At 53.4% G+C, this 55,761-nt stretch carries 55 protein-coding genes (1 of these 55 only partly in view); 26 read left to right on the top strand and 29 right to left on the bottom strand.

Annotation, left to right across the window (positions count from 1 at the left end; all coding sequences use genetic code 11):
* Nucleotides 1–542 carry the 5' portion of an NAD(P)-dependent alcohol dehydrogenase gene (locus ACTL32_RS10135; RefSeq protein WP_441341361.1) on the bottom strand. 427 nt of this gene lie to the left of the window's left edge, so only the first 542 of its 969 coding nucleotides appear in the window; it begins with the start codon at nucleotides 540–542; its stop codon lies off the left edge, out of view.
* Nucleotides 539–1,288, bottom strand: coding sequence for a DUF4386 domain-containing protein (locus ACTL32_RS10130; RefSeq protein ID WP_441341360.1), 750 nt, complete (start codon nucleotides 1,286–1,288; stop codon nucleotides 539–541). Before ACTL32_RS10130 ends, ACTL32_RS10135 begins: the two co-directional genes overlap by 4 nt.
* 668 nt (nucleotides 1,289–1,956) lie before the next feature.
* Between ACTL32_RS10130 and ACTL32_RS10125 the strand changes: the two genes are divergently transcribed.
* From ACTL32_RS10125 to ACTL32_RS10095, 7 genes are all read left to right on the top strand, one after another.
* Nucleotides 1,957–2,121, top strand: coding sequence for a hypothetical protein (locus tag ACTL32_RS10125; protein WP_204891992.1), 165 nt, complete (start codon nucleotides 1,957–1,959; stop codon nucleotides 2,119–2,121).
* 21 nt (nucleotides 2,122–2,142) lie between these two features.
* Nucleotides 2,143–2,424: a hypothetical protein gene (locus ACTL32_RS10120; RefSeq protein ID WP_441341359.1), complete on the top strand. Its 282-nt coding sequence runs from the start codon at nucleotides 2,143–2,145 to the stop codon at nucleotides 2,422–2,424.
* A gap of 45 nt (nucleotides 2,425–2,469) precedes the next feature.
* Complete coding sequence (locus ACTL32_RS10115; protein WP_441341358.1) at nucleotides 2,470–3,051, top strand: hypothetical protein; 582 nt, start codon at nucleotides 2,470–2,472, stop codon at nucleotides 3,049–3,051.
* A gap of 24 nt (nucleotides 3,052–3,075) precedes the next feature.
* Nucleotides 3,076–3,366 (top strand): hypothetical protein, encoded by a 291-nt coding sequence (locus tag ACTL32_RS10110; RefSeq protein ID WP_441341357.1) that lies wholly within the window; start codon nucleotides 3,076–3,078, stop codon nucleotides 3,364–3,366.
* Between the two features lie 170 nt (nucleotides 3,367–3,536).
* Nucleotides 3,537–4,022, top strand: a complete 486-nt coding sequence (locus tag ACTL32_RS10105; protein ID WP_441341356.1) for a DUF2975 domain-containing protein — start codon at nucleotides 3,537–3,539, stop codon at nucleotides 4,020–4,022.
* Between the two features lie 9 nt (nucleotides 4,023–4,031).
* Nucleotides 4,032–4,250, top strand: a complete 219-nt coding sequence (locus ACTL32_RS10100) for a helix-turn-helix domain-containing protein (RefSeq protein ID WP_204892002.1) — start codon at nucleotides 4,032–4,034, stop codon at nucleotides 4,248–4,250.
* Nucleotides 4,251–4,569: 319 nt separating this feature from the next.
* On the top strand, nucleotides 4,570–4,935 hold the full coding sequence (locus ACTL32_RS10095; protein WP_441341355.1) for a PH domain-containing protein: 366 nt from the start codon (nucleotides 4,570–4,572) through the stop codon (nucleotides 4,933–4,935).
* A gap of 48 nt (nucleotides 4,936–4,983) precedes the next feature.
* On the opposite strand, the gene ACTL32_RS10090 is transcribed toward ACTL32_RS10095, so the two are convergent.
* Nucleotides 4,984–5,367, bottom strand: coding sequence for a hypothetical protein (locus ACTL32_RS10090; protein WP_441341354.1), 384 nt, complete (start codon nucleotides 5,365–5,367; stop codon nucleotides 4,984–4,986).
* A 177-nt stretch (nucleotides 5,368–5,544) separates the two neighbouring features.
* Nucleotides 5,545–6,156: a type 1 glutamine amidotransferase family protein gene (locus ACTL32_RS10085; RefSeq protein WP_441341353.1), complete on the bottom strand. Its 612-nt coding sequence runs from the start codon at nucleotides 6,154–6,156 to the stop codon at nucleotides 5,545–5,547.
* Nucleotides 6,157–6,654: 498 nt separating this feature from the next.
* Between ACTL32_RS10085 and ACTL32_RS10080 the strand changes: the two genes are divergently transcribed.
* The 4 genes from ACTL32_RS10080 to ACTL32_RS10065 all read left to right on the top strand — a co-directional run bounded on the left by ACTL32_RS10080 (nucleotide 6,655) and on the right by ACTL32_RS10065 (nucleotide 11,289).
* Nucleotides 6,655–8,754, top strand: coding sequence for an MMPL family transporter (locus tag ACTL32_RS10080; RefSeq protein ID WP_441341352.1), 2,100 nt, complete (start codon nucleotides 6,655–6,657; stop codon nucleotides 8,752–8,754).
* Nucleotides 8,755–8,820: 66 nt separating this feature from the next.
* Entirely contained in the window at nucleotides 8,821–9,492 is a 672-nt protein-coding gene (locus ACTL32_RS10075) for a response regulator transcription factor (RefSeq protein WP_441341351.1), read from the top strand.
* Nucleotides 9,489–10,883, top strand: a complete 1,395-nt coding sequence (locus ACTL32_RS10070; protein ID WP_441341350.1) for a sensor histidine kinase — start codon at nucleotides 9,489–9,491, stop codon at nucleotides 10,881–10,883. Before ACTL32_RS10075 ends, ACTL32_RS10070 begins: the two co-directional genes overlap by 4 nt.
* 16 nt (nucleotides 10,884–10,899) lie before the next feature.
* The gene (locus ACTL32_RS10065) at nucleotides 10,900–11,289 is read left to right on the top strand and encodes a hypothetical protein (protein WP_441341349.1); all 390 of its coding nucleotides are present in this window, start codon (nucleotides 10,900–10,902) and stop codon (nucleotides 11,287–11,289) included.
* Between the two features lie 717 nt (nucleotides 11,290–12,006).
* Here ACTL32_RS10065 and ACTL32_RS10060 read toward each other — a convergent pair.
* The gene (locus ACTL32_RS10060; RefSeq protein WP_441341348.1) at nucleotides 12,007–13,878 is read right to left on the bottom strand and encodes a penicillin-binding transpeptidase domain-containing protein; all 1,872 of its coding nucleotides are present in this window, start codon (nucleotides 13,876–13,878) and stop codon (nucleotides 12,007–12,009) included.
* A gap of 135 nt (nucleotides 13,879–14,013) precedes the next feature.
* On the opposite strand from ACTL32_RS10060, the gene ACTL32_RS10055 reads away from it, so the two are divergent.
* Nucleotides 14,014–14,904 (top strand): CPBP family intramembrane glutamic endopeptidase, encoded by an 891-nt coding sequence (locus ACTL32_RS10055; protein ID WP_441341347.1) that lies wholly within the window; start codon nucleotides 14,014–14,016, stop codon nucleotides 14,902–14,904.
* 313 nt (nucleotides 14,905–15,217) lie between these two features.
* Nucleotides 15,218–15,523 (top strand): hypothetical protein, encoded by a 306-nt coding sequence (locus ACTL32_RS10050; RefSeq protein ID WP_441341346.1) that lies wholly within the window; start codon nucleotides 15,218–15,220, stop codon nucleotides 15,521–15,523.
* A gap of 311 nt (nucleotides 15,524–15,834) precedes the next feature.
* On the opposite strand, the gene ACTL32_RS10045 is transcribed toward ACTL32_RS10050, so the two are convergent.
* Both ACTL32_RS10045 and ACTL32_RS10040 read right to left on the bottom strand, forming a co-directional pair.
* Complete coding sequence (locus tag ACTL32_RS10045; RefSeq protein WP_441341345.1) at nucleotides 15,835–17,694, bottom strand: ABC transporter ATP-binding protein; 1,860 nt, start codon at nucleotides 17,692–17,694, stop codon at nucleotides 15,835–15,837.
* Entirely contained in the window at nucleotides 17,691–19,415 is a 1,725-nt protein-coding gene (locus ACTL32_RS10040; RefSeq protein ID WP_441341344.1) for an ABC transporter ATP-binding protein, read from the bottom strand. Before ACTL32_RS10040 ends, ACTL32_RS10045 begins: the two co-directional genes overlap by 4 nt.
* Before the next feature lie 152 nt (nucleotides 19,416–19,567).
* Here ACTL32_RS10040 and ACTL32_RS10035 point away from each other — a divergent pair, with 152 nt between their 5' ends.
* From ACTL32_RS10035 to ACTL32_RS10020, 4 genes are all read left to right on the top strand, one after another.
* A complete protein-coding gene (locus tag ACTL32_RS10035) occupies nucleotides 19,568–20,377 on the top strand; it encodes a CPBP family intramembrane glutamic endopeptidase (protein ID WP_441341343.1) in 810 nt (269 codons plus the stop codon).
* A 101-nt stretch (nucleotides 20,378–20,478) separates the two neighbouring features.
* Nucleotides 20,479–20,910: a WapI family immunity protein gene (locus ACTL32_RS10030; RefSeq protein WP_441341342.1), complete on the top strand. Its 432-nt coding sequence runs from the start codon at nucleotides 20,479–20,481 to the stop codon at nucleotides 20,908–20,910.
* 2 nt (nucleotides 20,911–20,912) lie between these two features.
* A complete protein-coding gene (locus ACTL32_RS10025) occupies nucleotides 20,913–21,176 on the top strand; it encodes a hypothetical protein (RefSeq protein ID WP_441341341.1) in 264 nt (87 codons plus the stop codon).
* A gap of 23 nt (nucleotides 21,177–21,199) precedes the next feature.
* Nucleotides 21,200–21,688: a hypothetical protein gene (locus tag ACTL32_RS10020; protein WP_441341340.1), complete on the top strand. Its 489-nt coding sequence runs from the start codon at nucleotides 21,200–21,202 to the stop codon at nucleotides 21,686–21,688.
* A 492-nt stretch (nucleotides 21,689–22,180) separates the two neighbouring features.
* Here the strand turns inward: ACTL32_RS10020 and ACTL32_RS10015 are convergent, their stop codons facing one another.
* The 3 genes from ACTL32_RS10015 to ACTL32_RS10005 all read right to left on the bottom strand — a co-directional run bounded on the left by ACTL32_RS10015 (nucleotide 22,181) and on the right by ACTL32_RS10005 (nucleotide 25,448).
* Complete coding sequence (locus tag ACTL32_RS10015; protein ID WP_441341339.1) at nucleotides 22,181–22,831, bottom strand: DsbA family oxidoreductase; 651 nt, start codon at nucleotides 22,829–22,831, stop codon at nucleotides 22,181–22,183.
* 235 nt (nucleotides 22,832–23,066) lie between these two features.
* Entirely contained in the window at nucleotides 23,067–23,384 is a 318-nt protein-coding gene (locus tag ACTL32_RS10010) for a hypothetical protein (RefSeq protein ID WP_441341338.1), read from the bottom strand.
* 57 nt (nucleotides 23,385–23,441) lie between these two features.
* Complete coding sequence (locus tag ACTL32_RS10005; protein WP_441341337.1) at nucleotides 23,442–25,448, bottom strand: penicillin-binding transpeptidase domain-containing protein; 2,007 nt, start codon at nucleotides 25,446–25,448, stop codon at nucleotides 23,442–23,444.
* Between the two features lie 122 nt (nucleotides 25,449–25,570).
* Between ACTL32_RS10005 and ACTL32_RS10000 the strand changes: the two genes are divergently transcribed.
* The gene (locus ACTL32_RS10000) at nucleotides 25,571–26,113 is read left to right on the top strand and encodes a hypothetical protein (RefSeq protein ID WP_441341336.1); all 543 of its coding nucleotides are present in this window, start codon (nucleotides 25,571–25,573) and stop codon (nucleotides 26,111–26,113) included.
* Nucleotides 26,114–26,329: 216 nt separating this feature from the next.
* On the opposite strand, the gene ACTL32_RS09995 is transcribed toward ACTL32_RS10000, so the two are convergent.
* The 7 genes from ACTL32_RS09995 to ACTL32_RS09965 all read right to left on the bottom strand — a co-directional run bounded on the left by ACTL32_RS09995 (nucleotide 26,330) and on the right by ACTL32_RS09965 (nucleotide 35,356).
* Entirely contained in the window at nucleotides 26,330–27,967 is a 1,638-nt protein-coding gene (locus tag ACTL32_RS09995) for a glycoside hydrolase family 13 protein (protein WP_441341335.1), read from the bottom strand.
* A gap of 12 nt (nucleotides 27,968–27,979) precedes the next feature.
* Nucleotides 27,980–28,999, bottom strand: a complete 1,020-nt coding sequence (locus tag ACTL32_RS09990) for a LacI family DNA-binding transcriptional regulator (protein ID WP_441341334.1) — start codon at nucleotides 28,997–28,999, stop codon at nucleotides 27,980–27,982.
* 13 nt (nucleotides 29,000–29,012) lie between these two features.
* Nucleotides 29,013–29,828, bottom strand: coding sequence for a carbohydrate ABC transporter permease (locus ACTL32_RS09985; RefSeq protein ID WP_204892026.1), 816 nt, complete (start codon nucleotides 29,826–29,828; stop codon nucleotides 29,013–29,015).
* A complete protein-coding gene (locus ACTL32_RS09980; protein WP_441341333.1) occupies nucleotides 29,828–30,688 on the bottom strand; it encodes a carbohydrate ABC transporter permease in 861 nt (286 codons plus the stop codon). Before ACTL32_RS09980 ends, ACTL32_RS09985 begins: the two co-directional genes overlap by 1 nt.
* Before the next feature lie 114 nt (nucleotides 30,689–30,802).
* The gene (locus ACTL32_RS09975) at nucleotides 30,803–32,113 is read right to left on the bottom strand and encodes an ABC transporter substrate-binding protein (protein ID WP_441341332.1); all 1,311 of its coding nucleotides are present in this window, start codon (nucleotides 32,111–32,113) and stop codon (nucleotides 30,803–30,805) included.
* A gap of 374 nt (nucleotides 32,114–32,487) precedes the next feature.
* The gene (locus tag ACTL32_RS09970) at nucleotides 32,488–33,363 is read right to left on the bottom strand and encodes an ROK family protein (RefSeq protein ID WP_441341331.1); all 876 of its coding nucleotides are present in this window, start codon (nucleotides 33,361–33,363) and stop codon (nucleotides 32,488–32,490) included.
* A gap of 400 nt (nucleotides 33,364–33,763) precedes the next feature.
* Nucleotides 33,764–35,356, bottom strand: a complete 1,593-nt coding sequence (locus ACTL32_RS09965) for a glycoside hydrolase family 13 protein (RefSeq protein ID WP_441341330.1) — start codon at nucleotides 35,354–35,356, stop codon at nucleotides 33,764–33,766.
* Nucleotides 35,357–35,528: 172 nt separating this feature from the next.
* Between ACTL32_RS09965 and ACTL32_RS09960 the strand changes: the two genes are divergently transcribed.
* Nucleotides 35,529–36,110 carry a biotin transporter BioY gene (locus ACTL32_RS09960; protein ID WP_441341329.1) on the top strand — a complete coding sequence of 194 codons (582 nt, stop codon included), beginning with the start codon at nucleotides 35,529–35,531 and terminating at the stop codon, nucleotides 36,108–36,110.
* A 1-nt stretch (nucleotide 36,111) separates the two neighbouring features.
* Nucleotides 36,112–36,669 (top strand): hypothetical protein, encoded by a 558-nt coding sequence (locus ACTL32_RS09955; protein WP_441341328.1) that lies wholly within the window; start codon nucleotides 36,112–36,114, stop codon nucleotides 36,667–36,669.
* Here ACTL32_RS09955 and ACTL32_RS09950 read toward each other — a convergent pair.
* From ACTL32_RS09950 to cls, 3 genes are all read right to left on the bottom strand, one after another.
* Nucleotides 36,612–38,087 carry a protein adenylyltransferase SelO gene (locus ACTL32_RS09950; protein ID WP_441341327.1) on the bottom strand — a complete coding sequence of 492 codons (1,476 nt, stop codon included), beginning with the start codon at nucleotides 38,085–38,087 and terminating at the stop codon, nucleotides 36,612–36,614. The two genes, ACTL32_RS09955 and ACTL32_RS09950, sit on opposite strands and share 58 nt — an antisense overlap.
* Nucleotides 38,088–38,234: 147 nt before the next feature.
* On the bottom strand, nucleotides 38,235–38,801 hold the full coding sequence (locus ACTL32_RS09945) for an MEDS domain-containing protein (RefSeq protein WP_441341326.1): 567 nt from the start codon (nucleotides 38,799–38,801) through the stop codon (nucleotides 38,235–38,237).
* Between the two features lie 114 nt (nucleotides 38,802–38,915).
* Complete coding sequence (gene cls / locus ACTL32_RS09940) at nucleotides 38,916–40,463, bottom strand: cardiolipin synthase (protein WP_441341325.1); 1,548 nt, start codon at nucleotides 40,461–40,463, stop codon at nucleotides 38,916–38,918.
* A gap of 198 nt (nucleotides 40,464–40,661) precedes the next feature.
* On the opposite strand from cls, the gene ACTL32_RS09935 reads away from it, so the two are divergent.
* The gene (locus ACTL32_RS09935) at nucleotides 40,662–41,606 is read left to right on the top strand and encodes a magnesium transporter CorA family protein (RefSeq protein WP_441341324.1); all 945 of its coding nucleotides are present in this window, start codon (nucleotides 40,662–40,664) and stop codon (nucleotides 41,604–41,606) included.
* Nucleotides 41,607–41,662: 56 nt separating this feature from the next.
* Here ACTL32_RS09935 and ACTL32_RS09930 read toward each other — a convergent pair whose 3' ends face one another.
* A complete protein-coding gene (locus tag ACTL32_RS09930) occupies nucleotides 41,663–42,172 on the bottom strand; it encodes a potassium channel family protein (RefSeq protein WP_441341323.1) in 510 nt (169 codons plus the stop codon).
* Between the two features lie 208 nt (nucleotides 42,173–42,380).
* Here ACTL32_RS09930 and ACTL32_RS09925 point away from each other — a divergent pair, with 208 nt between their 5' ends.
* Nucleotides 42,381–42,833, top strand: a complete 453-nt coding sequence (locus tag ACTL32_RS09925) for a DUF305 domain-containing protein (protein ID WP_441341322.1) — start codon at nucleotides 42,381–42,383, stop codon at nucleotides 42,831–42,833.
* Between the two features lie 191 nt (nucleotides 42,834–43,024).
* Here ACTL32_RS09925 and ACTL32_RS09920 read toward each other — a convergent pair whose 3' ends face one another.
* The 4 genes from ACTL32_RS09920 to ACTL32_RS09905 all read right to left on the bottom strand — a co-directional run bounded on the left by ACTL32_RS09920 (nucleotide 43,025) and on the right by ACTL32_RS09905 (nucleotide 49,001).
* A complete protein-coding gene (locus ACTL32_RS09920; RefSeq protein WP_441341321.1) occupies nucleotides 43,025–43,486 on the bottom strand; it encodes a YndM family protein in 462 nt (153 codons plus the stop codon).
* Between the two features lie 184 nt (nucleotides 43,487–43,670).
* The gene (locus ACTL32_RS09915; protein ID WP_441341320.1) at nucleotides 43,671–45,413 is read right to left on the bottom strand and encodes a DNA/RNA non-specific endonuclease; all 1,743 of its coding nucleotides are present in this window, start codon (nucleotides 45,411–45,413) and stop codon (nucleotides 43,671–43,673) included.
* 93 nt (nucleotides 45,414–45,506) lie between these two features.
* Nucleotides 45,507–47,873 (bottom strand): M14 family zinc carboxypeptidase, encoded by a 2,367-nt coding sequence (locus ACTL32_RS09910; protein WP_441341319.1) that lies wholly within the window; start codon nucleotides 47,871–47,873, stop codon nucleotides 45,507–45,509.
* A 351-nt stretch (nucleotides 47,874–48,224) separates the two neighbouring features.
* The gene (locus tag ACTL32_RS09905) at nucleotides 48,225–49,001 is read right to left on the bottom strand and encodes an alpha/beta fold hydrolase (protein WP_441341318.1); all 777 of its coding nucleotides are present in this window, start codon (nucleotides 48,999–49,001) and stop codon (nucleotides 48,225–48,227) included.
* 133 nt (nucleotides 49,002–49,134) lie between these two features.
* On the opposite strand from ACTL32_RS09905, the gene ACTL32_RS09900 reads away from it, so the two are divergent.
* From ACTL32_RS09900 to ACTL32_RS09890, 3 genes are all read left to right on the top strand, one after another.
* A complete protein-coding gene (locus tag ACTL32_RS09900; RefSeq protein ID WP_441341317.1) occupies nucleotides 49,135–49,932 on the top strand; it encodes a DUF817 domain-containing protein in 798 nt (265 codons plus the stop codon).
* Between the two features lie 73 nt (nucleotides 49,933–50,005).
* On the top strand, nucleotides 50,006–50,467 hold the full coding sequence (locus ACTL32_RS09895; RefSeq protein WP_441341316.1) for a GNAT family N-acetyltransferase: 462 nt from the start codon (nucleotides 50,006–50,008) through the stop codon (nucleotides 50,465–50,467).
* A gap of 36 nt (nucleotides 50,468–50,503) precedes the next feature.
* The gene (locus ACTL32_RS09890; RefSeq protein ID WP_441341315.1) at nucleotides 50,504–50,875 is read left to right on the top strand and encodes a DUF5655 domain-containing protein; all 372 of its coding nucleotides are present in this window, start codon (nucleotides 50,504–50,506) and stop codon (nucleotides 50,873–50,875) included.
* A 35-nt stretch (nucleotides 50,876–50,910) separates the two neighbouring features.
* Here ACTL32_RS09890 and ACTL32_RS09885 read toward each other — a convergent pair whose 3' ends face one another.
* The 4 genes from ACTL32_RS09885 to ACTL32_RS09870 all read right to left on the bottom strand — a co-directional run bounded on the left by ACTL32_RS09885 (nucleotide 50,911) and on the right by ACTL32_RS09870 (nucleotide 54,521).
* Nucleotides 50,911–51,798, bottom strand: coding sequence for a TIGR01777 family oxidoreductase (locus tag ACTL32_RS09885; RefSeq protein ID WP_441341314.1), 888 nt, complete (start codon nucleotides 51,796–51,798; stop codon nucleotides 50,911–50,913).
* Between the two features lie 73 nt (nucleotides 51,799–51,871).
* Nucleotides 51,872–52,501 (bottom strand): immunity protein Imm33 domain-containing protein, encoded by a 630-nt coding sequence (locus ACTL32_RS09880; RefSeq protein WP_441341313.1) that lies wholly within the window; start codon nucleotides 52,499–52,501, stop codon nucleotides 51,872–51,874.
* Nucleotides 52,502–53,020: 519 nt separating this feature from the next.
* A complete protein-coding gene (locus ACTL32_RS09875; RefSeq protein WP_204892045.1) occupies nucleotides 53,021–53,848 on the bottom strand; it encodes an undecaprenyl-diphosphate phosphatase in 828 nt (275 codons plus the stop codon).
* A 226-nt stretch (nucleotides 53,849–54,074) separates the two neighbouring features.
* Nucleotides 54,075–54,521: a DUF4385 domain-containing protein gene (locus tag ACTL32_RS09870; RefSeq protein ID WP_441341312.1), complete on the bottom strand. Its 447-nt coding sequence runs from the start codon at nucleotides 54,519–54,521 to the stop codon at nucleotides 54,075–54,077.
* Between the two features lie 318 nt (nucleotides 54,522–54,839).
* Here ACTL32_RS09870 and ACTL32_RS09865 point away from each other — a divergent pair, with 318 nt between their 5' ends.
* On the top strand, nucleotides 54,840–55,481 hold the full coding sequence (locus ACTL32_RS09865; protein WP_441341311.1) for a hypothetical protein: 642 nt from the start codon (nucleotides 54,840–54,842) through the stop codon (nucleotides 55,479–55,481).
* Nucleotides 55,482–55,761 lie beyond the last annotated feature (280 nt).

Here is a 55,761-nt window from a genome sequence, read left to right as displayed (position 1 = left end):
CACACGGCGTCAACTTCTGTTCCGAAGTGTTTGGCCAGCTGCACGGCATAGGTGCCCAGTGCACCGGAAGCGCCGTAAATGAGCACTTTTTGCCCTCTTTGGATATGCCCCTTGTCCCTCAGAAAGAATAGCGACGTCGCCGCCCCGAAAGGAACCGAAGCGGCTTCTTCGAATGACATATTGTCCGGGATCCCGGCAAGGGCACCCCCTTCTTTCAGGTTGACGAATTCGGCATTGGCGCCAAGGCCGATGCCGGTTCCGCCGAATACAAGATCTCCTTTTTTAAAAAGCGTAACGCCCTTTCCGGCCTCTTCCACTTCCCCGGAAAACTCGGAACCGAGGATCCCGATTTTCGGTTTCCGGAGCCCGAAGAAAAACCTTACCGCAAACGGCTCGGCCCGCCTCACTTTGCAGTCGCCGGACGTTGCTGTTGTGGCATGCACTTTGACCAGCACTTCGCCGTCTTTCGGAACCGGTTTTGCCACTTCCCTCATTTCCATGACTTCCGGCAGGCCGTATGTTTTGTGGAGGCCCGCTTTCATAACGGAACGCCCCCTTCAACACGCGGCTTCAACGGTTTGATTGCCGGGATTTTCTTGCCTCTTGCCAATAGCCAGACTGCCAGCGCCAACTCCCCGACAGCGCCGGGTATGGCGACGATCAAGATGAACATAGTTTCGAAATCGGCGTAATTGGTCAGGATCATTTTGGCGAAGTTGTCGACCAAATAGCCCAAACCCGCGAGTATTAATAGGATGCCCAGTATGCTCGGCATGAATCCGGCTTTGAAGACCAGGTAGCCGACGAGCAGCAGGTGGACGCCGAAAAATATAAGGCCCACGGTCCAGCCGTTGTCAAAGGCCCCGGTCAGCAGCATGACCTGTGCCTGTTGCTGGGCTGTCTCCAAAGCGGTAAACGCCGCGTCCCGAAGCAGCTGCAAAACGCTCAGGAAATTAAAGACGGCAGCTGCAAAAATTGCGGTATAGATCAACCGGAACAATGCCATAAGCAGCGCGAGGTTCCGGTTGACTTGTTTCAATAAAACATAAAGCGCCCACGACACGACGACATCCAGCACAAGCACGATGGCTAAGCTCGCAATGGCGGACCGGAACTGCCATTCGTTCGCGGTGATGTTAGCAGCTGTCGCCGCTCCATCGCCCGGTATGATCAATCGTTCAATCACAAAGAAATTCGCATAGACGGCAATCGCTGCCATGAGCAATAACCCGATTCCGACGACCCTGGCATAAAACATTGGTGCTTTTTCGGCCATCTCATTGTTCATTTTTAACCTCTCCAATTCATTTCTTGCATAAACACTTCGCAGTGAAATCCCGGTTTTCCGGTTCTCACCGCGAGTTTCGGCGCATGAAATCTCCGCTGCACCGGCTTCAACGCAAAAAACCTTTCGCTATGGAGTGCCGCGGCCATCGCGCCTGCGGAATGTCGCTACGAAAAGCTCATTGCTGCTATTTTTCTGCAGACTGATGCCGTTGCCGCATCATCTCCGTGTTTGCCCGTTGGACGCATCTCGCCTGCTCTTCGAAATGTCTTGTCCGCCTTCCGCTCCGAGTATCGTGGGTGTTGCTGAATCCAGTGCAGCCTCACTGAAGATTCCGCCCCTTTCTTTGGAGGCTGTATGTATCAATCCAATTAGTGTCCTCGGTATGGCCTAGGCTTTGCGTTGCCGGTTCGGAAGGTGAAGAAACTATTATGGGTGTTCAAATGACACTTTGGCGAATTTAATTAATAGAATATTCAGACTTCTCACGAACTCATCCTATACCTTTCAGTCCGATTAATCAATCCTAATACCTTGCCGCTCTTTTAACTTTGGGTGCCTGGCACCCACTCAATTCCGGTAGTATACGTGAATTTATTTTTACAGATTTTTCTATTAATGATGAAACGCTTTCTTCTTTGTTCCGTATATCCTATAAAGGGGGTTTTGGGATGAATGCGATGGGCGATCTTTTCTTTTTGCTGCCGATTGTATCGATTCTGTTTTACTTGATCCTGGTCGGATTCGGGATTTTCATCGTGCTGGCGTTCTTGAAGCAAGGGAAAGAACGGAACGCGCTGTTGAAGGAAATCGCCGAGGAGCTTCGGCGGAGGTAGATTCGGGAAAGGGGTGCAGCGGTGATGGGGTTGATCCGGTTTTTGTTCATGGAGAAGAAATGCTTGGCCCACTCGGTGTTCGGCAACCCGCAGTATTACGATGCCGCGTCGAAACTCAGTGCCGGCGGGGTGCCGTATGACGTCGTGCGGAAGTCGAACGTCAGCATCATGGACATGGCGTTCGGAGACACCGGGCGGAATGTCATGCCGTTTGTTCGGAACGCGGAAATCGACACGACGCAGTATGATTTCTACGTTAAAAAGGAAGACCTGCATTTGGCGCAGCATGCGCTGCACCGGTAGAGGGTTTATTCGCATAGAGGGTTGAATTTATAGGGAGGGATGGACATGCATTCTTTATATAGGAAACGGTTGTCGGCAAGGATGCTGCTCGGCGTATTCTTGCTGGCCAGTCTCATGATGGCGGGCTGCTCGGGGCAAAGCACAGCGGAAACGGACGAGGCGGCCGATAAAAATGTAGAAGCGATCACGGCGGTCATCGAGAAGGAGTTCAACGGACCGGACGAGAAATACCGGGAGCTGTGGGAAACCGCGATGGCGATGCAGCAGGACGACATGAGCCAGGAAGAATACGACGCAATCACAGCCGGGCCTGAACACCAGGCGCTCGAGGACTATACGGAAGAGACTTACGCTTCCTACTTCACGGAGAACGGCTTTGATGATTTCGTCCGGTCCGGTGCTTTTTACTATTCCCTGTTCGAAGGGGACTATGAGTTGAGCACATCTGATATCGACATCGTGCAGAACGACCAGGAGCCGACGCTCTACACGTTCACTTTTAACGTGATGCACGAAGACGAGCCGTTCACGTTCGAGGGCAAGGCGATGGTTCCGGAAGACGGGAAGATCGGGAAGATCGAGTTCCTGGATAAGGACGGGCTCGCCGGGGCGATTCAGGGGATTTGATTTTAATGAAGAGGAGCTTGATTTATGGATGCAATCGATCCGTTTGTAATGCAGCTGCTGATTGTTCCGGCGGTTGTAATCGGGGCAGGTGCCGTTGCCGCGGTGCTAGCGAAAAAATTTTTCGTGGGGCCGCTAGTGGCCTTGCTGCTGAACATGGCGTATGAAGCGTGGTACATGCTTTCCTATTACCCGGGTTCAGGCGTCAGTTTTACCTCGTGGAATATTTTCTTCCCATTGGCCGCGCTCCTCCTTTCGTGGATCGCCGTGAATGTCCGGCGGCAATTGGATGAGGTGAAAGAGTTGGATCCGATGTAACGGAAATTGATAGGTTTTATTGAAATATGGCTCTGCCTTCCGCAATGGAAAGGCGGGGCTATTTTTTTTTGAGTTCCGAGCGAATATATTAATAAACAATTTATATTTATTGATTATCAATAAATAACATGGTATATTCTCTTTAACAACAACCGAACGGAGTGTGGGTCATGAGCCGGAAAAAAGTTTCGACGCTGTTTTTGAAAGCGGTGCTGGTGTTTATGGGGCTGGTCGTGCTGGCGATATGCATTTTCGGGCTGCCGCTGATTGCGGCCCAGGATGCGGAGATGCATCCGGAAACGGCGTATCTGCAATATCCATTTTTGATTTCCGCCTATATTTTCTTTGTGCCCTTTTTCATTGCGCTGTACCAGACCTTCAAGCTGCTGACGTATATCGACCGCAACGAGGCGTTCTCCGAGCGGTCGATCAAGGCGCTGAACGTCATCAAGTACTGCGCCCTCGCGATCATCGCCTTTATTGTGCTTGGCGAATTGGCGACGATCCTTTTGATCGATGACGACATCACTCACATCATCACACTTGGAGGGATCGGCGCGTTCGCGTCCAGCGTTATCGCGGTGTTCGCGGCGCTGCTCCAAAAGCTGCTGAAGAACGCCATCGAAATAAAAAAGGAAAACGACTTAACGGTCTGAGGTGAAACTATGGCAATTATCATCAACATCGACGTCATGCTGGCCAAACGGAAAATGAGCGTCACCGAGCTGACCGAACGGGTCGGCATCACGATGGCGAACCTGTCCATCCTGAAGAATGGCAAAGCCAAAGCCGTGCGGTTTTCGACGCTCGAGGCGATCTGCAAAGCCCTGGACTGCCAGCCCGGGGACATTCTGGAGTACCGGGCGGATGAAGAAACGGATTGAAATGGGGATTTTGCGGCATCTCCTTTCAATCTGTTTCTTTTTTTATTGGCGGTTTGTTTCTATGAGCGGTTTTTGGGGTTCTATGAGCGGTTTTCGAGGTTCTATGAGCGGTTTCGGATGGCCTATGAGCGGTTTTCGAAGCCCTATGAGCGGTTTCGAGAGTTCTATGATCACTCGGCCGGATTTCCTTTTTAATTCCAAATAAAAACCGCAGTCCTGGGGCTGCTGGAAACGCTCTTTGTTCAGTTGTCTGCCCTTCCCCTTCTTCTTTATTCCAATATATGCCATACTGAAGGAAGCACGAAAAGGAGGAATTGGAATGGCAGATTTAAATGGTATGATGGCTTGGACATTTTTACAGGAAATCGAAGTACCGGAATCGGTGAACGACTTGCTGATTGCCGGCGAAGAAGCGCATATCGCCTATAAAACGTTGCGTGACACCGCAGTGGTCACCAACAAGCGCATTATCATATCTGACAAACAAGGATTGACCGGCAAGAAAGTCGAAGTCTACACGATTCCGTTCAAGTCGATCATCATGTACTCTTCGGAAAACGGCGGCACGTTCGACCTGAACACCGAGCTGGAACTTTGGACAAAAGCCGGCAAATTCAAACTGAACCTGAATAAAAAAGTCGATATCCGCAAACTCGATAAACTGATTGCGGAAGCGATTCTGTAAAACGACCGGGCAGCTCAAGCTGTCCGGCCGTTTTTTTATAGCGGCAATTTACGGCTGATAGCCGAAATTGAACATGAAATAAAAGAAGAAAACAATCAGCGCGGCCGGGATTGTGCTCCCCAGAACAAGCGCTTTGGCCCAGTTTGTCCGGACCTCTATAACCCATTTGAGGTAAATGAAAATCAGCACGCAGATGAACGGAAAGAACAGTAGATCAGAAATCAGATATACCCAAGCCGAGTTTTCATCCCAATACGCATCCGGCAACGGCGTTGTGTATTTTTCATTGATCCGGTTGAGTCCGTTCACAAACACCGCAGCGACCACGATAAAATAAACGCCAAGCAACACCTTCAGCCAAAGTGGCAGAAACCGGTTCGACAATACGACAACCAGCATCAGCCCGATCATGATCAGCAACCACGGAAGCATATCCAACCCCTTCACCCCTTCCCTATACACTACCCAAAATATGGAATTCATACAATAGGCGATTGGAAAGTGGAATTCTGCCAGAGGCGATGAGCGTTCGGCTCTAACCGATGATCGTTCAACAACGAGGCCTGAACACAAAAAGGAAAAACCGCAGTCCCGTGACTGCGGTTCGCATCATTGCTGTTTCCCTATAAATTCGTAATAGCCGTTCTTGAAAAACTCGTACCATTCATCGATCTCCTGCTGCGGCGCGGATTCGAGGACGGTCATCACTTCGCGGCCGAACTCGAGGAATGCCGAGCCGTTCGCGGTGATGAGATTGCCTTCGCGCACCGCCTGCTGCTCGAGGTAATCGGCTGCGCCTGTATAATTCTCCCCTGCCGTCTCCTGCAGATCGTCCAACCGATTGCTTGTGTGCTTCCCAGAATTCAGCACGCCGTTGACGCCCAGGAACACCGTGGCATCGCAGATTGCGCCGATGACTTTATTGCCATCGAGCGCTTTTTGCACGAGGCCCATGACCGCTTCGCTCCCGGGCTTGCGCCACGAATTGCCGCCGATCAGCACAAGCCCCGCAAAATCGTCGCCCACTTCATCGACCGTGTAATCCGGGACCGTCCGGAAACCGCCGATCGACCGCACCGGTTCATGCGTGAGCGATACCGTCTTCACGCAGTACTTATGCTCACCCTGGTCCGGCGGTTCGTTCAGCGCCGACGCCAGCGACGCCGCTTCCCAGTCCGCATACTCATCCAGCAGCACAAACAACACTTCCTTCAGCTCCATCCCATCCCTCTCCTTTTCCGTTGGAATAAACCCTGTCTTGCCTGTTACCTAGCATTATAGCACCTTGAAGTTGTCTGAAAAAGGCGATTATAGAAGTTGAACTTATGAATCTGGTTGTTCAACAATCCATAAAATAGCTTCGCTCACTGTAGAGAGATATCTTAGCGACGCCGCGTCAAGGGCCAGGCGAAGCTATGAGACGAGTGGTCTTCTCGGCTCATGGCGGGAGCCAAGGTGGTGCCAGGCACTTTCGGCAGCGCCTTTGCGACGAGCTTGTGCAGGAGCAATGCCTTTCCTGTTTCGAAGCTAGCGAAGCGATGCAGAAACAATCGTCTTTGCTCTGGCCAAAGCGACCGGAGCGAATTTTTTATTCAGCTAAAATTCTCAAGCCCTGACACTACTGTTCATATCTCTGCCACCGAAAATTGATATTCAATTTATATTCGTCCGCTATGATGGGTTGGAAATCGTTAAGAGATAGAAAGAGGAGTGACAGTCATGAACAAATTCTTAAACCCGATCACAGATTGGGTTTCCACGAAACGGGGCATGTGGATCACGCTCATCATCTGGTTTGCAGGGATGATCGCACTGAGCATGGGCCCGACACTGAACGACTATAAAGTCGCGAACTTCCAATCGCTGCCCGATGACGCCCAGTCGATCATCGCAGACGAAAAGTTGAAAGAAGCTTTCCCGAATGACCAAGGAACGCCGGGCATCCTTGTGTTCCATAACCCGGAAGGCGATGTCTCGCTGGAAGCGGTACAGGAAATCCTGGGCGGCATTACGGTTGCGGAGATCGAAGGCATCGACTCGATCGTCGACATCAGCCAGCTGCCGCCGCCCGCACTTGAGGGCTTTTATTCCGAAGACAAGACGACGATGATCATCCCGATGGCGCTCGAAGCGGGCCTTGGCAGCGCTGACTTCTCGGAGATCAACGACGAAGCAACGGAGATTGGCCAAGATATTGCCGCTGATTTCGGCGCCATGGAATTCTATGTAACGGGGCCTGCCGGAATCGCTGGCGATACCGTGAAACTGTTTGAAGAAGCGGACTTTGTGCTATTGATCGCGACCGTTTTGATTATCCTCGTGCTGTTGATCGTCATCTACCGCTCGCCGCTGCTTGCGATCATTCCACTGCTCGCGACGGGCATCGTCTACCAGGTCGTGAACCAGACGCTCGCGTTCATGGGCAAAGCCGGGCTTGAACTGACGAGCCAGACGACGTCGATCATGAGCATTCTCCTGTTCGCCGCCGTCATCGATTATTCGCTGTTCGTGTTCTCGCGCTACCGCGAGGAGCTGAACCATTACGAAAGCAAATACGAAGCGATGAAATACGCGATGCGCGCGACCGGCGAACCGGTCTTCTTCGCCGGCGGCACGGTGCTTGCGGCGATGCTCGTGCTGTTCTTCGCGGACTTCCGCGATTACGCGAACTTCGCGCCGATCTTCGGCACCGCAGTGTTCGTCATCATGATTGCTTCGATTACGCTGATCCCGGCGCTGTTCACGCTATTCGGCCGCAAGGCGTTCTGGCCGAAAGTGCCGAAGTTCGGCGAAGCGAAGGAAATGAAACACGGCATCTGGGGGCCGGTGGCGAAATTCGTCGTCAATAAACCCTTGTTCTCTGGCGGGCTCGTTGCGGTCCTCTTGCTGGTTTCGGCACTCAACATCATCAACTTGGAATTCGAATTCGATACGGTGAAGTCGTTCCCGGACGATATGCCGTCCCGCGTCGGCTATGAAATCGTCGAAGAGAAATTCGACAAAGGCGAAATCGCCCCATCCACGCTGCTTGTGGAAAGCGACGAGTCGATCACCGAAGAAGCGGCGGCTGCACTTGCAGAAGAGCTGACCGCATACGACGAGATCGCTTCGGCCCGCCCTTCCGGCCAGACGGAAAACGGCGAAGCGGTGAAATACAGCATCGCGCTGTCGCTCAACCCGTATTCGACCCAAGCGCTCGATTTTATTGAAGCCTTGCGGAATGAAAGCGGCGAGTTGCTACAGGCTGCCGGCATTGACGGCGACGCGTATTTCGGCGGCATCACGCCGAAGCTCGTCGATGAACGCGCCGTCAACAACAGCGACATCTACAAGATCGTCGCACTCGAGACCTTATTGATCCTCGTGCTCTTGTTCGTGCTGACGCGTTCGTGGAAAATGCCGTTCTATATGATGGCGACGATCCTATTCTCCTATTTGTCGGCCCTCGGGCTTGGGATCTTCCTGGTCGATGTGCTGTTCGGATTTGAGGCGATCAGTACGCGCGTGCCGGTGTATGCGTTCATCTTCCTGGTCGCACTCGGCATCGACTATAACATTATCCTGGTGTCGCGCTTTATCGAAGAGCGCAAAACGCTTCGGGTCAAAGAGGCGCTCGAGATCGCGATCCGCAATACCGGCGGCGTGATATCAAGTGCCGGCATCATCCTGGCGGCGACGTTTGCGGCGCTGACGACGATGCCGATCGCCGATCTGTTCATCTTCGGTTTCATGGTGTCGATCGGGATCCTGATCGATACGTTCCTTGTGCGCGGCATGCTGCTGCCTGCGTTGATTCTGTTTTTTGAAAAAGACAAGTAAACCCTGCATACTAAAGATAACGGGGAGCCGCTTTTCAGGGCTCTCTTTTGATGGGGAGTGAAACGCATGAAAATACTCGTCGTGGACGACGATCTTTATATCCAGCAATTGGTGGCGATCCACCTCGGCAAGGAAGGCTATACGGTGTTCAAGGCGAGCGACGCGGAGCACGCGCTGCTGCTGCTCGAGGACCAGCTCGTCGACCTCGCCATCGTCGACGTCATGATGCCCGGCATGGACGGCTTCGAGCTGACGCGCATCCTGACGCGGGACCTCAGCATCCCGGTGATCCTATTGACCGCGAAAGGCCAGCTTGAAGACAAGGAACGGGGCTTCCTGTCCGGCACGGAGGATTACGTGGTCAAGCCGTTCGAACCGAAGGAGCTCCTGTTCCGGGTCGCAGTGGTGCTGCGGCGCTCGGAGCGGTCTGTTTCGGAAAACCTGCAGGCGGGCAACCTGACGATCAACCGCCGGAACTTTGAAGTGGCGATCGGCAATGAAACCGTCATCCTGCCGCTGAAGGAGTTCGAGATTCTGTCGCTCCTGGTGTCGCGCGCAAACTTGGCGACGCCGCGCGGCCTGGTGATGGAATACGTCTGGGGCGAAGAGCACGAAGGCAGCGAAATGACGCTGAACACGCACATCAACCGCATCCGCGACCGCCTGAAGCGCTACGGCGCGGACGTCGAGATCCATACGCTGCGCGGCATCGGCTATAAGCTCGAGGCGCCGAAATGAAGACCTTGTACCGGCAGTTCACCGTCGCTACGCTGTTCCTACTCATCATCAGCATCCTGATCGGCTTTATCATCGCGAACGCCTTTTACCTGGCGGTCACAAAAGAAGAGACGATCGAACAGAACGTCGCCATCGCCGAAGAGATCGTCGGCACGCTCGAAGTCGTGCCGTATTCCGTGGACGGATTCAAGGGCTACCTGGAGGCGGTCGCGAAGCTCGGCTATCAAATTGCGCTTGTCGACAGTTCCGGCAACAAGACGTTCTTCGGCGAACCGTTCGACGACACGGCGTTCCCGGAAGAAGCGGAGCGCGTGCTGACCGAAGGAGCCATCTACACCGGACTCGACAATTTCACCGGCCGCATCTTCATGATCGGCCATTTCACCAATGAATTGCACAACACGGTCGGCGTGCCGTTCGAGCAGGGCGGCGAGCGCTACGGCTTGTTCATCCGGCCGGACACAAAGCTCGTGGCCACCGATATCCATTCTGTGCTGATCGGCTTTGTCGCCGCGATCGCGCTTGTCATCATCGTCGGTATGCTATGGATGGCGCGCCAATTGACGCGGCCGATTGTCCAGCTGACCGAAGCGACGAAACACATCGCGCGCGAGAATTTCAGCTATCCGCTCGACATCCGCCGCAACGATGAAATCGGCCAGCTGTCGGAAAGCTTCAATCTGATGCAGAATCAGTTGAAGCATAACGACCTCGCCCGAAAATCGTTCATCAGCAACGTCTCACACGATTTCCAGTCGCCGCTCATGAACATCCAGGGCTATGCGGATCTGTTGAAGGCGGATGATCTGCCGGACGCCGACCGCCTCGCCTATACGGCGATCATCGACCAGGAAGCGAAGCGGCTGTCGAGTTTGACGAGGCAATTGCTGCTGTTGACTTCGCTTGACCAGGGCGCGTATCCGATGAAAGCGGAAAAATTTGCACTCGATGAACAATTGAAAGGCGCGGTCCGGAAATACCGCTGGCGGCTCGAAGAGGAAGATATCAACTTGTCCTACCACCTCGCCCCCACCCGCTTCCGCGGCGATGCCGAACTGCTTGAGAACGTCTGGGAGAATTTATTGACCAACGCCATCAAATACAATAAACCCGGCGGCAGCATCGAGATCGGATTGCGTTCAGATGAAGAAAGCGTCCAAGTGTCGTTCAAGGACACAGGCGTCGGGATTTCGGAAGAAGCGCTCGGGCAGCTGTTCGACCGCTTCTACCGTGGCGACGCCGCCCGAAACACGGACGGCACCGGGCTCGGCTTGTCAATTGTGCATCAGGTTGTCACCTTGCATCATGGAAAGATTGACGTGAAAAGTAAACCGGGAGACGGGAGCGAATTCATCATCACGCTTCCGCTCACGGATGGAATACGAAATTAAGTTGGAGGTTTTGTTCATGGAAAAAGTTTGGAGTTTGCGGTTGATCCGCTTTTCGGCAATCTTCGGATTGCTCGGCACCTACCTCGGTTCGCACATGGCGGGCCAGATGGATTACGCCCTGCGCCCGATCCACGCGCATATCTTGCTGGTGGGTTGGCTGTCGGTGTTCGCCTGGGGGATTTTCTACCGGGTCTACACGATCAAGTACAAGAAACTGGTCGCCGTACACGGCGTGCTCGCGATGGTCGGCGCTGTCGGCCTCACCGCCGGCATGTGGCTGTATAATTTGAACCCGTTCAACTGGAACGACACGCTTGTGATGGTGTTGTTCATCGTAGGCGGCACGCTTTTGCTGCTCGCGTTCCTGCTGTTTGCGGTAATCACGTTCCTGACAGAGAAAGAATAGAAAGTGGGAAGTCCTTCCGGGTGGTCCGGGAGGGCTTTTCTTTTGGTTTTTGGTGGTGGTTGCAGAAATACGCACAGCGAAGGTTAAAATACGCTCAGCTAGGGTTAAAATACGCACAGCGATCGGAGAAATACGCTCGGCAAAGGTTAAAATACGATTCTGAGCGGTTCCGCTCTCTGGGCGCAGGAAGGTTTCGCAGTTTCTTTCATTGTTTAAGGACTGAATGGAAAAGGCCACCGCATGTGCGGCAGCCTCCTCAAACCCTAGGGGACGCTTTTCGCCGTGGCGAAAAGCACCAAGGGCGGAGAATCGTACTCGTCGGGAGCTTTCAGCTTTTTCTATCGGCGGTATGCACGCTTCCTATCGATGTTTCTAGCGTTTCTATCGATGTTTCTGACGGTTCTACCTATGTTTCTCGCTTCTCTATCTACGTTTCGAAGCTTTTTATCGATGGTTAAGAGCTGAATGGAAGAGGCCGCCGCAACTGCGGCAGCCTCCTTAAACACTAAGAGACGCTTTTCGCCGCGGCGAAAAGCACTAAGGACAACTTTATAAAAGTGTCTTTACATGAATTATTCGGCTTCTTACATAAACTCTTTCGGTTTTTACATGAACTCCTCGCATTTCTTCATGAACTCTTTTGGTTTCTACATGAATTCCTCTTCTCCTCCGAAAAAGCCAAAGGCATCCGCCGCTGCGGATGCCTTTGAATTTTCATCATTTATTGAACGCCGAAAGGGCTGCTGCTTCCAGCTCCTTTTTACTGGCACTTTCAACAATCAAGGCGATGACGTATGCCGGATTCCCGGTGTCATAGCCGACGAAGACGCCGTTTTCCTTGCCGCTCGCTTTGACAGTCGAGAGGGTTCCGGCGATTCCCGCGGGGCCGAGTTTTGTTTTGGCAAGCGCGGTTTTCAGCGCCGCTTGCATGGATTCGGCTCCTTCTTTGGTTACGAGCCCTTCTTTCCAGACTTTCGGTTCTTGGCCGAACAGGAGCGCAGGCTCATAGATGGTACCTTCGTTTAAAAACGCGGTATAGGCCGATGCCAGATGGAGAATGTTCGCCTGTACTTGCCCGGCGGAACCCGGTACGCCGTCAACGGACAGCTGCGATGGCGTGAGCTCGATTGCGAACGGCAGCGGTTCGCCGAAGCCGAACGCTGCAAGATTCGCCTTGAAGGCATCGAGCCCTTGCGCTTTGATCGCAGCTGCATAGGCGTTGTGCGGCGTCGCGTTCAAGGTTTTATTGATGGCGTCCGCTTTGATGGTTTCCGCTTTCAGGCCGGACGCGGCAACGATCGGATTGAGTGCGGCGCCCGGTGTGTAGGCCGCGGCGAAGCGGTTGAAGAACACGAGCCGCGGATCGGACGCGAGCTTTTGGTAGCGGCTCGCGGTGATGTTCGGAATAAAGTCGTTCGGGTTGTAGCCGGGCGAAGAGACGAGCGCGAACACTTCGCCGGTTTTCGGGTCAACGGCAGCTGCGGCGCCGGGCTTTCCGCCCATCGCGGTGTAGAGCCGCTTCTGCAGGCCGGCGTCGATGCTGAGATGGACGGCTTCGCCTTGTGCGGGTTCGCGTTCGGCTGCAGTGACGGTGCCGCCTCCGTTCGCTTTCTGGATGACGATGCGTCCGCCCGCGGTGCCGCGGAGCCGTTCTTCATAGAGCTCCTCGAGCCCGCGGCGGCCGATGACATCGTCCCGCTGATAGCCCGGGAGCGCTGACAATTGCTCGGCAGTAATCGGCCCGATAAAGCCGGTGATGTGCGACAGCGGCCCGCCGAACGGATAGCTGCGCATGGTCTTTTCTTCACGCACCGTGCCGGTCATCGCAAACAGTTTGTCGAGCACGACCTGGTCCTCCTTGATATGGGCGAGCGGCACGTAATGATGCGGCTGCACCCAGCTCTGGTCCAGTTTCTCGTTGATCGCTTCCGGCGTCATGCCGAGGAGAATCGCGAGGTCATTGGTTCGGTTCTTGCGGTCGAATTTTTCCGGAATGACGCCGACTTCGTAGCCCGTAGCATTGAACGCGAGCGGCTTTTTCTGCCGGTCGATAATCTCGCCGCGCGGCGGCAGCGCCTTCGAACTCGAGACTTTGTCGCCTTCTTCAAGCCCCGGCACAATAAACGACGGATCCCATTCGACAAACCAGTCTTCATTTTCATAAAGCAGGCTCATCGTTTTGTTGAATTCGACCGGACCGCCGCCGGTTTCCATGGCAATCGCCAAATCGAAGTCGGCCGGCTGGTCTTTATTCCATTCGGCGTTTTCGGCCGGCGTGTGGACCACTTTCACGTTTTGGATGTTCAGCTCTTCACGGAGCTGCCGCTGCCAATCGATGAACACCGCTTCGCCGAATGCGCCTTTTGTGCCTTCGTTCAAATAATTGGCGTACATGTTCTGGAAGTCGCCTTCCGTCCAAAGCGCTATGTATTCAACGAGGCGCGCTTCGGCCGCCGTCTGGTCTTCTGATACTTGCACGGGTTGCGGTTTCGGTTCTTCCGTCGCTTCAGGCTGCGGCGGGTCGTCCTGGCACGCTGCCAGCAAAAGGACAAATAGGAGCAGAATGAGGGCAATCGCATTTTTCTTCATGGCACGGCCTCCTTTTTACCATTTTAACCTTTTTCTGAATAGTTAGATAGTTGGTTTTAGGTTATTATAGAGATACAGCGCGAATCTTTTTCCTGCCCCCCTTGCCACGGATTCCCTCGAAAGGCGGTGCAGCGGATGTTCCATGAAATCAAGTTCTTCCACTTGTTCGGCTGGATGCTCGCCGCGTTGATCATGGCGGCGTTCATCCTGCTCCAGACCACCGGCAATCCCCTTCTCATCGATATCGCGATGCAGCTCGTGTTCTACGTTGTCGTCCCGGTTGCGTTTTTCGGCTATCACTTCAAAAAACAGGGCATCCGGGTGAACCAGGTGGTGTTCCTCCGCGGTTCAGCTCGCTGGATCCTTCCGCTTCTCGGGCTGACGCCGGTGCTGATGGCCTTTTCCCTGAGCGTGTTCTGGCTTATGCTGCGGGCGCTTCATACCGTGACGCCGCCTGCGGTCGGCTTTTTTTTCCAGACTGCGCCGCTCCCGGAAGAAGTCTGGTACCTCGTCTCGCTTTCCCTCATCATCGGCATCATCGGCCCGATCGCCGAGGAATTCGTTTTCCGTGGATTGATCCTGACCCAGCTCGTAGCCCGCTTCGGCATGTGGAGCGGTGTCGGCATGTCGAGCTTCCTGTTCGGCATCTTCCACATCGGATTTTTCGGTTCGTTCATGTTTGCGGTGCTGGCGTCGTTCCTCTACTTGAAGACACGCAATTTGCTTATCCCGATCCTTCTTCATATCTTTAATAATATGATTGTGGTCGCATTGCTGTTCACCAATCCCGATTTTCCGGAATGGCTGACGGTGACAAGCGTCAACGACCTGTATACCAAAGCATGGCCGAACTTTATCGTCCTTGTCGCCACGCTGGCGCTGCTGCTTGCCATCATCTTGCGGCTCGCCAAGGATCTTGAAGAGCCGCCGAACGACCTGTTCGATGTGTTCAAAGGCAGCGGCGATCAAAAGATCGACGAACGCCCGCACGATCCGCCGGAAAGCCGTCCGGGATCTCTTGAATAAAAACGCAGTATGAAGCAGGTAGTAGAGCGGCTTTCTAAACAAGTTATTTAAAGAAGCGAATTTTTTACACCGCTTTGGGGCTTTGGGAAAAGCAAAGAAAATTGTTTCTGCATCACTACGCTAGCTTCGAAACAGGAAGGGCATTGCTCCTGCGCAAGCTCGTCGCAAAAGAGGTGTCCAAAAACTTTTGTGCACCTATTTGGCTTTCACAATGAGCCCGGTGACGCGCCGGCGCTAGGTTAGCTCACTGAAAATGGTTAACTCCACTTGTTATTAATTTAGATTCAATTGAATTCCTCTGGAGGTGCAGAACATGAAGGTCCATCTGTTTCCCCCAACGAAACGCGGCCAGACAGGTACAGCGCTCGCCGCATTGGGCTTGCTCATTTTCATCGCCCTTTACCTTTTGGCTGAAGTGAACGATGTGATCCGCTCAGAAGGGTTGATCACAGTCTTCGGCCTGATCGGCATGGCGGCTGCAATTGTCGGTGCCGTGCTTGCGTTCCTTGCGGTGCGCAAAGAACATGAGCGCCCGCTGCTTGCATTTTTGGCGATTGCTTTGGGCCTGCTTGCCGCAGGCTTCATACTCGGCAACCTCCTCGGCGTTCCGGGAATTTAAACAGTGAATAAATAATAGCTCTTCTTTTAATAGCGAACTGACAAAAAAACATATTTGAAGGGCAAAGGAGAAAAAGCACTACTTTTTCTCCTTTGCCCTTTTTCATAATACTTTATAGGCTGATGGGAATGGAGGCGGCGAATCCAGCGGGAAAGCGAAGTGCCGAACTAACTCGGACGCTAGTCCTGAGTCCTATCGGCGCGAGCCCGCTGAAAGCGTCCGCCGCAATGGACATCAGCCCTTTTAAGGATGCCTCTTCCATAGAAAAATCCGGCAGCGCTGTTTAGCACTGCCGGATTTTCCGTTTTTATTCAACTCGCTACGGTCTTCGAGAACTGGCTGTTGTACAGGTCGGCATAGAAGCCGTTTTTGTCGAGCAGTTCTGTGTGCGTACCCTGTTCGATGACCCGGCCGTTGTCCATGACGAGGATGAGGTCCGCGCCGCGGATCGTCGACAGCCGGTGGGCGATGACAAAGCTGGTGCGCTCTTTCATGAGGCGCTCCATCGCTCCTTGGATCAGCACTTCAGTGCGCGTGTCGACGCTCGACGTCGCTTCGTCGAGGATCATGATCGGCGGGTCGGACAGGATGGCGCGCGCAATCGTCAGGAGCTGCTTCTGCCCTTGCGAGATGTTCGACGCTTCTTCGTTCAGCACCGTGTCGTAGCCTTCCGGCAATGTGCGGATGAAATGGTCGGCGTGCGCTGCATCCGATGCCGCAACGATTTCCTCTTCCGTCGCCCCCATCTTGCCGTAGGCGATGTTGTCGCGGATCGTGCCGTTGAAGAGCCACGTGTCCTGCAGCACCATGCCGAAGCTCCGGCGCAGTTCATCGCGCGACAGGTCGCGCGTATCGAGGCCGTCGATGCGGATGGTGCCGGCGTTCAGTTCATAAAATCGCATCAGAAGGTTGATGAGCGTCGTCTTGCCCGCGCCGGTCGGGCCGACGATGGCGACTGTCTGGCCGGGCTTGACGGAAATGTTCATGTCTTCGATCAAAAGCTTGTCGCCGTAGCCGAAGTCGACGTGCTCGAACGACACGGCGCCCCCTGCACGCTTGAGAGAGGCTGTCCCCGTTTCTTTGATTTCCTCGCCTTCATCGAGCAGTTCGAAGACCCGTTCCGCTGCCGCAATTGTCGACTGGATGATGTTCGCGATGTTCGCCGTCTGCATGACAGGCTGTGTGAACTGGCGGGTATACGTGATGAACGCCTGGATGTCGCCGATCGAGATGCGCCCTTGCGTCACTAGGATGCCGCCGACTACGCTGACCAAAACGTAGCTGAAGTTGCCGATGAATTGCATGAGCGGCATGATGATCCCTGACATGAACTGGGCGCGCTGGCCCGCTTCGTATAATTGCTCGTTGGTTTCATTGAAGCGCTGGATCGCTTTTTCTTCGTGTCCGAACGCTTTGACGACCGGATGTCCGGTGTACATCTCTTCGATATGGCCGTTCAGTTCGCCGAGCGTGCGCTGCTGGTCGGCGAACTGCTTTTGCGAGCGCTTGAGGATCGGCCGGATGACGAACACCGACAAGAGCAGGCTCGCAATCGCGATGACTGTGAGGAGCGGTGAGATGACGAGCATCATTGCGGTGATCCCGATGATTGTCACGAATGATGTGATGAAGAGCGTCAAACTTTGCTGCAGCGTCGTGCCGATCGTGTCGATGTCATTCGTCACGCGGCTCAGCGTTTCGCCTTTCGCAGTTTGGTCGTAATACTTTAATGGCAAGCGCTCGAGCTTTGCGCTGACGTTCTCACGCAGGTCGTACACTGTGTCCTGGGCAACGGTCGACATCAAATATTGCTGGAGGTACATGAACGCGCTGCTGAATAAATAAAGTCCCGCGAGCAGGAGCAGCAGTTCGCCGATTGTGCCGAAGTCGATCGACGCGCCCGGCTCCCCGCGGATTTCCCCGTAGGCGCCTTCGAACAATTCCGTGATCGCCATCCCCATGATCATCGGACCGACAATCGTGAACACGGTGCTGAGTATGGCTGCAATGAAGACGATCGTGAGCCGCGTACGGCGCGGCTTCAAATAAGCCAGGAGGCGCTTGAGTGTGCCCTTGAAGTTTTTCGGCTTTTCGCCGGTCATCATCATATTGGCGCCGGGAGGACCGAAGCCATGCCCGCCCCGCTGCGGCCGTTTTTTGATGTCGCTCATGCAATCTCCTCCTCGGACAGCTGGGATTCGGCGATTTCCCGGTAGACTCGATTCGTCTTCAACAGTTCTTCGTGCGTGCCCATGCCGGCGATCCGCCCTTTTTCCAGGACGATGATGCGGTCGGCGGTTTTCATCGTGCTGACGCGCTGGCCGACCAATAAAACCGTCGCCCGTTCGGTTTCCGCTTCGAGTGCGGCCCGCAAGCGAGAGTCGGTCTTGAAATCGAGCGCAGAGAAGCTGTCGTCGAAAATATAGATGTCGGGCTTCCGGATCAGCGCCCGTGCTATCGCGAGGCGCTGCTTCTGGCCGCCGGACAGGTTCGCGCCGCCTTGTTCGACGTAGGTCGCATAGCCGTCGTCGAGGCGCTGGATGAATTCGTCCGCCTGCGCCACTCGTGCGGCATGCTCGATTTCCCCTTCGTCCGCGCCAGGTTTGCCGAAGCGGATGTTTTCCGCGACCGTGCCGGAAAACAGCACGGATTTCTGCGGAACGATGCCGATTTTCGAACGGACATCACTCTGCGGCGCTTCCCGGATATCGACGCCGTTGACGCGAATGGTGCCTTCGGATACTTCATAGAAACGCGGGATGAGGTTGATCAGCGTCGACTTGCCGGACCCAGTCCCGCCAATAATCGCGGTCGTCTCGCCGGCGTTCGCTTTGAACGAAATATCTGACAGCACCGGCTCTTCCGCTCCCGGGTAGCTGAACGACACCCCTTCGAACTCAAGCGTGCCGGGTTCGCGGTCGGCGGTTCCGTTGCCGAGGTCCTGGAACGCTGGACGCATCGCGAGCACTTCGTTGATGCGCTTTGCGGACACGGCGGCGCGCGGCACCATGATGAACATCATCGAAGCCATGACGAGCGCGAACATGATGAGCATGACGTACTGGATGAACGCCATCAAGTCGCCGATCTGCATCGCGCCGTTGTTAATGCGGATGCCGCCGAACCAGATGATTGCGACGACGGTCAAGTTCATGACAAGCATCATGACCGGCATGAGGAACGCCATGATTTTATTGACCCGGATCGAGACGTCCGTCAGTTCGCGGTTGGCGCGCTCGAGCCGCGCCTTTTCGGCTTCTTCGCGGGTGAATGCGCGAATGACGCGGATGCCCGTCAGGTTTTCGCGGAACACGAGGTTCAGCCGGTCGAGCCGCTTCTGCACTTCGGTAAACAGCGGAATCCCTTTTTTCAAGATCAACAGAATCGAGAAGAACAGCACCGGCATCGCGCCGATGATGACAAGCGACAGTTTTGCATCCTGCGAAATTGCCATGATGAGCCCGCCGACCAGCATGATCGGTGCGCTCGCGACCATGCGCAAGAGCACCAGCACGACTTGCTGGACTTGGGTGATGTCGTTCGTCGTCCGCGTGATGAGCGACGCGGTCCCGAGCTGGTCGAATTCCTGCAGCGAAAATTGCTCGACGTGGGTGAAGACTTGCCGGCGCACGTCGCGGCCCATGCCCATTGCGGCGCGGGACGAATAAAAGCTTGTGGCGATTGCTGCGACGGCGCCGATTGCAGACACCAGCAGCATCCAGCCGCCGATGCGCCAGATATACGGCACGTCGCCCGTGACGACGCCATTGTCGATAATGTCCGCCATCAGCGTCGGCAGGAACAGGTCCGCCATCGACTGGATGAAAACCAATAGGAAGACCGCTGCGACCAGCCATTTGTAGGCCCGCAGGTTTTTCAAGATTTTCAGCATAATGACGCTCCCCTTTGATGGTGCTTTTATAATTGTACTTATAAGCTACTGCTTTTGGGCGGGGCTGTCAAAGCCGGTGCCCGCATCGTGAAACGGATGAAACCATTTCCCGTTCCCGTGCGTATTAACGATATAGAGAAAGGGGTATGGGAATGTTTGAAGAAATGAAGTTCCGCCATCTCGCCGGCTTTATGCTGCTCGCGCTGTTTGTGGCCGGCATCGGGAGCGCCATCATCGGTCTGGGGGCCGAAGCGGTGGATGTGCTGATCATGGAAGTAATGTACCTTGTCGTACCGCTCGGCTTTTTCATGTACCACTTCCGGAAGCAAGGCGTGCCGCTTTCCGCCGTAATCCAAACCGCCGGCGTCAAGCGCTGGCTCGGATCGCTTGCCGGCATCATGGCCGTGTCGATCGCCTTTTCGCTCAGCGTCTTCTGGCTTCAGCTATATGCGCTGATGCCGCTGTCGCCGAGCCTCGTCGGCTTTATGCTCGAGCCGATTCCGATGCCGAAAAATACGCTCTACTTGGTGTTGACGGTCATTATGATTTCAGTCGTCGGGCCGATTGCCGAAGAATTCATTTTCCGCGGCGTGCTCTTGAAGCGGATGGCATTGAAAACGTCGATGTGGGGCGGCATCATCATCTCGAGCCTCCTGTTCGGCGTGCTTCATGCCGACATCATCGGGGCGTTCGCGTTTGGCGTCATCACGTCGCTCCTGTATTTGAAGACCGGGAATCTGCTCGTGCCGATCCTCCTCCACATCTTCAACAATAGCTTCGCGATGCTCATGACGTTCGTCGCGCCGAAGTGGCCCGAATCGGTCGGAGTGCTTGAGGCCGCCGACATCTACGCCAACGCCGTTCCGAACGCCATCCTGCTTGCCATCAGCACCGTTTTGACCGCATGGATCATCTTCCGTTTGGCAAAAGGGGTGCGCCGTACCGAGGCCGTATCCGAATAAAACCCGAAGCCCGCATAAATGCGGGCTTTTTTTGATTTCTTCTATATAAAGTAGCAGGGTTTATTGATAAGCTTATGGAAATACTTACCGGGGTGAAGAAAATGAAATTCCATGTATTAGGCAACCGGACCAAACTAGAAATCGATGTGCTGCAGCGCAATTACCCGGACAGCCGGGATTATTGGGATGCGAACTGGGTGGCGTCCGTCATCCACCTGGAGATCCCGGGCTATATGGTGCATTTTGAAGCCGACCTGCGGACCGAGGAATTGCGGGACTTTGTCGAGGAGCTGCGGACGATGAATGAGAACCTCGGCGGCACCGCGATCCTGAAAAACCTGGACAGCTATATCTACCTCGAAGGCACAATGGACCGGCTCGGCAAAATCGCCTGGACCATCGAAACCTGCTACCCCGCCGGCATCGGCACCCAGCTCACGAGCGAGTTCGAATCGGACCAGTCGTATTTGCGGATCTTGATCGATGAACTCGACCGGGTGCTGGAGGCGTTCCCGGTGATTGGGAAGGCTTAGCGATGCGAAGGTCTACACTAGTGGGATTGATTGTTGCTATGAGCGCGTTCAGCGTTTATTTTCTCGTGCTCGACCCGCTGTTTGCGGACAACCGCCAGGTCGCTTTTATTGCATACACTGGGATCTGGTTTTCGTCCAGTTTCATCAGCCGCAAGCTCGAGGGCCGATTTGCGTTTTTGGACAAGCGGATGGACGCGCAATCGAGCGTCTGGCTATCGATCGGCGTATTCGCTTTTTTCTTTTTGCTCATCGAAGTGTTGTCGTAGTTTTGCAGAAATGGAGGAGCTTGATGAAACGGTTACGAATCACGGGATGGGCGATGTTGGTTTTAGTGCTGGCGGGCTGTGCGGATCCGATGCCCGAAGAAATGCCGGCGGACTTCGATTTCCGCTTGAGCTACGGGGTGCACGGCGGCAAAGGGGTGGATACGTTCAATGATACGGCGGTGAAAGACCTTGTCGAAGACGGGTCGGCGGAGGCGAGGGTTGTCTTGAGCGCGGAAGAGATGGAGGCGGTCTACCGGCAATTGGCGGAGATCAACGTGATCGGCGACCTCAATCTGGTGGAGGAGCCGCGCTGCCAAGTGCAGCCCCCTTCCTATTCAACTTGGGAAATTGTCGCGGACGGCGAGACCGCCGAGTTCGCCTACGGGGATGATTGCGGCTTTGAGCCGCGCGATGTCCGGAAGCTGCGGGCGCTTGAAAGCGAGATCCATGAAATGGTGTCGTCGAAAGAAGCATACCAGGCGCTGCCGGAAGCAAGAGGTGCATATGAATGAAGGCATCCGCCGCGGCGGGTGTTTTTTTGTGTCGCGAGTGGGAATACGCTCAGCAAAAGTTAAAATACGCTCGGCGATTGAAGAAATACGCACAGCAAAGGTTAAAATACGCTCGGCAAAGGTTAAAATACGATTCTGGCCACTTTGCATCCTCCCGCGGAAAAGATTCCGGACGATTTTCTTTTTCTATCGGCGGTAGCAGGGCCTCTTATCTACGTTTCTCGCATTCCTATCGGTGTTTCTCGCGTTTCTATCGATGTTTCTCGCTTCTCTATCTACGTTTTGCGGCTTTCTATCGATGTTAAAGAAATGAATGGAAAAGGCCGCCGCATGCGCGCCGCCCTCCTTAAACCGTAAGGGACGCTTTTCGCCTCGCGAAAAGCACTAAGGGCTACAAACCTTCTACATCTGCACTTTCTAAACAAAAGCCGACCGGGTTTATTCCGGTCGACTTCTTGAATCCCCTATCTAGGTGCTAAAAAATTCTTTCCGTTAACAGATTCCATCCGTTCCGCAGGACATGCCTTCGGACAAAATGATCGGCTTTTGCTTTTTCAGCTCTTCGTCGATGACTTGCTCGATCGCTTCTTTTGAATAAAGGCCGGCAAGCACCGTTTCGCCGATGATAAACGTCGGGACGGCTGTGATGTTTGCTTCCTCGTAAGCATGTGCCAAAGCTTTTTGATGCGCTTCTTCATACTTCCCGGATTCGATGGCTTCCCGGTATTCATTTTCATCCAGGCCGATCTCTCCTGCCAATTTTGTCAGGACATCGATGTTCCCGATATCTTGTTCTTCTTGGAATAAGGCTCTCATCATCCGTTCATGGTAAGCTGTTCCCTTGCCTTTTTCTTTCGCGTATTGATAGCCTTCAAAAGCTAGATGGGTATGCGGCTGCGGCGAAACGCCGGGCAGCACAATATTGACTCCCATCTTTTCAGCCATCGGGTACACAGATTGCGCCCAGGTCGTCTGGAGGTAATCTTCCTCTGGGCGCAATGTGGCAGCTGGATATGGGCGCAGTTCAAAAGGCATCCACTCAATATCGACGTCTTTCCCTTTGACTGCCTCTTCTAACGGCTTTTCTGCTATAAAACAAAACGGACATACGTAATCCGAGTAGACTTTCACTTTTATCGTCATGTTTATCTTCCTTTCCTCGTTGATGAAATGCGAGCCTTCAGGATACGATATAAACTTTCTCATCGCAACAAACTGACATCGCCAATCAACCCTTTCCCCTTTTACCCGGATGATGGCTTTTTATGCATGGAAAAAATGATTGCTACGCAACAGCTCCGTAAAAAAGTTCAGCCAACTTCGGCTGAGCTTTTTCCTTTTATGCCAATTGTATTTGAGTTTCTGTTGGATGGAGCATTCATGCCGCTTTCTGATGCTTTTTCCATTTCACATATTCATAAGAAACTTGCGCGATAAAAACGATTGCTAAAAGAACCGCCATGGCAGTAAATTCAAGGGGCGCCATTACCCCGCTTTGGCGAATCCACAGGAGCAGAACTACCGTCACCGGCAGCAGCCAAAGCGTGCGGATCAATCTTCTTCGGTGGGTCAAGCGGTGATAGCCGAACGAAAAGCCTTTGTCCTTCTTTTCTTTCCCTTTGGCCCTCGACGATAAAATCGCACTGGCAATCAAGGAAACGGCCACGACGATCATGAGCATCAGCAAAAGTTCCATAACGTCCTCCTTCGTGAAAAAGGGAAAACATCTTTCCGATGCTTTCCCTTCCCTCCTTTATTTGAATGCCTGTGCAGCCATGCCGGCGACGTAATCGCTGCCGCCGTTGTCTTCGACGTTCTCGATCATCATGGCCATGAGGACGTCCGGATTCGATGCGTCGTAGGTGACGAAGAAGCCGTTTTCTTTGCCGCGGTCTTCGCCGGCGGCTTTCAGTTCTGCGGTTCCGGTCTTGCCGGCAAGGTCGGCTTCCGGGATGTTCGCGGACTGGGCGTAGCCGTCGACGACGACGTTGCGCATCGTGGTGCGGAGCGTCGCTGCTGTTTCAGCACTGACGAGGCCTTCTTTCCAAACCTGGCTGTCTGCTTCGTCCAATAGGAGCGTCGGTTTGTACATGACGCCGTCAGTCAGGAACGGCTCGTACATCGAGACCAAGTGAAGAATGTTCGTCAGCATCTGGCCTTGGCCGAACGAGGTATCTGCCAATTGGCCGGCTGAACCAATCGTGCCTTCATTTGAAATCTGCGACGCTTTCAGGCTGAGCGGAAATTCGATTTCTTCGCCGAAGCCGAATTCCTTCAATCCGGCGACGAAGGTTTCATTGCCCATATTCAGTGCTTGCTGGGCGAAATAGATGTTGTCTGAATAGACGAGCGCGATGTTGAGGTCGACCGGATTCGGCGCTTCGGGATGGAGGCGCGATACTTTGTAGTCGCCCCATGAAGCGTCTTTCTGCCAGGTCTTGCCGTTGATCGTGATGCCTTCAGCCGGTTTCAGGGTGCCCGCTTCCATGCCGATCGCCGCTGTCACTGGCTTTAAGGTCGAGCCTGGTGCATAGGCCGCTCTGAAGCGGTTGAACAGCGGATTTTTCGGATCTTCTTCGAGTTCCTTGTAGCGGGTGCCGCTGATGCCGAGCATGAATTCGTTCGGATCGAAGCCGGGCGAGGACACGAGTGCCAGCGTCTCGCCGGTTTTCGGGTTGAGGGCAGCGCTTGTGCCGGGCTCGCCTTTCATGGCGTCATAGGTTTTTTTCTGCAGTTCGGCGTCGATCGTCAATTGGATGGTCTCGCCGTTTTCCACCGGCTTTTCGGCTACGGTGATCGGTTCGATCCCTTCAGCGGGCTTGTCGATCCAGATTTTCAGGCCGTCAGTTCCGCGCAGCCGCTCCTCGAGCACGCCTTCCATGCCGCCGCGCCCGATCTGGTCGTTCGCTGTATAGCCTTGGTCTTTCCGTTCTTCGAGCTGTTCTGCGGTGATGCTGCCGATATAGCCGGTGACGTGCGACAGCGCCGCCCCGTACGGATACTCGCGCATCGGCGTGTTCTGTGCCGCGACGCCCGGAATCTTGATGGCGGCATCGATGGTTTCCGTATCCGTGCGCGCAAGTTTCGCAATCGGCACGAACAGCTCCGGTTTCACCCAGCTTTGGCCAAGCTGCTGGTCGATCGACTCGACCGTGATTTCAAGCAGCTTCGCAAGCTCCGCTTTTTTCGATTCGTCGGTGAACTTCTCCGGCACGATGCCAATATTGAAGCCGCCGCCGTTGATGGCGAGCGCCAGCCCGTTGCGGTCGAGGATCTCGCCGCGCGCCGCCTGGACGCGCTCGATCTGGATTTTGTCTTCCGCTTCTAGCTGCGGGAAAATGAACGACGGGTTCCATTCGACAAACCAGTTCTCTTCTTCGCCATGCGCTTCATGGAGCAGCGTCATGTTCTGTTCGAATTCGACCGGCCCCGCTGCCGTGTCCATCTTCACCTGGACCGGAAAGTCCGCAGGTTCTTCTTCGTTCCACTCCGCGTCTTCCGGCGGTTCCGTATAGGTCACTTCCAAGTTCTCGATATTCAGGTCTTCCTGGATCTTCTTCTGGCGGTCGACGAATTGGGCTGCGTCGTATGCCCCTTTTGTGCCGTCATTCAAGTAATTCTCGTACATTTCGGCGAATTCGCCTTTGTTCCAGTGGCTTATGTATTCTTTGATCCGGTCTTCCGGTGTCGCCTGCTGCTGGCATCCCGCAAGCAAAACAACCACCAAGACCGCTGCTATCGCAATCCAGCTCTTTTTCATGTTATGCCCCCTGTTCTTTCCTTTATTTTACCAATAGTTTTCGAAGAAAGAAAACTTCAGCCCGGTTGATTTTGTCCGGCCCGGAATGAGACAATGGAAATAGATGGAAAGGAGTGGGCATCTTGAAAAAGTGGAAAATCGCCTTCGGCATAGCGGCTTTCGTTGCAATCGGGCTGGCTGCTGCCCTTGTTTGGCAAAACCATCAGATCAAAGAAGATCTGCTTAGAGCATATATTCTGGAACACGCTTCGCTCGAACAGGCGCTGGCCATCTCGCTTGATGAATACGACAGCGCCGGCGATGCCAGTCAGCTATCAGCCGACTTGGTCATTGCATACGGCCAATCCCAAGTGGTCATGCAGCCGGCGGACGTCCGCAAGCTCACCGGTGGGTATTTCCGGGATGACATCCCCTACCTCATGGAACTCCAAGGAACCTGGGACTCCAATATGACGCTCGCAATCCAGGACACCATGGTCCCGGCGAGAAGCGGCGAAGTGGCCGAGGAGCAGGTTCAAGAGCTGAAGGCGCATTATGACTCGTTATTGGCTTTCAATAAAATCCTGCTGTCGAACCAGTTCGAGAAAAAGGGACTCGCAGAACTTGAGAGCGATATTGAGAAGTTCTATATGAAATACGTGCTCGACGGGCCGAGCGGTTTTTAAGGCACGCTTTGACGCGCGGAGGCGCGCCGGGTTTTGAGGAGTGTCGATTAAACTCCGAAGTCTGTCGATGAACTCGACTTTCCCTATAAAGAGGATTACCCAACAAGTCCATAACAAAAGGCCAAAGGAGAAAAAGCGATGCTTTTTCTCCTTTGGCCTTTCCATGTTCTATTAACGGCTGTTGGCAATGGACAGCAGCCCTTTAAAACAGTCACTTCAGCCGTTCATTGAATCTTTCGGAACTTTATATACGCGTGCTTCGTACGGGAAGATCTGCTCGGGATCGATCTCTTTATAGTTCGCGAGCAGCAAGGTCGCGCCTTCCGGGGCAGGCCCGCATAAGCACGGGTGCTGGCCGAGGTTGGCGACGATCAGGACTTTTTCGTCCTCGTCTTCGCGGGTATAGGCGAAGACCGATTCGTGGCCCATGTCCTGCAGCTTGTACTCGCCGTAGACGAAGACGTCCATGTTTTTTCGCAGCCAGATCATCTGCTTGTAGAACGCCAGGATCGAATGCGGATCGTCTTGCTGGGCTTCGACGTTGAGCCAGTCGTAGTTTGGGTTGAGTCCAAGCCACGGCCGCCCGGTCGAGAAGCCGGCGTGCTCTTCTGCGCTCCATTGCATCGGCGTCCGCGAGTGGTCGCGGCTGGTAGCGCGCAGCAAGGTCATGATCGCATCGTGCCCCATACCCATTTCCTTTTTATGAAAATATAAGTTATGCGTGTGCACATCGTCGAAATGCTCCAGTTCTTCAAACGGCGCGTTGGTCATGCCGATTTCCTGTCCTTGGTAGATGAACGGCGTGCCTTGCATGAAGAAATACATACAGGCAAGCGCTGTTGCACTTTCACGCCAGTAAAGCGTATCGTTCCCCCATGTCGAGACCACGCGCGGTTTATCGTGGTTCTCGATGAACAATGCATTCCAGCCGACGCCGTTCACTTTGTTCTGCCATTTGCTGAGCACTTTTTTCAGTTCGGGCACGTTGACGCCGGTGCGCTCCTCGATGCTCCACAAGCCAAGGTCCTCAAATTGGAAAATCATATTGAACTTGCCGTTCTCTTCGCTGACCCAGTCGTGGACTTCATCCGCAGTGACGCCGTTCGCTTCCCCTACGGTGACGATATCGTGCTTGCCAAACGTATTGTCGTACAAGTCCTGAAGCAAGGGCTGGATGCCATCGACGTTCATCATATGGTCCCACGCCGGTGCGAACGGCAAGCCGTCCGGATTCGGCGCATCGGTGTAGTTTTTCTTGATGTGGCTGATGGCGTCGACGCGGAATCCGTCGATGCCTTTATCGATCCACCAATTGATCATGTCGTACAGCGCCTGGCGCATCTCCGCGTTTTCCCAATTCAGGTCCGGCTGTTTTTTGGAGAATAAATGCAGGTAGTACTGATTGGTGTGAGAATCGTATTCCCATGCCGGACCGCCGAAGATGCTTTCCCAGTTCAGCGGATCATCGCGCCAGACATACCAGTCGCGCTTCGGATTGTCTTTCGACGACCGCGATTCGACAAACCACGGATGCTCGTCGCTGGTGTGGTTCAGGACCAGGTCGATGATCAGCTTCATGCCGCGTGCATGGACTTCTTTCATCAGCGTCTCGAAATCTTCCATCGTCCCGAAATCTTCGTGGATGTCCCGGAAGTCGCTGATGTCGTAGCCATTGTCGTCGTTCGGCGATTTGTACATCGGGCAGACCCAGATGATGTCGATGCCGAGGTCTTTCAGGTAGTCCAGTTTGCTGGTGATGCCACTAATGTCTCCGAGGCCGTTGCCGTCGGAATCCATGAAGCTTCGCGGATAAACTTGATAGACGACTGTTTCTTTCCACCATTTTTTATTCATAATCGATCCCTCTCACAGACGCCGGCAGGAGCCCCGTTCAATCAGCCGGGAAGGAACCACGACTCTTTTCGCAGGTACCGTTTCGTCCAATATTTTCTCTAATACAAGTTCTGCAGCATGCAGCCCGAGATCGTAAATGGAAATGTCCACTGTGCTGAGCGGCGGTTTCAGGTGGCCGGACAAGGTGTGGTTGTTGAAGCCCACGATCGATACGTCGTCCGGCACCTTGATTTCCAATTCTTCCAGGTAGCTGATCACTTCGTAAGCCACCAGATCATCATGCGTGATGATGGCGGTCGGCGGAACGTCGAGTTCCATGAGCTTCCGGATCGACTCCCGCTCAGCCCCTTGGATCGCTTCTTCGTTGACCGTATAGGCCGGCTCGAACGGAATGCCGTGTTCGGCCAGCGCTTCTTTATAGCCCTGCATCCGGTCGATCGACACGACGAAATCGCGCGCGCCTCCGACAAAAGCGATGCGGCGGTGCCCCAGGCCCACCAGGTAATCAACCACTTCTTTGGCGTTCGAGACGTTGTCGTTGTCGACATACGTGATGGCGTCTGAATCTTTGTACGGCCTTCCGACGACCGCGAACGGCAAGCCGGAACCCCGCAGGTACTCCATGACCGGATCGGCCACTTTCGAGTACAGGAGGACGATTCCGTCGACCCGTTTGCCCTGCGCCATCGCAACCACTTCATCGTAGATCTCTTCAGCCGTCGCCCCGGTCGACAAGTACAATCCGTACTTGCTGCCGTGGGCGCGGGTGGAAATGCCGCGCAGCACTTCCGGGAAGAACGGGTTCTGGAACGCGAGGACAGCCGAGTTCTCCATAACGATGCCGAGCGTCTGGCTCTTCTGCGCTACCAGGTTGCGGGCCTGGAAGTTCGGGTAGTAGCCCATGAACTCCATCGCTTCCCGCACTTTCTCTTTTGTGCCCTTGCTAATCCGGGGATTGTCGGCGATGACGCGGGACACGGTCGCCGGCGATACTCCGGCACGTTTCGCAACGTCCTTGATTGTAACTGCCATTGGTCCGCCTCCCTTATTTTACTGCCCCGTCGGATACCCCTTTGATAATCTCGCGCTGGGCAATGAAATAGAAGATGATGACTGGGATGATGGCGAGCGTCAGCCCAGCAAGCGCCAAATGCCATTGTTTCGTATATTCCCCGAAGAAGAAGAACATCTTCAGCGGAATCGTTTCGCTTCCCGCCGTGTTGATGACGAGCGACGGAAGCAGGTAATCGTTCCAGATCCAGATGATGTTGAGGATTGCCACGGTGACGGTGATCGGCTTCAGGATCGGGAAGATGATGAACCAAAACACTTGCCAGCGGTTCGCGCCGTCGATGGTCGCCGCTTCGTCAAGTGATTTCGGGATGTTGTTGAGCGCTCCGTGGTACAGGAAGATCGACAGGCTCGCCCCGAATCCAAGGTACATGAAGATCAAGCCGCCGCGGTTGAGCATTTCGAACTTGCCGAAAACCGTAACGAGCGGGATCATGACCGATTGGAACGGGATCAGCATCGCTGCGACAAACGTGAAGAACAGGATTGTGCTGAGCCTGCTTTTCGCGCGCGACAGGGCGTAAGCGGCCATGGCCGAAAAGATGATGATCAGCACCACGCTGACGACGGTGATCAACAGCGAGTTGAACAGCGTCTGGAGGAAATCGAGTTCCTCGAAAGCGGTGATGTAGTTCTCGAAACTCCACTTTTCGGGCAGGCTGACCGTGTCCATGAAGATTTCCTTTTTCGATTTGAACGAGTTGACGAACATCAGGTAAAACGGCGCAAGCCACAAGAGGGCCAGGAGCAAGCCCAGGACTTCCAGTTTTATATTCCATTTTTTCCGCATTACATTTCGACCTCCCTGCGTTTATTCAAATAAACCTGCACGAGGGCGATGATGGCGACGATCACGAAGAAAATCACGGCCTTCGCCTGCGCGTACGCGAAAGTGTTCTGCACGAACGCGGTCTTGAAGATTTCCATCGCGACCATCTCGGTCGAATTGTAAGGGCCGCCGCCTGTCAGCGACAGGTTTTGGTCATACAGCTTGAACGTGTTCGACAGCGTCAGGAACATGCTGACCGTGAACGCTGGAGCCACGAGCGGAAAAACGACATAACGGAAACGCTGGAACGTGGATGCCCCGTCGATTTCGGAAGCTTCCAAAAGCTCTTTCGGCATCCCTTCCAAATACGCGATGTAGATGACCATTATGTATCCAGCCATTTGCCAGCTCATCAGGATCGTCAGACCCCAGAAGCCGGTATTGGTTGTCGACAGCCAGCCCTGCAGGCTTTCCATCCCGAGGATTTCGCCGACGCTTGCAAATACTTTGATGAAGATGAACTGCCAGATAAAGCCGAGGATCAAGCCCCCGATCAAGTTCGGCATGAAGAACGTCGTCCGCAATAATTTGGTCGATTTCACGCGGCCTGTGACCAGCAGCGCAAGCGACAATCCGATGAAGTTGATCAGGATGACCGACACAACCGAGAACTTCGTCGTAAACCAGAGCGAATCAAGGAAGCGCTCGTCTTTCAATAAATCGATGTAGTTCTGGAAGCCGACGAATTCGCCGGTGGTGATGCCGTTCCAGGAAGTGAAAGAATAATAGACGCCAAGCAGCATCGGGACAATGACCACTAGTGTAAGGGCCAATAAAACCGGGGCGAGAAACAACCAATAAGAGAGATCTTTTGTGCGCATACGGGCATCTTTCCTTTCTTAAATTATACCGTGAAAGGCCTGGTAACAAAACAAAGTAGCACAGCGGCTACTTTGTTTTCAGGCTATTTTTATGAAAATTGACGCAATTCCGTCTTATTTAGCCCGGTCTGTTTCCCAAGCTTTCTTAGCTGTGTCGATAACTTCTTCCCAGCTGGCTTCCTCGCTCAGGTATTTCTGGATATTAGCTCCAAGAACGTCCTGTCCCCATCCAGTCGGATAGCCCATGAACACCCATCCGATTGTGTTGCCTGACTCGGATGCATCATAGATGGCTTTCGACATTGGATCAGAGATCTTCGAAGTGTCATAGCCTTCGTAAGCCGGGATGAATTTGAAGTCTTCCAATACAGCAGTTTTCCCTGCATCAGATGTGTAGAGCCAGTCCAAGAATTCTTTCGATTCTTTGACGACGTTTTCGTCAGCTTTCTTGTTTACGCCCCAGTACATCGGAACGCCAACCGGCAAGCCTGCATTTTCAATGCCTTCTACAGGGATCGGCATAAGGCCGACGCCGCTGTCCGCAAGTTCCTGGTCAATGCCGGCGATCGAGCCGTATGCCCAGTTCCCTTGCTGAATGATTGCCACGCGCTCAAGCGAGAACAATTCTTCCACCTGCTGCGAGTAATCAAGGCTCACAGTCGGCTGTTTCGAGTATTCGTTCTGCAGGTCGACGATTTTTTTGAAGCCGTCTGCGTATTTGAATTCAACTGTTTTTGCATCGAATGCTGTCAAGACGTTGTCATCGAATTCAGGTGCAAGGAATGTGTTTGAAAGGTGAAGGCCTGTCACCCAAGTTTCTTTCCCAGGGAAAGCGAATACCGACTCAAGCCCGAGTTCCTCTTTTTTTGAATCCAATGTTTTCACCGCTTCTTCAAGCGATGCGAAATCCGTGATGGATGCAGGATCGATTCCCGCTTCTTCGAATAAACGCGTGTTGTAGATGAAGCCGTAGCCTTCCTGGTTGTACGGAAGTCCGAGCACTTCAGATTCAACCGTTACGCCGTCAAGCGTGCCTTCAAGTGCAGCGCCAGCAGCTTCTGTGTCCGAAAGATCCGAAAGGTTGTCTTTCCAGTCAGCTACGTCCTGAGGCCCGCCGATGTTGAAGATCGCCGGCTCGTTGCCCGATGCAAAGCGTGAACGGAGCGCCGCGCCGTAATCTTCGCCGCCGCCGACCGTCGTGATTTCAATGTTGACGTTCGGGTTCTCTTTTTCGTACTGCTCAACTACGTCTTCGAACTGGTCCTTGAATTCCACTTTGAACTGGAAGATATCAACCGTCACTTCTTCTTCGCCGCCGTTTTCCGTTCCCGATGCCGCTTCTTCCCCGCCGCTGCACCCAGCCAAAACTGCTGCAGACAGCATCAATGAAGCCACTAACCCTTTTTTGAACTTCAATTCCTTCATTTCAAAATCCCCCTTTGTGGTCCGTGCAATCGTTTGCACAAAATGTGAAATAAAAAACGGAAACGGAAATCGGACACGCTTCCTGTCGTTAATTACCTGTATCATATCACCATGTAAACGTTTGCACAAGACAAAATTATTAATTTATTTTATGCGTTTTCGGTCGCTGGATCGGGAATCGGGCAACGCTAGGTTGTGGTGTAAGGAAAGTATGTTCATGTCGAATCATTCCTAAAGAACAGGCTGCATTGCAGACGGCGGCACGGCAAAAACGATGAATGCCCCTTCTTCGACTTCCGGCTTGAGACGGTGACGACAGTCTCGTGATTGTCGTACTTTTTGGTGAATTGGACCGTCCGCAATTTTGCCCTCGTTCATTCCCCTTCCAAAACCAATAATGCGGCGCCGAGGATGCCGGCGTCGTTTTCAAACTGGGCCACTTCGATCTGCAGCGGATTCAACAGCACCGGCTCGAGCTGGCGCTGGAGCGAGTCCATCCACAAGTCCGCCGCTTCCGACACGCCGCCGCCGATGATGACGATGTCCATGTCGAACGCCGCCTGGAGGCTGCTGATGACGACAGCGAGGTCAGCGGTGAACCCTTCCACCACTTCGCGCGCTGCCGTGTCCGTCTTCGCTTTTCCGAACAGTTCCGGCGGTGAATACGGCAGTCCCGCTTCCTTGATGCGGCGGCGGAGTGCCGTCCCCGATACGTACATTTCGTTGCAGCCGTGGCGGCCGCATGCGCATTGGACGCCGTTCGGGTGAAGGATCATATGTCCGAGTTCTGCTGCGCCGCCGTGCGGTCCGCCGCTCAGGAGCTTGCCGTCCCAGATGATGCCGCCGCCGAGTCCCGTGCCAAGCGTTAAGACGACGACGCGGCCGTATCCTTTCGCTGCGCCGAACTTCGCTTCGGCAAGCGCTGCCGCATTCGCATCGTTCTCCACTTCGACGCGCCGGCCGGTCGCGAGCTCCAGCCATTCCTTGACCGGCGTGCCAGTCCATCCCGGCAGCGTTTCCGCCGCGTAGATGATCTTCCCTTCTTTCGGGTCGACAAAGCCGTGCGTCCCGATGCCGATTGACGCGATTTCCGGCTCTTTGATGAGCATGCGGATGACGTGCTGCTCCAGATACGGATACAGCGGAATCATCGTCGGCACTTGTTCTTCGTGCAGGATCGTCCCGTCTGCGGCAATGATCCCCATGCGGATCTTCGTGCCGCCGATGTCGACGCCTAATACCTTCTCCATGAAACCCCTCCTATTTTCAGCCGAATTCCTTTTATCATACATGATTTCATTTCCGTGTCTAGATGCGGAATGCGGAATCTTGCGCTTGGTGCGTGCGGAATCGGCGAGTGTGCCGGATATCGTCGATTTTTTGGATTTATCGGCGATTTTGCGGATTTATCGGCGATTTTGCGGATTTATCGGCGATTTCGCGGATTTATCGGCGATTCTCGAGATTTATCGGCGATTCCGGTTTTATTCGCCCGGTGCTGCGCTGTTTACTTGCAGTATATGCGATTTACTTGCGGCAACGGGACATTTACTTGCGGAAAATGTGATTTACTTGCAGCAACCGCACGTTTACTTGCAGCAAACCTCAATTTACTTGCAGCCCCCTCCAAAAAGCACTCTCCGCACCCTCTCAATTCTTATAAAAAACAATCGCCTCATACGGCCGCAACAACACATCGCCTTCGCTCAGATTCACGGCGTAATTGCAGATCAGCACTTCACCTTCCGGGAGCGGCACCGCTTTCGTGTTTTCCGTGAAATTGCAGAAGACGGTCAGGGTTTCATTCCCCCAAGTGCGCGTGTAGGCGAAGATATCACTGTCGTCGCGCAGCAACAATTCGAAATCGCCGTGGGTGATAATGTCCAGCTCTTTCCGGAAGCCGATGAGTTTCTTGTAGTACTGGTAGACCGAAGCGGGATCGTGCCGCTGTTCGGCGTTGATTTCCGGGTAGTTCGGGTTGGCTTTGATCCACGGCGTCCCAGTCGTGAATCCGCCGTTCGGCCCGTCCGACCATTGCATCGGCGTGCGCGCGTTGTCGCGCCCTTTGGCGTGGATCATCACCATGATGTCGTCATGCGGCACGCCGGCTGCCCGCTTTTCCTTGTACATGTTCAGCGTTTCGATGTCTTTGTAGTCCTCGATCGATTCGAAGCGAACGTTAGTCATGCCAAGCTCTTCGCCTTGGTAGATATACGGTGTGCCTTGCATGAAATGCAGGCACGTCGCGAGCATCTTCGCCGACTCGACGCGCCAGTCGGTGTCTTCGCCGAAACGCGAAACGATGCGCGGCTGGTCGTGGTTGTTCCAATAAAGGCTGTTCCATCCTTTTTCGTGGAGGCCGTGCTGCCATTTTTCCATATTCTCTTTCAGGTCAGTGAGTCGCAGCGGCTTCAAATCCCATTTCTCGCCGGACGCCTGGTCGAGGCCCATGTGTTCGAACGTGAAGATCATGTTCAGCTCCCCGTTTTCGGCAGCCGTATAATCGCGCGCTTCTTTCGGCGTCGTGCCCGGCGTTTCGCCGACCGTCACGATGTCGTATTTCGACAGGACTTCCCTGTTCATCTCCTGCAGATACGTGTGTACGTTCGGCCCGTTCATGAATTGATGGCTGCCGTCGCCGCCCGGCGCATCGTGCATGTCGGCTGCCTTGGAAATCATATTGATGACGTCCATGCGGAAGCCATCGACGCCTTTGTCGAGCCACCAGCGCATCATTTCATAGACCGCCTCGCGCAGCTCCGGATTGTCCCAATTCAGATCCGGCTGCTTTTTGGAGAATAAATGCAAGTAATACTGGCCGCGTTCCTTATCGAATTCCCAAGTCGATCCGCTGAAGAACGAGCGCCAATTGGTAGGCTTGTCGCGCCAGATATAGAAGTCCGGACGGGTCTTGAACCATTCGTGCTCATCGGACGTATGGTTGACAACAAGGTCCATGACGAGCTTCATGCCCCGCGCGTGGATCTGCTGCAGCAGCTCATCAAAGTCCTCCATCGTTCCGAATTCCTTCATGATCCGGTAATAATCCCGGATGTCGTAGCCGTTGTCGTCGTTCGGCGAATCATAGACAGGCGACAGCCATAGGATGTCGACGCCGAGCTCCTGCAGGTAATCGAGCTTTCCGATAATGCCCCGCAAGTCCCCGATGCCGTCGCCATCGGAGTCCATGAAGCTCCGCGGATAAATTTGATAGACAGTCGATTTTTTCCACCATTCGGTCATGCCAATCCCTCTTTTCGGTTTCTGCAAATATTATTCTAATATCATACAGGAATATTCTGATTTTACAAAAGAGTTCATGGAAATTTTTTGTGTTAACTAAAACTAAATTTAAGTTGACTCAAATTTATGGGTTGATTATACTAAAGCTATCTTAAGCATTTGGAGGGACATCATGACCACAACGACCACCCGCACGGCCAATCATTCCAAGACTTTGAACTTAGTACATATCGCCATGTTCGCCGCTTTGATGGCGATCGGCGCGAACATCTCTTCTTTCCTGGTGATCGGCGGCGTGCCGATTACGCTGCAAACATTCTTCGCCATCCTTGCCGGACTTTTGCTTGGCAGCCGCATGGGCGCTCTGTCGATGATCGTTTATGCATTGATCGGCCTTGCCGGCGTTCCGGTGTTCGCCGCATTTTCCGGCGGCATGGACACATTGATCAGCCCGACGTTCGGCTTTATCGTGTCTTTCGTTTTCATCGCTTTGGCGAGCGGCTGGATATCGAATAAATTCCAGACACGTACCGGTTTTGTCGTAGCGGCACTCGCCGGACTTGTCGTGAACTACGTCATGGGCACAAACTGGATGTACGCGGCCTATAAATTATGGTTTGCGGCTCCGGAAGGCTTCACGTACAAGATGGCATGGGCATGGATGATGGTGCCGCTGCCGAAAGACATCATTCTTTCGGTGCTGGCAGGCTTCTTCGGTTTCCGGCTGAAGCCGATCATCCAGCGATTCAAATGATGTGAACAATGAAAACGGCTGGCCCCATGAGGTCAGCCGTTTTTCTATGGGGTGGTTTTGGGGTTATTTGCGTTTGTGGAGTTTTATTTGCGTTTGTGGAGTTTTATTTGCGTTCGTGGAGTTTTATTTGCGTTCAGAGAGCTTTATTTGCGTTCGCGGACAAGTTATTTGCGTTCAACAAAATTCGACACCAAATCCTGAACTCAAACTCCTTTGGTTTCTTGCTTTTCGCACCGCGAAAAGCGCCCTTTCTTTTGGCATCCGTCTTTTACGCTCGCTTGGAGAAATTTACGCGCGCTCGTGGCCGGTAACGCTCGTTCGCGAGTGCGTTACGCTCGCTCAGAAAATTTTACGCGCGTTCAGCAACCGGTTACGCGCGGTCAACAAAATCCGGCACAAAACCGGAAAACCGAACGAACCCCAATCGGATGCTTTCCGCGCAGCGGAAAGCGACAACCCCCAACCAAAAAAAGCTCCCGGATTCCCGGGAGCTTTCATTATTCAGGTGCCGCAAAATGTGACGTACGGGTTGTCCGGGTCAGCAGGCGGCTGCGTATAAGGATCTTGTTCCGTACTATAGCTGTACGGTGCGGAAAGCGCGGCGAGCAGCCGCTCCATGACGGTGAAATCGTTGTGCTCGACCGCGGCCGTGAGCGCTTCTTCCACGCGGTGGTTGCGCGGAATGACGTTCGGGTTGCTCGCTTTCATTAATTCGACGGCGGCGTCCCGGCCTTCTTCCTGGCGGTCCAGGCGCGCCTGCCACTTTTCATGCCATTCGTTGAACGCTTTCCGGCCGGCAAGCGCGGTCTCTTCCGGACGGTCGAGCGTCAGCGCACGGAACGTATTCGTGAAATCGGCGCCGTGTTCGTGCATTAGCTCAAGCAGGCCGCCGATCAGGCTTTCGTCTTCGGCTTCGACGTTGAAGAGGCCGAGTTTTGAACGCATGCCGGCAAGCCAATTGGCGTAATACGATTCGATGTACTCCTTCAAGAGGCCTTGGGCGATTTCCACAGCCTTGTCCTGCTTATCTGCCAGCAGCGGCAGCAAGGTTTCGGCAAATCGCGCCAGGTTCCAGCCGGCGATCTGCGGCTGGTTGCCGAATGCGTAGCGGCCTTGCTGGTCGATCGAGCTGAAGACGGTCGCCGGGTCGTACGTGTCGATGAACGCGCATGGGCCGTAGTCGATCGTCTCGCCGCTGATCGTCATGTTGTCGGTGTTCATGACGCCGTGGACAAAGCCGACAAGCTGCCATTTCGCGACAAGCGACGCGTGGCGCTGCGCCACTGCTTGGAGCAGTGCGATATAGGGATTGTCCACTGATTCAAGTTCCGGGTAGTGGCGGCGGATGGCGTAATCGGCGAGCGCTTTGCGCTCTTCGGTTCCGCCTTTATAGGCCGCGAACTGGAATGTTCCGAAGCGCAGATGGCTCGCTGCCACTCGCGTCAGGACCGCACCCGGCAAATAGGTTTCGCGCGCCACTTCCTCGCCGGTAGCTACGACTGCGAGGCTCCGGGTCGTCGGGATGCCGAGCGCGTGCATCGCTTCGCTGATGATGAATTCGCGGAGCATCGGACCGAGCGCCGCGCGTCCGTCGCCTCCCCGTGAATACGGCGTACGGCCGGAGCCTTTCAATTGGATGTCCAAGCGGCTGCCTCCTGGCGTGATCTGCTCGCCCAGTAGTACGGCGCGGCCGTCCCCGAGCATCGTGAATCCGCCGAATTGGTGACCGGCATAAGCTTGCGCAAGCGGTTCTGCACCTTCCGGAACCCGGTTGCCCGCGAGCATCGCCGCCCCTTCTTCCGTCTTCAGCGCTTCGCTATTCAAACCGAGCTCCGCCGCAAGCGTGTCATTGAAGATGACGAGCTTCGGCGAACGCACAGGCCATGGGTTCAATTTGGTGTAGAAGATGTCCGGAAGTTGGGCGTAGCTGCTTTCCAGCTTCCAGCCATAAGCGGTTTTCTGTTCGTTGCTGGCCATAAGATCATCCTTCCTTTACAGTCCATTTGTTCCTTCTACTATACCTTTTCCGCTCTTCATTCGCCCGTCTGCCGGCCTGAGCCGTCGGCACGAAAGGCAGGTAGGCAATAAAAAAACGCCAGGAGTCCCGGCGTGAACAATCAAGAGTTAAGCTTCCGCCGGTTCGTACTGTTCCGAAACAACGATTTCGTCTTCAACCAATAAATATGGATGCGTTTCGAGCAGCATCGTTTTTACGCTTTCCGGCATCGCTTTTTTGGGGTACGCGCAGATCAGCGGAAACTGCAGCTCCTTCACTGCGACGTCGATGATTTTTTCAAAATCCTCCACCAGATGTATCGGATCTTCCATCGTCGCCCATTCCACATGCGCCCAGGAACGGAAAGACGCTCCAGTCTGCACGTAAGGCTCGACGGTCTTTTCAAAATATGCCTGGATAGCAGGCGGATGGTAGCTGCCGCTTGAATAATAGAAATCGAAGCTTTTGACAAAATGGATCTTTTCCATTTGTTCTGCCGAAAGCTGATTCTTTAATTCCGACTGGATTTTCGGAGACAGCCGCAGATTTTCAATGAGCAGGACGTAATCCCCCTCCTCCACGCCGTGCTTGGCATAAGCAACGGCTTGTTCGATATATTTTTCGGTTTCATCATATGCATAAAGCACATGGGCATCGCGCTGTTCTTCAAACAAGCTGAGCATATTTTTATTCACTCAATCATCCCTTTAATAAGTATGGCGTCTTTTCAGTAAATTCATTATACATAAAATGGGAACATCCGTCCTCTTTCCAAGTTACATGAATCCCTATTCCTGTAAATAAACCCTTCACAAAACCGGCGCGAACAGCCGCGCCAGCCGTTGTTTGCCGCGCTCGAACGTTGTGCGTGCTTCGAACATTTCCATTGTTACGCGTTGCGACAGCTTCACGTCTTGTGCAAAAATGTGGTCCATTTCCAAAGCGGTGGCCTCATCGTAGATGAACGTATTCGCTTCGTAGTTCAAGGAAAAGCTGCGCGTGTCCAGATTGGCGGATCCGACCGACAGCGCCTTGCCGTCGACCGTCATCGTTTTCGCATGCAAAAAGCCATTCTTGTAGCGGTAGGCCCGCACGCCCGCATCTATCAATTCTTCAAGGAACGACAGACTGGCATCGTGGACGAAAAGATGGTCGGACTTCCCTGGGATCATGACCGCCACATCAATGCCGCTGAGCGCGGCGACGCGGATGGCGTCCAATACGGACTCGTCCGGGATGAAGTACGGCGTCTGGATGCGGATCGTCGATTGCGCACTTGCAATGAGCTTCAATAATCCGTACTTGATCTGGTCGTCCGGCTCGTCCGGTCCGCTCGCAACCAGTTGGACTGCCGCCCCGTGCTCCCCGCCGGTTTCCGGGAAATACGCCTGGCTGTAGCGGACGGGATGGCTTACGGATGCTTCGTTCCAGTCCTTCAGGAAAATGTGCTGCATCGAATGGACGGCGCTACCCGCAATCCGCAGGTGGGTATCCCGCCAATAGCCCATCTCCACTTGTTCGCCAAGGTATTCATCCCCGACGTTAAAGCCGCCGATATACCCGACCGCTCCGTCGATGACGGCGATTTTCCGGTGGTTCCGGTAATTGATCCGCGGATTGAACCACGGCAGCCGCGAAGGAAGCGACGCCGCTGCCCTTCCGCCTGCTTCGGTAAAGGCCTCAAAAAAGTCCCGCGGCAAAGCGTTCGAGCCGATATCGTCGTAAAGGAACAGGACTTTCACGCCTTCTTTCGCTTTCTCGGCAAGGAGCTCCATCAGCCGGTTGCCGATGCCGTCGTTCTTTAAAATATAATATTCCAAGTGGATATGGTCTTCTGCACGTTTGATGTCTTCGAACAGTGCATCGAACTTCCGCTCCCCGTCGTTAAAGATCTGCAGGCGGTTGTCCGTCGAAAGCGGCGCCGTATTCGTTTTCAGCTGCATCTTGATAAGGCCCTGCAATTCTTTCGGAAGCCGGCCCTGTCCGGAAAACGTCCCGCTCTCCAGCGCTTCGAGCTGCCCTGCGGCGCGCGCTTCGAGTTCCGGATTGGCATACGCGTTCGCGTTCCGGCCTTTTGTTTTATTGTGCGGCTGCCCGAACAGCAGGTACAAAAGGAAGCCGATCACCGGCAGGAAAATCAGGAGCAGGATCCAAGCCCACAGCGAAGAAGCCCGCTTCCGCTCTTTGAATAAAATAAAAAAAGCCAGCACGATATTCAACGTGAATATAAAGTTGCTGAATGTATTCCACCATTGAAAGGATATCCCTCCGTCGCCAAAGATAGTATCCCCTCCTCTCGAATCCCTTGCCCCTTTCTTTACCCGGTTTGCTCCGTGCTTATTCGTTTTTTTCAGCACGCCACCTTTCATATAAGGTACGGCGCTGCGGTGCTTCCCGAAAGCTTGCTGTTTTGTTTAATCCGCCGGGGAAAGAGGTATGGGGGGAGAAAAGGCGGATGCCTGAAGCAAAAGCTCACTATGCTTGATGGCGCCTTGCGGGAACCTTCTTTTCTGATCGGCATGGGTTCAGCAAGTGTACAAGGAGGCGATGGGACATTGGAAAACCGGTCATTTTACGGGGGTAAATGGAAGTGGATTATTCTGGATGAAATCGAAGAGCGGAATTCCCTCTCCCTCTACAGCAAACTTGAAAGCGAAACCTATTGGCACGAATCGCTGAAGGCCAACCGCACGAGCAGCCTCTATATGGACACTGCAGTGGAAGGCGAGGAATCGATGTGGGGGTCGATCATTTACCACCAGGACATCGAAGAACATAAAAACCAAAGCATCCTGCATTATTATTTGGAGGGCGAGACCCTCATCACCAATAAAATCGAGTACTCGCTGCTGTACAATATAAACGAGCGGCAACTGATCGATAAAATGGAAAGTGCTGAGAATGCCATCGAAGGGTTCATGATCCTGCTTGGCGAAGTCGTCGCTTCGTTCCTGCAGGACATCGACGAGTTCGAAGATCGCATGCATGAATTATTGTGGCGCATCAAAATCAAAAACGATAAGCAGGTGCTCGACAATATCATGGGCCAGCGCCACGAAGTGCTGGTATGGAAAAACCTCATGATTCCGATCATCGAAATCCGGGATGCCGTCCCGGAAGTGTTCGGAGAGATATTCACCGAAGGGAAGCATCACAAGCGCACTTCCAGGCGGATTATGCGGTGCCGCGACATCATCCAGGAATACGATACGGAAATCCGGGAAATCGTCGATCTCGAAACCGTAATTGTCTCCTACCGCGGAAATGAAATCGTCAAGACTTTGACGATCATTACCGTGATGTTCACGCCGATCGCAGCGTGGGGCGCGCTTTGGGGAATGAACTTCGAGAACATGCCCGAACTCAAATGGAAGTACGGCTATGCGGCCGCGCTCACCGTCATCGCCTTTTCGACGCTTCTCCTGTATTTCTATCTGAAGAAGAAAAAGTGGATGGGCAGCGTGCTGCAAAGCTTGACCAAAGAGAACGGGAAGCACTAAACAAGAGGAACCCGGCGAAGGGGCGCAACACCCTTCGCCGGGTTCCTCTTTTCAGGTTATTTTCTGTCCGCCCTTTCCGTTTCTTCATCGTCCCAGTCATCCTTATCCCGCTTATCGCTGTAGTTCCCTTGCCCTTCTTTTTCACCTCTGCCGCGGTCGGATGCGGCATTGCCTGGCCGCTCATGAAGAACGTGGACAAAAAAAGCGGTTGGCAGCAGCAACCCAATTCCGGCCTGCAGAATAGCGAAAAACCGGGCTGGACCGACCGGAACCAAGTCGCCATAACCGACCGAAAGCATCGTGACCCCGCTGAAGTACAAGTACTCCCAAAAGCTGCCCTCACTTTCTCTGCCATCTTCGTCATTCAACCGAAGCACTGGCGCATCCAGCCCTAATGCATAATACAGCACAGCAAAGCCGATCGTAATGCCTGTCATGGCAAAAAAAAGCTTTTGGAACAATGACGATTGAAAGTAACTTCTTTCATACCGATGCCCAGCAAAAAAATGAACCAGATTCGCCGCCATGAAAACCAATGCCAAGCCAATTAATACGGTTGAAAACATTGTCAAAATCCTCTCTAAACAAGTGGTTGTTACGTATTATCCTAAAACAGTTCGGACCATATCTCCACTTATCCGGCTGCCGGCTCATGCATATGTTAAAGAAATTCTTAAAAAAATCTACTTTCCTCACTTTTCTGCACGGAAACTGCAAACCTGGCGGGAAGGGTAGAATATGGACGAAAATAATCGATACGAGGAGTTGAAACCGATGAAGAATTACATCCGATTCGGCATCATGATCGGAACCTCCACATTCATCATGTATTGGCTGATGTTTTTGAACGTTTTCCAATTCGACCATGTCACTTTCAGCGAGACGCGGATATACATGGCGCTGATCATGGGGTCCGTCATGGCCATCGTCATGCTGCTGTTCATGTGGAAAATGTATGAGAATAAAAAGGTGAACGCCGCGATACTTGCCGCGAGCGCCCTGGTCTTCGCATTGTCGTTGTACCTTGTGCGCAGCCAGGTGCTGATCGAAGATAAAGGCTGGATGCAAGCGATGATTCCCCACCATTCAATCGCCATTCTGACGAGCGAACGGGCGGATATCAGTGATCCGCGCGTGCGTGAATTGGCAGACAGCATCATCGAAGCGCAGAAAAAGGAAATCGCCGAGATGAAACGGCTGATTGAAGAACTTGAAAATGAAGAATAAGCCGAACAATAAAACGAGAGCAGTTCCGGAAAAACCGGCTGCTCTCATTTTCAATGGAAGCGCAGTATATGTGCGACTATCTGCACCGCTGCCAATAACTACTAAATTGCCGAAACAGGCAAAACAAAAGGGGCATCGGATTGGATCCGACGCCCCTTTTGTTTTGCTGCTTCACTAACCTGTTTTAGGAATTAATGATTTGATGTTCCTGTTGCGGCGCGGCCGTTCTTTTCCGGAAAGACATTGCGATCCAGGTATTTATGGAAGAACCATTCGCCTCCGCCGATGACAAGAGCAGAAATCAATGCCGCCGTCACAATGTCTTCAGCGTTTTCAATTAGAACATCACCCATCAGCCAAATCACTAAGAACGATAAAACAATGTCCGCGATCGTCGCCAACATATTGCGTTTTTTGTGGTCTTCGCGATCATGATGCTGATCGGCATTCGAATGGGCCGTACCATGGTTATGTGCCTGATTGCCCGTTTTCCGGAAAATCATCAGATCTCCCAGTGCATAAGCGAGCACTGTCAGCACCAGACTGATTAATAGTGTTTTCTCGAATTCCACATCAAAGATTCCGGTTAAGATAATTAAAAGGACAACAGTGATCATTAAGAACTTGATTACAAGAGCTTTTCCATGATTCATATTTTTTCCTCCATTTCCATTTTTAGTTAATTGACTATGTTATAAAATATATATACCCATTTTTATATATATAAACCTCTCCTTGAATTTTTTATTATTTATTTAGAATCCGGAAAAATCAGCATATTGAACCAATAGTAAAAGCAGCCGAAAAATCGGCTGCCCGTCTACTCCTAAATTGAATTTAAAACAAAATGTCCTCTTTGTTTTCAATCAGCCGCGCACCTACCCCTTCCACATTCGCCAGCGAATCGTGCGGCTGCAGCGCGCTGAAATCGATGCCGGCGAGTTCATCGAGCAGCGCCACCGGTACTTGGAACGTCTGGAACGGTCCATAGGCAAATTCCAAGTCGCCGATCAAATCGCGCTGCGTCAGCAAGTATGCCGTCGCCGACAATTCACCGCCTTCTTTCGCCATGACCGCCACTTTCCAGAATTCCGCCGGGATCCGGAATTCGCCCCGGTACAAGACATCGTCGTCCCGAAAAACTGGACCGGTGAAGACATTCACTTTAAAGCCGTTTGCTCCGGCGTTTTCCAGAATGTAATCTTCAAGGCTCAGCCACGCCTTCTGGTTGAGTCCTTTGTGCTGCGGCGCACTATTCGTAAAATGGAACGTATGGGCGTTCGCCTGGACGGCGTCCCTTCCCCAGTTCGGGTCCTGCCTTCTGGTCAGATGGCCGCGGTCCAGGTCATTCCTTGCATACAGCTCCGGTCCGCTTTGGAATTCCCGGGGCATGCGCGGGTCGAAATACCATTTGTCGTTCGAACGCTTCACTTCGACCAATTGGCTGCCGTCGATGTTCACGGCCGAATAATACGCGAGTCGCCTTGACCGGCTCATGACGATGGAAAAATGCGTATAGTCGAGCTTCGTTGCACCATCAAGCGTTTCGGCGACGTCTGCCGCATCTTTCACCGGCGGGAGCGGCACGTTTAGGCCCTCGCCTAGAAATGCCGGATCGTACCCCGTGGCATCGCTGTACCAATCGGCAGCCAGTTCCCCGACTTCGATCGGCGAAGCAGGACGGTCTGGAATCGGTGCTTCAGGCAGCACTCCGTCAAGGAGCCCCGCTCTCGGCGCGTCCAGCTTGCCGCGTTCGCCGTGCAAATGGTGGAGGATCGAACTGATCCGGATGCCTTCATTGGCAATCCATTTTGTCGGGTCGGCCGGATCGGGGACGCCCGCGTGGTGGAGCGCCGAAACGATCCACTGGTCGTTGAAGACCGGCGAGCCGGATGAGCCCGGTTCGGTGTCGCTCACGTAATGGACAAAATGGTCCGATAGGAATTTCACTTCGTTTTCCCGGACCGTCACGGCTTTCGGTCCGCCTTTCGGGTGCTGGATGATGGAGACGTATTCCCCTTCAAGGATCTTGCCCGGCATCGGAAGCAGCGGCAAGTACCCGAAATCCGAAACGCGCGCGCCGCTCAGCCCTTTCTCCTGCACCGCAATGACCGAGAAATCCAGTGCTTCATCAGTGATGAACAACCGCTCGGGTTCGAGCCGGAACGGCACGATTGTGCGCGGCATAAAGTTCACGTCGTCTTCGTAATTGAATTCCGCTACCGCATTCAGCGCAGTATCGTATGAATCGACGACATGGTTGTTCGTCAAAATCAGCGACGGCGAAATCAAAAATCCGGTGCCGTAGCCTTTGATCTGGCCCTGGTGGTTCCGCAATGAAATGCGGCACACTGATTTGGCGGCAATCAAGCCGGCCTCAAGATATGCAATCGGGAACAGGTCACTCCTGTGGATGATGCGTTCCGCCGCCAGGCTGTCGTGCGGATTGATCACGCTTCTGCGGACATCCATCGTTTCCGGGCCCGCTGCCGCTGCGGCTTCCATCGCCCGGTCCTGTTGAAGCTTCTGGTAGCGCGCCAAAGCCGCCCTTTCGATCCGCTCCATTTTTTCGTCTGCCATGTTGAATTCGCTCCTTTGCTGCTCGATTATTCGCTTGGGCTCATGCAATGGAAAAAGAGCAGCCGGTGTTGCGCAGCTGCTCTCTATAGGTGTTTATTTTGTGAAAATCGCGTTGGATACGAGGCGGAACAAGTAATCCGTATGGTCGCGGAATCCTGGCTCCATGCCGATCAACGTAACGTCCTTATCGCTTTCACGGACGATGACTGGCTGTCCTGATGCCGCTTCGCTGCCTTTCCAATGGCCCGCCATGAAGAAGTCGCTGTCATCGAATGACGCTTCCACTTCCTCAGCGTCAACTCCCGTGTACCAAGCCGGGCGGTAGACGAAGCCGATATCGTCCTGGCCGTAACCTGCCGTGATGCCTGTGCCGTCGTAATCAACCGACACGATGCCGTTGCTGTTGCTGCCGCCCGTGTTGACTGTCGCTGTCGTCAAGCCGAGCGTTTTCGTTGCACGCGATGCCCCCGCGCCGGCTGCGATGTATTTGCCGCCGTCAGCGATGAATGCATTGATATTCGCTTTGAACTTAGCGAGCTGCTCGGCGTTCTGGAAGCCGAACTCTTTGTTCGCCGCGCTCAAGTTGGTGGAGATCAATCCTTCCGTGCCGTTGTAAATGAACGCATCAAAACCGGCGAGTCCTGCTTCCGCCACTTCGACCGGCGAAAGTTCGGTTACGTCAAAGCCGAGGCGCTCAAGCGCCAAATTCATGCCGGCATGCGATTGGACTTTGCCCATGCCGCCGTCTTCAAGAATGGCGACTTTCACTGCATAAATCGCTTCTGCATCTGCAGGGACCGTTCCGCTCTTCACCTGGAGGCCGGATGCTTTGACCGCTGCCGCGATTTTATTGGCCGGCGCTTCCACATAGAAGTCGCCCGTTTCGCTGCGTTTCACCGCAACGCCTTGCGCAAGAAGCGTGTTCACCAATTCCACCGCTTTGACAGATGAATTCGGGATGACGAACGGCCCTTTTCCAGTCACGGAACCTTGGCCTTTCACTTCGCTGACTTTTGCAGCCGTTGCTTCAAATGCGCTGTTGATCGGGTCGGCTTGGAACCCCCAAAGTTCAGGAAGGCTCCAGGCAGAAATATCGTACATCGAAGGCGTATCATCCGTGATGTCTTCGCCGTCCCATAGCATCGTGTTCGCTAGGCCTGCTTTCGCTTGGTCCATCTTCACGATATACGAGCCAGCAGCATAGGTTTTGCCGTCCGCAGTAAAGTCTTTTGCCGCTTTCACCACTTCGATGTCGTTCTTGATCAGGTGGTTGACCGCTTTTTCCGTCACCGTCGGATCTTCCTTATCGATCGGGAGCACGTATGCTTCCGGGAAGAAGCCGTCTGCATGGAACGGGTGGTCGAAGTTGATGCCGCGCTTGAAGATCTCGATCTGGTCGGCGATCATTTCTTCTTTATTGTCAGTTGCGTACTGCAATGCGCCCATGACGGCGTCGTACATCCACTTCACGCCGTCTTCGTCATTGGTCGGCGCTTCAAGTGTGTGGCCGTATGCTCCGTGGTACATCGCGTACATTGGAGTGAAGATCGGCGGGTAATCGTCCCAGCCGGCTGCGTCGTCGCGCTGCGGCACGTACGTACCCGTCATATTCTGGTAAAGCGATCCTTCGTATTCGCCTTTATTGCTCATGATTTCCGCTTCCATCGCTTCCGCTTGTCCGTATGCCCATTTATTGTACAGATCGTACTCGTAGTTCGGGTTATGCGGCGGCGTGCATGGTTCGATCAATCCTTGCTTGTTCGGCGCGTAGTTTTTCACGTAACCATGCGTGTCCAAAAAGACCATCGGATTCCACTCGGTGATCAAATCGACCGTGTGCTCGGTCTCCGGCTGCGACTGGGTGATAAAGTCCCGGTTCAAGTCGATGCCTTCGCCGTTGAAGCGCGTCGCATCGACGCGGCCATCCGGATTCGCAACAACGTTGAAGACCAGGATGTTGTTCTCCAGGATCTCTTTGGTCTGCGCATCGTTGTCTGTTGCGAATCGCTCGATCAATTGCATGACCGCATCGCTTCCCACAAATTCCGTGCCGTGGATCGAGCCATTGATCATAATCGGCACTTTAAAGTCCGGGTTTGCAGCAATCCATTCCTGGGCTTTCCCAGGATTTTTGAACATCTGTTTCCGGAGCGCCTGGTTATGGCCGAACTTGCCGCCGGATTTCGGATCGGCAATGGTTACGACATACAATGGGTGGCCATCAGCCGATTCGCCTTGGACCTCCACTTTGATGCGGTTTGATGCTTTATTGATACGCTCGAGTTCTGCTCCGACTTTCGAGAATTTCAGAAAATCGTAGTTCTCTGCGTTGAATTTGCTTCCATCTTGCTCTTCTAATGCGTTGACATAGGTGGTTTTCGGGGATTCCGCTAGGACCGAAGACCATGGTGCTGTCGCCAGCATACTTACTGCCAATAAACCGCTTACTGCTTTTTTCATTCGTTCTCCTCCATTTATAGTAGTATTTGTATAAATATGGACTAATACTAATAATAATTGAAGAATAGAAGGACTTCTATAATACAAATAGACTAATAATTTAGGTTTTTCAGAGAACATTACAGGCTATTTCGGCGGATGGTTTTATTAAGATTGTTTCGTGCGCCATAATTTTTTGTCATGAATAAAAGCTTGGAGATTTTCTCCAAGCTTTTGGCGGTTTTCTTCTTTTTGGAGTTTGGCGGCGAGTTCCTACTTGGAATGTCCGAGTTCCCACTTGGAGCCTGTGAATTCCCACTAAACCGGCTCGAATTTCCACTTAATCTTCCTGAATTCACACTTGGGCCTTTCTCACCCTTCCAAGAATTCCTGAACAGTATCCATGAAGCGCTCCGGCTCTTCCGCATTCGGGGCATGCCCCGAGTTCTCGAATTCGATGAAGCGGGCGTTCGGGATCAAGGCGGTCAGCTCCTTTCCGCGCTCCGGCGGATTCAGCCCGTCGTAAGTGCCGCTGATCACCAATGTTTCAGCTGCGACGGTCGGCAATGCTGCGCGGAAATCAAATCCGGCAAGCGCTTTATTGGCCGCTGCCATTTCCGCGAGCGTCAATTCCTGTTCGGTCTGCCAAAGCTCTTCCTGCCATTTTTTGACGGCTTCTTGGTCATGGAACATGTACTTGAACAGGATGTCGGGATATTGCTGTTCGTCGACGCCTTCCAATTCCTCCGCGTGCTGCTCGATCATTTCCTGGGTGGAAGATGTTTTGCCGTGCGCTTTGGAGACGACAAGCACCAATTTTTCCACGCGGTCGGGGTGGGCGAGCGCAATGCCTTGTGCGATATAGCTGCCCATCGAAACGCCCAGTACGTGGGCTCTTTGGATGCCCAGATGATCGAGCAGCGCGACGGTGTCCTCGATGTGGTCGTTCAGCGTGAATTCCGCCGGCTTGTCCGAACGGCCGTGGCCGCGCGAGTCCAGCCCGATGACCCGGTAAGATTCGCCCCAATGTTCCATTTCCCGCTTGAACATGGCGCGGTTCGCACCGAGCCCGTGCAGCAGGATCAGCGGCGCGCCTTCCCCTTGCTCTTCGTAATACAGTTCGATACCGTTTGCATTGAATGTCGGCATTCCTTCTCCTCCTTCTTGATTCGAGTTCTAAGCTTCTATACCCGTTTTTCCGGAATCTCCCCTAGTCAAAAGCAACTTCCGGAATGCGCACAGCGTCCAATTTCAAAAGAAAGAGTCTGGGAGGCGGTGCGTAATGAAATCTTTTTTGCTTTTCGGATACCGGCAAGCCCTATCGTGTATTTTCCCTGTCATCATTTTCGCTGCACTGGCCGTATCGAAGTTTATCGACATCCCGTATTTGCCCCGTTATGATTTTATTCTGCTGGTGTGCATCCTGGCGCAGGTGTTCATGCTCGCATCAAAACTCGAAACGCGGGATGAGTTCAAAGTCATTTGTGTGTTCCACGCGATCGGCCTCGGGCTAGAGTTGTTTAAGGTCCATATGGGGTCATGGGCATATCCGGAAGAAGCCTACAGCAAGTTTTACGGGGTGCCGCTCTACAGCGGCTTTATGTACGCTAGTGTCGCGAGCTATATCTGCCAGGCATGGCGGCGCTTCGATCTGCAGATGTACGCCTGGCCGAAGCCGTTCTACAGCATCGCCATCAGCATCCTGATTTACGCGAACTTTTTCACGCACCATTTCACGTACGACGTCCGCTGGGGACTGAAGGTCTTGCTGGTGCTAATCTTCTTCCGCACGATCGTCACGTTCCGCATTGATAATAAAACCTTCAAGATGCCGATGATGGTTTCTTTCCTTTTGATCGGCTTCTTCATCTGGATTGCGGAGAACATTACAACTTTCCTTGGCGCCTGGCAGTACCCGAACCAGGAAGCGGCGTGGTCGCTTGTCCATATCGGCAAAATCAGTTCATGGTTCCTGCTCGTCATCATATCAGTCATCATTGTCGCCCAGCTGAAGCGGGTGAAAAGCTCGTTGAAATATGAAAAGCAGCCTATCGGAATAGCACATAAGGAAATCTTATAGAATCTCTTCTTTTATTTCGAATTAACTTATGGGCTTCCTTCCGCTATGATGGATTCATCAGGGAGGTGGCAAAATGGAAATCACATTCAGAGAAGCTGCAGCCGGAGATGTCGGGCGGATCGTGGAGATGCTTGCAGATGATGCGCTCGGCAGCCAGCGCGAACGCTTTGAAGATCCGCTGCCGGCAAGTTATCGGGAAGCTTTCCGGGCAATCGATGCTGATCCGAACAACGAATTGACCGTCGCTTGCCGGGACGGCCGCGTCATCGGCGTCGCCCAGCTGACATTCACGCCGTATTTGACGCATCAAGGTTCATGGCGCATGACCATCGAAGGCGTCCGGACATGTTCGTCGGTGCGCGGCCAGGGAGTCGGCAGCGAATTGATCCGCTACGGCATCGAACGCGCAAAAGCGCGCGGCTGCCGGCTGGTCCAGCTGACGACCGACAAGCAGCGTCCCGATGCCTTGCGGTTTTACGAAGGCCTCGGGTTCAAAGGGACGCATGAAGGGATGAAATTGAAGTTAGGGGAATAGCACAGAAACCCCTTAGCACTAAAAAGGAGGCCATGTATGGAGCCTGAAGAACGCGATTTCTTTGCAGCCGTGCCCGCTGTTCTTCCAATATACGCACTTATAAAAGACTGCATTTCAGCTCTCGCGCCGCAAACTCGGGTGGAAGTCCGGAAAAGCCAGATTTCGTTTATCGATGCCCAGGTATTTTCCGCCGCCTGGCTGCCGCCCCGAAAAATCAAAGGGCGCCCGGAACATTATCTGGTTCTGACATTGTGGCTCGCCCACCCGCTTCAAGGCGCAAGAATAGCTGAGGCAACCCAAATCCGGCCGGGACGCTGGGCGAATCACGTCATCATCTCAGATATTGAGGAAGTGGACGAAGATCTGTCGGGATGGCTTGCCGAAGCCTTGAACTTCTCCCGCCATTGAAAAAAGAGGACCGCAAGCGGTCCCCTTTTTTGTGTTTATTTCTGCAAGATTTCCGCCAGTGCGTCATCAAGCGTTTCATAAGTGAACTTGAATCCTGCACGCTCCATCCGTTCCGGCAGCACCCAGCGGCTTTTCAGGATCAGTTCGGTCTCGGTGCCAAGCGCAACGGCGCCCGCCTTGAGCATCCACTTTGCTGCCGGCAGCCCGAGTTTGCGGTTCATCGCTTTTCGCATCGCCTGCATGAGTTCGTCATTGGCCACCGGATTCGGGGCCGACGCATTGAAGACGCCGCTCAATTCGTCATGGTCCTTGATGAACAGCACCATGCGGTACAGGTCCTCGATGTGGATCCAGCTGAACATCTGCTTGCCGTTTCCTTGCTTGCCGCCCAGGCCGAACCGGACCATGTTCTTGTATGGCTCCATGACGCCGCCGTCCCCGAGGACGATGGCGATTCGGAGAGCCGCTTGGCGCGTCTTCGGCAGCTTGAAGCTGAAGAACGCGGCTTCCCATGCCTGGCCGACTTCGACAGAGAAGCCTTCACCCATGTCGCCGCCTTCTTCGGTCATCGGCCGGTCTTCCGCGTGGCGGTAAATGGTGGCCGTACTCGCGTTGATCCAGAGCGGCGGCGGCTGTTCGCAGGCGAGCAGCGCCTTGCCGAGCGCTTTGGTCGTATCGGTGCGCGACATCAGGATCTCTTTTTTATTCGCCTCGTTGTAGCGGCAGTTGACCGATTTTCCTGCCAGGTTGATGAGCATGTCCGCCCCTTCAAGCGCAGCGACGATGCCATGGTGGTCTTTCCACATAATCTCGGTGTTCTGCCGTGAAATGATGTGGACGTCATACCCCGCATCCGTCAGACGCTCTTTGAAGTACTGGCCGATAAATCCGGTACCGCCTGCTAGCACTGCTTTCCTTGCCATCGAATCTCCCCGTTTCTTTCTTTGTCTATTCATTTTGACGCTTTTCCATCCGAAAGGTTCAAGATATGCGCATTTATTCGTTCAAATAGGCATCCCAATCGTAATCCTCGATTTTAATAAACGCCCCTTCTTCGTTCCGTTCATAGGCGCAAAGCGGTTCATCCTGGATAAATGCCAGGATCGAGGCATCGATGTTCAGGATTTTGCCGATGGAGATGTACTGAAATTCTTCCGGATTGCTCAGTGTTTCATCATCTTCATAGCCGCTCATGACCGTCCAACCGGAATCCTCCGGCTCATCCGCATGATCCCTGAGCATGAAGTTGAATTCTTCCCGTTCGAGGACATCGTTGCTGACAAGGATTTTCGTGTCGAAATAGGCATCCAGGTCTTCAGCATCGGGATCTTCATATTCGGTATCGCAGATGTGTTCCGCAGCGAATATGATTTCATCCCCCACTTCTAAGCTTTCAACGATAAAAGGTTCATTTGCCACCACACCTTTGAAGTCATCGCCTGTTCGTTCCGTGATTTCCACCCACATGCGTTCGCCCGCAAAGCCGTCTTTTCCTTCGGGCGCCGAGAAAATCAGCTTGACGATGTCGCCCCTTTTCAGCCGGCCGATCACTTCTTTGCTCGGAACATAGAACGTATACGGCGCCTGCGCTTTTATCTCATAGACATTCTCCAAATACCACTCCATCGGCCGGCCTCCCCAATTGTTTCCTTATTCTGCTATTATACCCAGTATCCTTGTATTAGTTCCATTTCCAAATAAAAATGTATCGCTGTTTAGACGATGCATGTAAAGCTGTCATGGAATCTTTTAGAGATAAAATAGTAATGGAATAAACTTTTTATACCGCTTCGGCCGCTTTGGGCATGGCTACCGCAATGAGCCGGGAAGGACACCCGTCTCATTACTTCGCCTAGCCCGTGGACGCGCCGGCGCTGATGCTGTTCTTTGAAAGCTGATAACTTCACCTAGTTAGCAGTACTATCCAAGATATGGAGCAAAACAGCGGAGACGCCCGCGGGGCAGCGTAGCGACGAGAAAGCCGAGACCCCGCAAGCCGCAACGCGGCTGAGGAGGCTTGGCGCTCGCCCGCAGGCAAGCGCAGCAGTTTTGCGGAATATCGGATAATCTGCAACCTAAAGTATTTCACTTTTTTCTCAATAAATAAAAAATGCACCGCCGCTTAGGCAGTGCATTTTCCGCTTTTTATAAATAGACGATAGCTGCTAGAATAGCCGCCAGGATAATCCGGTAGATCGCAAACGGCGTCAGCTTCACTTTCGCAATCAGCTTCAGGAAGAAGCGGATCGAGATAAGCGCGAAGATGAACGCGCTGATGAATCCGACCGCGTAGAACGACAGGTAATCCATCGACAGCGTGTCCAGGTTTTTCAGGACCGACACGAGGCTTGCACCGATCATGATCGGCACTGCCATGATGAACGTGAAGTCCGCCGCGGTGCGGTGGCTCATGCCGAACAGCACGCCGCCTGAAATCGTGGCGCCAGAGCGCGAGAAGCCCGGCCATAGCGACAAGCACTGGACGAGGCCGACTTTGAACGCCTGAACATAGGTAATTTCATCCAAGCTGTTAACTTTCGGATGCTGCGGCCCGAATTTATCGGCAGCGATCATCAGGATCGCCCCTGCGACAAGCGCATAAATGACGGTCTCGACGCCGAACAAGTGGTCATCAATCAGATCCTTGAACGCAAATCCAAGGACGACCGCCGGCAGCATGCCGACGATGACGTGCAGCAAGTTGAAGTTTTTATTTGTTTCCTGGCCTTCGATTTTGTATAAACCGACAAGGCTGAACAGGCGTTTCCAGAACACGACGACGACCGCTAAAATCGATCCGAGCTGGATGACGATCTTGAACGTGTTCGCCGGGTATTTCCCGAGAAACTCCTGCGATTTCAGCCACATATCATCGACGATGATCAAGTGGCCGGTTGATGACACGGGCGCAAACTCGGTCATCCCTTCGACAAACCCCAAAATGAGGGCTTTCAATAAATCCATCCATTCCATTCGTTTTCATCCTACTTTCCACAGTGAGAGCTCTGGCCGAAAAAATGCCGCTATAATAAATACGTTTTTTTGGATAGGAAGTTGCACGTTTATGTAGATTGCTTCTTTCAGGCTCCCAAAAATCATTCCGCTCCATTATAACAGAAAGGGCGGACGCGCCGAAACGCCTGCAGGGTTTTATCCCCAAACTTTTTGTGGCGAAAAAAAGAGGCGCCGCAGCACCCGCTCAGCCGTATTTCTTCTGATGCTCTTTCTTGCGCCGCAAATAATCCTCATCTTCCCGGATTTCGTCCCAGCGCTTTTTGAAGATGGCGGCCGATTCCGCCTTCACCGGATCGATCTGGCGCTCCTTGATCGTGCCGTCTTCGTTGTACTTGCGGCCGCCTTTGTAATTCGTATAGCGGCGCGCCCGCGTATAGCCCATCTGGATGAATTTGCGCGCCATATCCATGCCGACAAAATCGTCCTGCTTGCGGTATTCCTCGAACATCTCCGAAATTTTATCGCACGACTCCTGCGCGATTTCCGGTGTCTTGAAGCGCCAATGCGGCAGTATTTCACTTTTGTACGGTTCGACAAGCAGCACGCCCTGTTCGCCTTTGCCGACCCGGTAAAGTTCTGGCTGCTTCCGCAGGTCCAAGTTTTCATAGTCCAAATCGTAATCGAATGCCATCGGTGTCCCCTCCTTGTGTTTTTCTTACCCTTTTTCTATAAAGATGATGCATGGAGGTGCCGATTTCAGCAGGCTTCCCTGCAGAATGATGAAGGAGGGGCCTTTATTGAAGAAAAGGGCTTGCCTAACATTGAAAGAAGCTTAAGGATGGATGAAAATGCTCTTTTGGTACGACAAAAAGGACCGTTGCCATACTAATGAAAGCACTTTTCGCACCTTTACAAAATAATGGTATTTTTTCCAATAGCCTTGATATATAATCTTAATATATTGAAAACTTCGCACATTTTCCGTTGCGGCCTTAGGAGGAATTGTTTTATGGAACGAATGGCACCTGCCGGGCACCAAATCCCGGCAATCGCCGACAAGGTCGCTGCGATGGATGAACGGATCGAAGCGCTGAAGGACCGGCTGGAAGGCAAAGCAATCTGCCAGACTGTACTTGATGTCTATGGCATCGACTATTGCATCGTGCCGGTGCTGCACAAGGAAATCGCGCCATTGGTGAAAGACGTTCCCGACCCTTCCATCGCCGCCATCGAACTGTACTTGCAGCACTGCCTCGAGCCGTTGAATGGGCCGGTGATCCGAAAGATGATGAACCAGCTGTTCGGCACCAATCTCGAAGGCATCGCGGCACTTTCCCGGACACGCATCAGCCTGTTCACCAAAGGGCAGTGGATCGCCAAAAAAGACAAAGACCTTTTCGCGATCCACACCGGACGGGAAGACATCGACGTCAAAGTCATTCCGACTGCCTACTTTGCCGAACAAACCGGATGCGATAGACTGCCGGAACCATTGGCGTACCGCTTGTATGCGCTGGGCTATCGCTACAATGAGGCGATCGATGCCTATTATTACAGCAATCCGGAAGGCGTCTCGGTTCCGGACGCTTTCAAAGGCAAGACGATCGGTTCGATCAACGAAGTCACCGACCGGTATTTTTCGCATATCTGACCTCTGCCAAACAGCTCCTTGGCGCATCATCAAAAAACTCCCTTTTCCGGCAGATCCGGAAAAGGGAGTTTTCGTTTTATTTATTGTCCAGACTCCAGCGCCCAGATTCTAGGGTCATAAGCCACTCTGGCTGTGCGGCAAAGTACGCCGCTTCGCCAGTGCGTCTTATGCCCGTCGAATCTACACGGGCGCTTGCGCTTTTCTTATTGTCCAGACTCCAGCGCCCAGATTCTAGGGTCATAAGCCACTCTGGCTGTGCGGCAAAGTACGCCGCTTCGCC

Source organism: Planococcus sp. FY231025 (assembly GCF_052078085.1).
Taxonomy (GTDB): domain Bacteria; phylum Bacillota; class Bacilli; order Bacillales_A; family Planococcaceae; genus Planococcus.
The sequence above is the reverse complement of the archived record's forward strand: the minus strand, read 5'-3'. Positions and strand labels throughout refer to the sequence as shown.

What these genes read in the sequence shown, in the direction of transcription:
- ACTL32_RS10055 (WP_441341347.1), top strand. Translation starts at nt 14,014, where the DNA reads ATGTTCCATGAAATCAAGTTCTTCCACTTGTTCGGCTGGATGCTCGCC.
- ACTL32_RS09920 (WP_441341321.1), bottom strand. Translation starts at nt 43,486, where the DNA reads ATGAATCATGGAAAAGCTCTTGTAATCAAGTTCTTAATGATCACTGTT.
- ACTL32_RS09885 (WP_441341314.1), bottom strand. Translation starts at nt 51,798, where the DNA reads ATGGCAAGGAAAGCAGTGCTAGCAGGCGGTACCGGATTTATCGGCCAG.
- ACTL32_RS10095 (WP_441341355.1), top strand. Translation starts at nt 4,570, where the DNA reads ATGGCAGATTTAAATGGTATGATGGCTTGGACATTTTTACAGGAAATC.
- ACTL32_RS09970 (WP_441341331.1), bottom strand. Translation starts at nt 33,363, where the DNA reads ATGGAGAAGGTATTAGGCGTCGACATCGGCGGCACGAAGATCCGCATG.
- ACTL32_RS10085 (WP_441341353.1), bottom strand. Translation starts at nt 6,156, where the DNA reads ATGGAGCTGAAGGAAGTGTTGTTTGTGCTGCTGGATGAGTATGCGGAC.
- ACTL32_RS09925 (WP_441341322.1), top strand. Translation starts at nt 42,381, where the DNA reads ATGAAGAATTACATCCGATTCGGCATCATGATCGGAACCTCCACATTC.
- ACTL32_RS09875 (WP_204892045.1), bottom strand. Translation starts at nt 53,848, where the DNA reads ATGGAATGGATGGATTTATTGAAAGCCCTCATTTTGGGGTTTGTCGAA.
- ACTL32_RS10115 (WP_441341358.1), top strand. Translation starts at nt 2,470, where the DNA reads ATGCATTCTTTATATAGGAAACGGTTGTCGGCAAGGATGCTGCTCGGC.
- ACTL32_RS10125 (WP_204891992.1), top strand. Translation starts at nt 1,957, where the DNA reads ATGAATGCGATGGGCGATCTTTTCTTTTTGCTGCCGATTGTATCGATT.
- ACTL32_RS10010 (WP_441341338.1), bottom strand. Translation starts at nt 23,384, where the DNA reads ATGGAACTTTTGCTGATGCTCATGATCGTCGTGGCCGTTTCCTTGATT.
- ACTL32_RS09890 (WP_441341315.1), top strand. Translation starts at nt 50,504, where the DNA reads ATGGAGCCTGAAGAACGCGATTTCTTTGCAGCCGTGCCCGCTGTTCTT.
- ACTL32_RS09880 (WP_441341313.1), bottom strand. Translation starts at nt 52,501, where the DNA reads ATGGAGTGGTATTTGGAGAATGTCTATGAGATAAAAGCGCAGGCGCCG.
- ACTL32_RS09915 (WP_441341320.1), bottom strand. Translation starts at nt 45,413, where the DNA reads ATGGCAGACGAAAAAATGGAGCGGATCGAAAGGGCGGCTTTGGCGCGC.
- ACTL32_RS10005 (WP_441341337.1), bottom strand. Translation starts at nt 25,448, where the DNA reads ATGAAAAAGAGCTGGATTGCGATAGCAGCGGTCTTGGTGGTTGTTTTG.
- ACTL32_RS10075 (WP_441341351.1), top strand. Translation starts at nt 8,821, where the DNA reads ATGAAAATACTCGTCGTGGACGACGATCTTTATATCCAGCAATTGGTG.
- ACTL32_RS10080 (WP_441341352.1), top strand. Translation starts at nt 6,655, where the DNA reads ATGAACAAATTCTTAAACCCGATCACAGATTGGGTTTCCACGAAACGG.
- ACTL32_RS10045 (WP_441341345.1), bottom strand. Translation starts at nt 17,694, where the DNA reads ATGAGCGACATCAAAAAACGGCCGCAGCGGGGCGGGCATGGCTTCGGT.
- ACTL32_RS10100 (WP_204892002.1), top strand. Translation starts at nt 4,032, where the DNA reads ATGGCAATTATCATCAACATCGACGTCATGCTGGCCAAACGGAAAATG.
- ACTL32_RS10130 (WP_441341360.1), bottom strand. Translation starts at nt 1,288, where the DNA reads ATGAACAATGAGATGGCCGAAAAAGCACCAATGTTTTATGCCAGGGTC.
- ACTL32_RS10025 (WP_441341341.1), top strand. Translation starts at nt 20,913, where the DNA reads ATGCGAAGGTCTACACTAGTGGGATTGATTGTTGCTATGAGCGCGTTC.
- ACTL32_RS09965 (WP_441341330.1), bottom strand. Translation starts at nt 35,356, where the DNA reads ATGACCGAATGGTGGAAAAAATCGACTGTCTATCAAATTTATCCGCGG.
- ACTL32_RS09865 (WP_441341311.1), top strand. Translation starts at nt 54,840, where the DNA reads ATGGAACGAATGGCACCTGCCGGGCACCAAATCCCGGCAATCGCCGAC.
- ACTL32_RS09895 (WP_441341316.1), top strand. Translation starts at nt 50,006, where the DNA reads ATGGAAATCACATTCAGAGAAGCTGCAGCCGGAGATGTCGGGCGGATC.
- ACTL32_RS10060 (WP_441341348.1), bottom strand. Translation starts at nt 13,878, where the DNA reads ATGAAGAAAAATGCGATTGCCCTCATTCTGCTCCTATTTGTCCTTTTG.
- ACTL32_RS09990 (WP_441341334.1), bottom strand. Translation starts at nt 28,999, where the DNA reads ATGGCAGTTACAATCAAGGACGTTGCGAAACGTGCCGGAGTATCGCCG.
- ACTL32_RS09995 (WP_441341335.1), bottom strand. Translation starts at nt 27,967, where the DNA reads ATGAATAAAAAATGGTGGAAAGAAACAGTCGTCTATCAAGTTTATCCG.
- ACTL32_RS10030 (WP_441341342.1), top strand. Translation starts at nt 20,479, where the DNA reads ATGAAATTCCATGTATTAGGCAACCGGACCAAACTAGAAATCGATGTG.
- ACTL32_RS10110 (WP_441341357.1), top strand. Translation starts at nt 3,076, where the DNA reads ATGGATGCAATCGATCCGTTTGTAATGCAGCTGCTGATTGTTCCGGCG.
- ACTL32_RS09910 (WP_441341319.1), bottom strand. Translation starts at nt 47,873, where the DNA reads ATGAAAAAAGCAGTAAGCGGTTTATTGGCAGTAAGTATGCTGGCGACA.
- ACTL32_RS09950 (WP_441341327.1), bottom strand. Translation starts at nt 38,087, where the DNA reads ATGGCCAGCAACGAACAGAAAACCGCTTATGGCTGGAAGCTGGAAAGC.
- ACTL32_RS09980 (WP_441341333.1), bottom strand. Translation starts at nt 30,688, where the DNA reads ATGCGCACAAAAGATCTCTCTTATTGGTTGTTTCTCGCCCCGGTTTTA.
- ACTL32_RS10050 (WP_441341346.1), top strand. Translation starts at nt 15,218, where the DNA reads ATGAAGGTCCATCTGTTTCCCCCAACGAAACGCGGCCAGACAGGTACA.
- ACTL32_RS09870 (WP_441341312.1), bottom strand. Translation starts at nt 54,521, where the DNA reads ATGGCATTCGATTACGATTTGGACTATGAAAACTTGGACCTGCGGAAG.
- ACTL32_RS09900 (WP_441341317.1), top strand. Translation starts at nt 49,135, where the DNA reads ATGAAATCTTTTTTGCTTTTCGGATACCGGCAAGCCCTATCGTGTATT.
- ACTL32_RS10035 (WP_441341343.1), top strand. Translation starts at nt 19,568, where the DNA reads ATGTTTGAAGAAATGAAGTTCCGCCATCTCGCCGGCTTTATGCTGCTC.
- ACTL32_RS09975 (WP_441341332.1), bottom strand. Translation starts at nt 32,113, where the DNA reads ATGAAGGAATTGAAGTTCAAAAAAGGGTTAGTGGCTTCATTGATGCTG.
- ACTL32_RS09960 (WP_441341329.1), top strand. Translation starts at nt 35,529, where the DNA reads ATGACCACAACGACCACCCGCACGGCCAATCATTCCAAGACTTTGAAC.
- ACTL32_RS10065 (WP_441341349.1), top strand. Translation starts at nt 10,900, where the DNA reads ATGGAAAAAGTTTGGAGTTTGCGGTTGATCCGCTTTTCGGCAATCTTC.
- ACTL32_RS09985 (WP_204892026.1), bottom strand. Translation starts at nt 29,828, where the DNA reads ATGCGGAAAAAATGGAATATAAAACTGGAAGTCCTGGGCTTGCTCCTG.
- ACTL32_RS10105 (WP_441341356.1), top strand. Translation starts at nt 3,537, where the DNA reads ATGAGCCGGAAAAAAGTTTCGACGCTGTTTTTGAAAGCGGTGCTGGTG.
- ACTL32_RS10070 (WP_441341350.1), top strand. Translation starts at nt 9,489, where the DNA reads ATGAAGACCTTGTACCGGCAGTTCACCGTCGCTACGCTGTTCCTACTC.
- ACTL32_RS09905 (WP_441341318.1), bottom strand. Translation starts at nt 49,001, where the DNA reads ATGCCGACATTCAATGCAAACGGTATCGAACTGTATTACGAAGAGCAA.
- ACTL32_RS10040 (WP_441341344.1), bottom strand. Translation starts at nt 19,415, where the DNA reads ATGCTGAAAATCTTGAAAAACCTGCGGGCCTACAAATGGCTGGTCGCA.
- ACTL32_RS09930 (WP_441341323.1), bottom strand. Translation starts at nt 42,172, where the DNA reads ATGTTTTCAACCGTATTAATTGGCTTGGCATTGGTTTTCATGGCGGCG.
- ACTL32_RS10090 (WP_441341354.1), bottom strand. Translation starts at nt 5,367, where the DNA reads ATGCTTCCGTGGTTGCTGATCATGATCGGGCTGATGCTGGTTGTCGTA.
- ACTL32_RS10015 (WP_441341339.1), bottom strand. Translation starts at nt 22,831, where the DNA reads ATGACGATAAAAGTGAAAGTCTACTCGGATTACGTATGTCCGTTTTGT.
- ACTL32_RS10020 (WP_441341340.1), top strand. Translation starts at nt 21,200, where the DNA reads ATGAAACGGTTACGAATCACGGGATGGGCGATGTTGGTTTTAGTGCTG.